This is a genomic window from Gordonia hongkongensis (assembly GCF_023078355.1).
Taxonomy (GTDB): domain Bacteria; phylum Actinomycetota; class Actinomycetes; order Mycobacteriales; family Mycobacteriaceae; genus Gordonia; species Gordonia hongkongensis.
Window position 1 is genome coordinate 3,339,235 of record NZ_CP095552.1, and the last position, 57,671, is coordinate 3,396,905.

The window sequence follows — 57,671 nt, forward strand, 5'->3', positions numbered from 1 at the left end:
CGACGAAGACCTCGTCGGCCACCTGGATGCTCGTCACGCCCACTAGCTTCACATACTCGTGTCGGCGCAGGGTAGTGCACCCGAAACCGACGTCGCGATGAGTCCGATTCCGTGTCGGGGATACGATTCGGTGACTGATGTCTACTGAAGGGTAACCACGATGGGCGAGTACAGCGTGCCCGCGAAGTTCTCGATCGGCGACGACGAGAACTGCACGAACATCATCTTCGGCCTGGCGCAGCGATCACCGCAGCACATCGTGTTCCGCCACAAGCAGGGCGACCGGTGGGAGCCGGTCACCGCCGCCGAGGCCGCCTCCCGCATCTCCGCCATCGCCAAGGGCCTGATCGCCTCCGGCGTCAACCCCGGGGACCGGGTGGCGCTGCTGTCGCGCACCCGCCTCGAGTGGAATCTCTTCGACTTCGCGATCTGGTCCGCGGGCGCGATCACCGTGCCCATCTACGATTCGTCCTCCGCCGGCCAGATCGAATGGATCATGCAGGATTCCGGTGCGGTCGCGATCGTCCTGGAGGACGACGGACATCGCGCCGAGTTCGAGTCCATCGACTCCCTGACCACGCCGGTGACCGTCTTCCAGATCGACCGCACCGACGGGCCGGGTGCCGTCGGCGAGCTCGTCGCCGCCGGTGCCGACGTCCACGACGACGAGGTCGCGGCCCGCCGGGCCACCGTCAGGGCCGCCGACCCGGCGACGCTGATCTACACCTCGGGGACCACCGGACGGCCCAAGGGCTGCGAACTCACCCACGCCAACATGCTGTCGGAGGTGCGGGCGGTCCTCGCCGGCGACCTCCTCGATCAGGTCATCGCCCGCGACGAGAAGCGTCTGCTGATGTTCCTTCCCCTCGCCCACGTGCTCGCCCGGGCCATCACGCTCGTCGCCATCGAGGCAGGCATCGAGGTGGGACACACCAGCGACATCCCGAACCTGGTGGACGAGTTCGCCGTCTTCAAACCGTCGCTCATCCTGTCCGTGCCGCGCGTGTTCGAGAAGGTGTACAACACCGCCCGGCAGAAGGCCCACGACGGCGGCAAGGGAAAGATCTTCGACGCCGCGTCCGAGACCGCGATCGCCTACTCGCAGGCGACGGAGAAGGGGCAGGTCGGTCTCGCGCTGAAAGTCAAGCACGGCGTCTTCGACGCGCTCGTCTACAAGAAGCTCCGGGCCGCCCTCGGTGGCGAGTGCCAGATGGCGATCTCCGGTGGCGCGCCGCTCGGCGCCCGCCTGGGTCACTTCTTCTCCGGCGTCGGTGTGCCCGTCTACGAGGGGTACGGCCTGACCGAGACCACGGCGGCCTTCAGCGTGAACACCCCGTCGGCGTCGAAGATCGGCAGTGTCGGGAAGCCGTTGTCGGGCAATGCTGTTCGGATCGGCGATGACGGAGAGGTGCTGCTGCACGGCGGTGTCGTCTTCACCGAGTACTGGCAGAACCCGGAGGCCACCGCATCGGCCGTGATCGACGGCTGGTTCCATACCGGCGACCTCGGCACCGTGGATGCCGATGGGTTCATCACCATCACCGGCCGCAAGAAGGAACTGATCGTGACCGCCGGCGGCAAGAACGTCTCCCCCGCCGGACTCGAGGACGTCATCCGCGCCAACGCCCTGATCTCGCAGGCCACCGTCGTCGGCGACGCGAAACCGTTTGTGGCCGCCCTGATCACGATCGATCCCGAGGCGTTCCCGGCGTGGAAGGAGCGCACCGGCAAGCCCGCGTCCGCGACGGTCGCCGACCTCGCCGACGACACCGACCTGCGCGCCGAGGTCCAGTCGGCCGTCGACCTCGCCAACAAGACGGTGTCGCATTCAGAGGCCATCAAGAAGTTCCGCATCCTGCCGACCGACTTCACCGAGGAGACCGGCGAGATGACGCCGACGCTCAAGGTCAAGCGCAACGTCGTCGTGGAGAAGTTCGCCGGCGACATCGAGGCGATCTACCAGCGGTGAGCTCCCCGCCGGCGCCGGTTGCTCTTCAGAGCAACTGGCGCAGGCGGGCCGCCATCTGGCTCCACTGCCAGTTCTCGACGACGTAACGCCGTCCGGCCCGGCCCATCTCGGCCGCGGCCGCGCGATCACCGAGGATCGCCAGGATCGCCAGGGCGACCGCGTCGACATCGGTGCCGTCGACGGCGGTGCCGGTGACCCCCTCCTCGATGGTCTCCGGCGCGCCACCGGACAACCCGGCGACCACGGGCACCCCCGACGCCGACGCCTCCAGGTAGACGATCCCCAGGCCCTCGACGTCCAGGCCGCGCCCCTCGTCCGGGACGGCATCGCGAAGACGTCCGCGATGTTGTGGTACGCCGCGAGGTCGTCGGCGGGCACCGAGCCGGTGAAGATCACATGGTCGGCCACGCCCGTGTCGGCCGCGAGGTCGCGCAGGGTCTTCCCGTAGGGACCACCGCCGACGATGACCAGCGTCGCGTCGGGGATGGTGCGTCGGATCAGCGGCAGGGCGCGGATCAACACATCCTGGCCCTTACGGGGCACCAGCCGCGACAGGCAGAGGATCGTCGGACGCTCCCCTAGGTCGAGATGTTCGCGAAATCGCTGTCGCAGCACCGGATCCGGGGCGAACCGCTCGGTGTCGACGCCGGGGGGCAGGTGTTCCAGGCCCGCGCGGGCGCCGAAGGCCGACGCGAACCGGCCGCGGGTGTATCGGCTGACGAAGGTGATCACATCGGTGTGGCGGCCGATGTGCCCGAGCACCTGCCGCGCGCCCGGCAGCATCGACCACCCGACCTCGTGACCGTGCGTGCTGGCGATGATCCGCTGGGCGCCCGCGCGACGCAACGCCGGCGCCAGCACGGCCAGCGGCGCGGCCGCGCCGAACCACACCGTCGAGATCTGTTCGCGGCGCACGATCTCCGCGGCACGCCGCGCCACGAACGGGGTGGGGAGCATGAGCGTCGTCGGGTGCCGGTACACCCGATACGGGGCGGCCGCGTCGAACTTCTCGTGCGAGTCACCACGCCAGCGCGGCGCGTAGACGACCACGTCCTCCGGCGGCAGCAGGTCCACCAGATTCTGCAGGTAGGACTGGATCCCGCCCGGACGGGGCGGAAAGTCGTTGGTGAGCAACAACGTTCGAGACATCAACGGGCCTGCACTTCGAGCCACCGCTGCCACCCCGCGACCAGTTCGGCACGCGTCAGCCCGAGACTCGAGGCGATCGCCGTGTCCTGCGCCGCGGGCAGGGCCGACGCCGCGACCCCCATGTACATCTTCTTCAGCCGCGCCTCGTCGAATCGATCGGCGACGTAGGCGGCCAGCGACCACGCACTCTGATAAGCCACCTGTGAAGTCTGACCGTCCATCGCGAAGTCGGTGTCGGCGGGTGGCCCGGTCGGAACTCGACCGGCACGCACGGACGCGATCAGGTCGGGTGCGGCATCCGCGATCCTCGTGTGAGTCCCTTTGCGCCCGACGTATTCGGCCACGCCCTCGGTGATCCAGAGCGGCGCGTCGAGCGCGGTGTGAACGCGGGCCGCGACATGGGTCAACTCGTGCCGGAGAACCACCGCGAGCGTCGGTGCGGCGAGTTCCCGGGCCGCCGGGGTCAGGATGATGCGCTGTCCGGTCGCGGTGCGCTGGACCAGGTCGAGGCTGCTGAACACGGTCGCGGCCGCCGCGGTCCCGGTCGCCGCTCGGCCCTCGGGTACGAGTGCGGCGAACTCGTCGTCGGTCGCCGTGGCGACCACGACGGCGCGGCGATCCCAGTCGTCGCCCCAGAAGTCACTGACGGCATCCACCGCCCCGGGCAGCTCCCGCTGCAGCGTCGCCACCGTCGAAGACGTTCGGGGATACGAGGCGACCACCGACGTGCCGCCTGCGGTCGCGGTGTCGGCCACCTGGAGTCCGGGCAGCTCCCACATCTGAGTGGGTGCGGGTTCTCCTCCCAGGGCCGTGGCGTCTCCGACGAGGCGCCAGGCCTCGCCGTGGCGGGCGACCACGAACTGGGTGCCGACGACCACCTCGGCCTCGTCGACTCCCGGGACCCCCTCACCGCCGAGCGCATAGCGCAACTCCACCGGAGCGACCCACGAGTCCGAACTCCCCCGGCATCGAGGAGCTCCTGCAACTCACCGGGTACGAGCACCTCCGCCTCTTCGGTGGGCGCAAGCTGATAACCGAACCGTGCAAACCGCAGGGTGCCGCTGCGACCGTTCCGCGGCGTGAACCGGCTGGGCGCGAAACCCGCGGCGGCCGTGACGAATCTGTCCTTGAACGCCGGGGTGGCAGCGGTGTCGACGAGGGTGCCGATCGCCCGCACATCCCCGGAACGCACCGCTTCGGTGAGCGCGTCAAGCAACCGCGTCACGCCCGCCGCTCGATCACGCTCGTAGACGTTGACCGCGGTGCTCGACGACACGGGCGCGGCGGACGAGCCGGGCCCGCCGGGCACATCGACCGTGCCGCACGCGGTGGCAACTGCGATGACCAGAACGACCACGGCCGAGACGAGGCCGGCGCGCCCGCGCGGTGAGGTCACCGGTGGGACTAGAACCGGCGGGCAGAGTTGTACGGTCCGGCCTCGTCGAGCGGCTCGACCTTGACCGGAACGCCGAAGGTCGAGGCGTGGATGACATAGCCGTCACCGACGTACATACCGACGTGATGGGCATCGGGATAGTAGATGACCAGGTCACCGGGCTTGAGATCGTTCTTCTCGACCGGCTGACCGCCGGCCATCTGCGCCTGACTCGATCGCGGGATGGTCTTGCCGGCCTGCCGGAACGCCCACACCATGAGTCCCGAGCAGTCGAACGAATTCGGTCCGGTGGCGCCCCACACGTAGGGGTCACCGATCCGGGTGAGCGCGGCGTGGGTGGCGATCAGTCCGGCGGCGGTGCCCTTGGGCACCAGTCGCGGATCGAAGTCGAAGGTCGGACCGCGCAGAGCCGCCAACTGCTTGCCGGTCATCGACTTGTAGATCGACCGGATCTGGATCGCCTGGAGCTGCAGGTCGGCTTGCTTCGTCTGAAGGTCACCACGGACCCGTTCGGCGCGGGAGACCGCCTCGGAGGCGGCCACCGCCGTGCGCTCGGCATCCTTCTTCGCGATGGCGGTCCTGGCCCGTACCTTCTTGATCGCGGTCAGGTCCACCGACGCCTGACGCGAGATCATGTCGAGACCCGACATCTGGTCCAGGAGCGCCTGCGGGGAGTCGCTGACCATCACGGCGTACAGCCCGCTGACCCGCGCGCCCTGATAGCTGGCGCGGACGATCGCGTCGACTCGGTTCTGGTGCACGGCGAGCTGGGCGCGGCTGGTGTCCAGCGTCTGCTGCGCCTCGGCCGCGGCTTTCTTGGCCGCCGCCACGATGCCGCGCTGCTTGTCGTACTCGATCTTGGCGTTGTGCATCGCCTCGGTGGTCTTCTCCGCGTCGATGCCCAGTTGCTTGTAGCGGTCGAGCAGCTGATCGGCCGAGCGCGCGGGCACCGCACGGGCGTCCCCGACGCCGCCGGCGACGGTCGGTGCCAGAACGGCGAACGCCGACAGGACACAGAGCGCCACCATCAGCGGACCCGAACGCATCCTCGGCCGCGTCGCGCGACCACGCCCCTCCCCGATCAGCACGGTCTACTCACTCCCTCGTGTGTGCTCGTCGATCCCTGAGCATCCCGGGCCCCTGCACCCGTACCCCGCGTCCCGCCGACCACCCTAGGCGGCCGACCGGCCCCCGGGACTGGTTCGGGCGGATCGCAATCCACGCGATCCGCCCGTCCAGAGACCTTCGTGCTCAGTCTGTTCGTGTTCAGTTGTCGTCAGTACCGACGGATGCCCGTCAGGGTCCACTCCTTGACGGCGTCGCGCTTGACCGGCGTGCCGTAGTTGGACGAGTGGACGAACTGACCGTTGCCGACGTAGATGCCGGCGTGGCCGCCACCGTTGAAGATCATGACGTCGCCGGGCTTGGCCTCGGAGTACGACACCGCGCGTCCGCCGCCGAGCTGGCCGTAGCTGTCGCGCGGGATGTTCTTGCCGGCCTGCTTGTAGGACCAGTAGACGAGGCCCGAGCAGTCGAATGCGTTGGGGCCGGCGGAGCCGTAGGAGTACGGCGCACCGATCTTGCTCTCGGCGGCCTTCACCGCCTTCTGACCGGCGGTCAGCTGCGGCTGGCCCAGGGGCGCGCCGCCACCCTGCGGGCGGAACTGCTGCGGGATCTGCTCCGGCGCGATACCCGGCACGGTGAACTGCCCCAGGTTGGGGATCTCGACCGTGGCGGCGGGCGACTTCTTCACCGGCGTGGCCTCAGGCGCGGGCTTGGCCTCCGGGGCCTTCGCGCCGGGCAGGGCCGGGATCTCGAAAGTGCCCAGCGGGGTGTGGACCGGGGCGGCGAGAGCAGGGCCGGCGGCTGCGGCGAGCGAACCGAGTGTGATCGATCCAGCGATCACCGCCTTCTTGGCGACCGTGCTGCCACGATTGGGCTGTTCCAAACGATGTTTGGCCACGAAGCGAGTTCTCCTTCAGATCTTCCTCTACCGCCGACCGAGTTAGCTGTCGGGTTCGGGCCGGAAGAGTGGCCCTACACGTTTTTCGCGCATGAGGTATCCACTGGACACTCATGCGTGGCAACGCGATTCACCCCGATTCGGATCGGCTTCGACCGAGTCGCATCAGTGGTGATGCGCTCCGACGAGCCCGTCCGAAGGTTGTGGTTCCCCGGTTCGCCCGCGAGGGCGATTGAGCGGTGACTACTGCGGACCACTTCTGTTGAAGCGGGACGCTCCGCAAAGGTCTCAGAAAGGTTACGAAATCGGATGCGCTCTGTCCACCAGGCGACAGACAGCCAAACCTCGGCCGCTTCTCAGCCTGCCCTGAGGACGGTCACAGAGGCGCGTCGATCCGGCACCTGAACTGCGGTTTTGGCGGATCTTGCAGATCGTGCAGCGGCGCTGGTCACCATTGCAGCAGCCTGCAGAACGTCGATGGCGAGGTCCAGTTCGGCATCCGCGTCCGAGGTGGCCGCCGTTACCGAAACTCCACCTTCGTGCGGCATATCGTCCCAGCTCGGACCACCAAACAGCACTGTCATCATGCACCCGTCGCAAGCGACGGGACGAGCCGGGCAGCGCGCACAATCGACGTACATAATGTGATCTCCATCTCATCTGGCGAGGGCGGGCCGCGTCGGCCCCGTTACGGGTCGGTGTGACCGTGAGAAGACCGCATTTCTCACGTCCAGGTGGAGACTAGGGGCGCCCACCGACAAGTCCGTCGAACAGCGATCGACACAGCAGTCACACGGGTCACACGACACGATGTCGGAGCGTCGCGGTCGCGATGTCGGTGGATCGAACTAGTGTTCGCCGGGTGACGCAGACCAGCGTGGACGGCTCGCCCGCGGGGCAGCTCACCTTCGCCGACCTGGAGGCCGCCGACCAGGGGGCCACGGGTGAGACGTCGAACGAGTTCAGCGACCGGTCGCTCTTCGAGACGACCCTCGTCGTCGTCGACCTCGAGACCACCGGGTCAGACCCGGTCCGCGACCGGATCACCGAGATCGGCGCGGTCAAGATCCGCGGCGGCGAGGTGGTCGGCGAGTTCGCCACGCTGGTCGACCCCGGCCGGCCGATCCCCCCGCAGATCGTGACCCTCACCGGCATCACCACCGCGATGCTGACCGACGCCCCCCGGATCGAGTCGGTGCTGCCGTCGTTCTTCGAGTTCGCCCGCGGCTCGATCCTGGTGGCCCACAACGCTCGTTTCGACATGGGTTTCCTCCGGCAGAACGCGATCCGGCTCCACCTGCCGTGGACGTTCAGCCTCAGCCTGTGCACGGTGACCATGGCCCGGCGCATCCTCAGCCGTGACGAGGCGCCGACGGTCAAGCTCAGCGCGCTCGCCGACCTGTTCGACGTCTCCGTGCGGCCCACCCACCGGGCGCTCGACGATGCGCGCGCCACGGTGGAGGTCTTCCACCGGCTCCTCGAGCGCGTCGGCAATCAGGGCATCGCGACAGTCGGCGACCTGACGTCGTATCTCCCGAAGACCGACCCGCGCCTGCGCGCCAAACGCGCACTCGCCGACCATGTCCCGGCCCGTCCCGGGGTGTACCTGTTCCGCGGCCCGTCGAACGAGGTCCTCTACGTGGGCACCGCGGTGGACCTCCGCCGCCGGGTCCGGTCGTACTTCAGTGGCAACGACCCGCGCCGCCGCATCGCGGAGATGGTGCTCCTCGCCCAACGGGTCGACGTCGTGGAGTGTTCCCACGCCCTGGAGGCCGCCGTCCGCGAACTCCGGCTCCTCGGCGCGCACGCACCGGCGTACAACCGACGATCGACCCAGCCGCACAAGGGTTGGTGGGTGACCCTGACCGAGGAACGCTTCCCCCGGCTCAAGGTCAGCCGAACACCCACCGACGAGTCGATCGGCCCGGTGGGCAACCGCAACAACGCGGCGACCGTCGCCGACGTGATCTCGGCGGCCGCCGGTCTGCGCACGTGCACGACACGGCTCGGCGCGACGGGCTACCACTGGTGTCCCGAGGCCGATGGGAGGCGGCGGCCGGGGTCCTGCCGGGCGGCCACGGCGCAGCCGCAGACGGTGCCGGACTACTCTCCCCGGGTCACCGCGGCCCGCCGGCTCATGCGAGGTGAGGCCGACGAACTCCTCGACGGCCTCACCGCGCGCCTCACCGACCTTGCCCAGGCCCACATGTTCGAGACCGCGGCGCGGCATCGGGACCGTCTCGCGCTCACGATCGACGCCCTCGCCCGCTGCCAGCGACTGGCCGCGCTGTGCGCGATCGCCGAGATCGTGGTCGCCCGGCCCGACGGTGAACGCGGCTGGCAGTTCGCGGTCATCCGGTACGGACGGCTCGCCGCCGCCGGGCGCGCTCGACGCGGAGTCTCGCCCATGCCCGTCGTCGACGCGCTCGTCGCGGCCGCGGAGACCGTGTTACCGGGCCCCGGTCCGCTGCGGGGCGCGCCGGCCGAGGAGGTCGGCCTCGTGTACCGCTGGATGACCGAACCGGGCGCGCGCATCGTGTCGACGAGTGAGCCGGTCGCCCTGCCCGCCGGCTCCGCCGAACGCCGGCTCGGGTGGTCGCAGTCGGCGCACGACGCACGTGCGGCCAGACCCGTCGCCGACTCTCGCACACGGCAGGCGAGCTGAGGGCCACGCACCACTAGGCTGGCGACATGATCACCGCCATCGTCCTCATCCAGGCCGACATCCACCGGATCCCGGAGACCGCCCAGGCCGTCGCCGACATCCCCGGGGTCGAAGAGGTGTACTCCTGTGCGGGCGACGTCGATCTGATCGCGAAGATCCGGGTCCGTGACCACGAACAGATCGCGACGGTCGTCACCGGCCAGATCAACCGGCTACCCGGGGTTCTCAAGAGCGCGACACACATCGCGTTCCGCAGCTACTCCAGCTCCGACGTCGAGGGCGGTTTCTCCATCGGCGAGAACTGACCCGCCGAACACTGCGCCCCACAAGGATTTCGGGGCAGCGTGACCGTCAGGCGGGCGCGGCGAGCCGGCCGCTGAGCTCGGCCCACCGCTGCAGCAGGTCGGCGGCGGCACCGTTGTCGATCGCATCGGCCGCCCGCTCCTTCGCGGCGCCGAGGGCATCGGTCAGTTCCGCCGAGCTCATCGGCGCCTCCTGCTCGAACGCGACGATGGCGCCGGCCGAGTTCAGCAGCACCGCGTCCCGGACCGGGCCCGTGGTCCCGGCCAGCAACTCGCGGGCGATCGCGGCGTTGACCGTCGCATCTCCCCCCTGCAGCGCGGAGAGTTCCACGCGCGCGATCCCCAGATCCGTCGGGTCGACGGTGAGTTCGTTCACCTGCCCGGCGACGACCTGCCAGACCGTCGACGTGGTGGTGGTCGTCAGTTCGTCGAGACCGTCGTCGCCGCGGACCACCAGCGCGGAGCCGCCGCGCTCGGCGAAAGCCCGCGCCAGAACCGGCGCCAGGTCCGCGAAGGCGCAGCCGATCAGCCCCCGGCTGGGTGTCGCCGGATTGGTCAGCGGCCCCAGCACGTTGAAGACCGTCGGGATGCCGATCTCCTTGCGCGGCGGACCGGTGAAGCGGAACGCCGGATGGAACACCGGCGCGAAGCAGAAGCCGATCCCTAGTTCCGACACGCACTGCGCGACCGCGGCGGCGTCGAGGGAGATGTCGACGCCGAGCGCCTCCAGCACATCGGCACCGCCGCTCTTCGACGACGCCGCACGGTTGCCGTGCTTGACCACCGCGACGCCCGACGCAGCGATCACGATCGACGTCATCGTGGAGATGTTCACCGTGTGCGACCGGTCGCCGCCGGTCCCCACGACGTCGACGGCCGGGCGAGTGACGTCCACGAGCGTCGCGTGGTCGAGCATCGCGCGGGACAACCCGAGGAGCTCCGCCGGTGCGGCACCTTTCATCTTCACGCCGACGCCGAACGCGGCGATCTGGGCTCCGGTCGCACTGTCGGTCATGATCTCGTTCATCGCCCACGCCGCCTCGTCGGCGTCGAGGTCGAGGCGATCGGTGACCTTGCCGAGGATCTGCGGCCAGCTGAAGTCAGACTGTGCGGTGCTCACGGGGAGTCAGCATATTCGTGTTCAGAGCGGCGGACGCTGGAGGACGGCCCACTCGCGTGCGAATCCGCCGTGCCGCGAACCGAGGCTCGCCATCCGGGACCGTTCCTGCGACAGATGCATCGCGTCGAGCAACTGGACCCGCGCCAGGACCAGGACCACGAGCCGATCGTCGCGCGGCGCCGGCCTCGGCCCCCAGCGTTCGTCGTCGACGGACTCGTAACCGTCGAGCGCGGCCACCGCGGCCGCGTCGGCCCGCCGGTCGGAGGGCACCTCGACGACATGCCGGAGGATCACCTCGTCCGCGGCTCGCCACGACGACGCGTCGAGCGCCACCGAACTCGCGATGGCATCGTCGTCGGAACGGGCCACCACCTCCACCCGCTCATGCAGCGTCAGCGGACCGGCGCCGGCACGCGGGCGCAGCCGTGAGCGGAGCCGCGCCAGGCGACCCTGCTCGACGACTCGGCCGTTGAGATCACGGGGCCGGGCGGCGCCGAACTGGACATGAACACACGGTAGCGAGCCGGGCGTCCGCCACACCCTTCCCGGACACGCCGAGGGTCACCCGATTCGGGCCCGGACCTGCGACGAGAGAAATAGTCGGGGGCAATTTCCGACCCGGGTGGCCACGGCTTACTACGAACCGTCATACTTCACTTGTGACAAGCGCTGTAGGTACCTCAGGAACAGCCATCACCTCGCGCGTGCACTCGCTGAACCGGCCCAACATGGTCAGCGTCGGCACGATCGTGTGGCTGTCCAGTGAGCTCATGTTCTTCGCTGGCCTCTTCGCGATGTATTTCGTCGCCCGTGCCAACTCCGCCGTCGGCTGGCCGCCGCCACCGACCGAGCTGAATCTCGCCCTCGCCATCCCGGTGACGACGATTCTCATCCTGTCGTCGGTGACGTGCCAGATGGGTGTCTTCGCCGCCGAGCGCGGTGACGTCTTCGGCCTCCGCCGCTGGTACGTCATCACCCTCATCATGGGAACGATCTTCGTGATCGGGCAGGCGTACGAGTACACCGTGCTGGTCGGCCACGGCACGACCCTCGCGTCGGATGCGTACGGCTCGGTCTTCTACATGACGACCGGGTTCCACGGCCTCCACGTGATCGGCGGTCTGATCGCGTTCGTGTATCTGCTCATCCGGACCAAGCTGTCGAAGTTCACGCCGGCGCAGGCAACCGCGGCCATCGTCGTCTCCTACTACTGGCATTTCGTCGACATCGTGTGGATCGGGCTGTTCGTCACGATCTACTTCATCCGATGACGCCGGCCCGTTCCACCACGACCGAGCGCAGCTCGATCTAACAACAGTCCGTCCCGCTTAGTAGAGAGTCACAGATGAGTTCATCTCCACCGCGTCCGTCGGATAGCGGCACCGAGGTCGGACCCGATGCCTCGGCCCGACGCTCCGCTGCACGCGACGCCGGCCGCCGCGCCAAGGCCCGACGCAAGCTCCGTCGGCGCGCAGGCGGCACCATCGTGCTGCTGGCCGGCCTCGTCATGGCGGGTGTGCTCGCCTCGGTGCTGACCCCCGAGCCGCAGGTCGCGGTCGCCGACGAGAGCAACGCCGCGATGATCGACGACGGTCGCAAGCTCTACGAGACCTCGTGCATCACCTGCCACGGCGCGAACCTCCAGGGCGTGCCCGAGCGCGGTCCCGCACTTCTCGGTGTCGGCGACGCCGCCGTGTACTTCCAGGTGTCGACCGGACGTATGCCGGCGGCGCGTGGTGAGGCGCAGGCCCAGCGCAAGCCGGCCAAGTTCACCACCGAGCAGATCGACCAGCTCGGCGCCTACATCCAGGCCGAGGGTGGCGGACCGCAGGTGCCGCGCAATGCCGACGGCACCGTCGCGATGGAGTCACTGCGCGGCGACAGCATCGGACGCGGCAGTGAGCTGTTCCGATTGAACTGCGCGTCGTGCCACAACTTCACCGGTCGCGGTGGCGCACTGTCCTCGGGCAAGTTCGCGCCGAACCTCGACGGGGTGAACGAGGCGCAGATCTACACCGCGATGCTGACCGGTCCGCAGAACATGCCCAAGTTCTCGAACCGTCAGCTCGATCCGGAAGAGAAGCGGGACGTGATCGCCTACGTCAAGTACGTGAGCGAGGCCAAGCCCAGTGGTGGTCTGGGCCTCGGTGGTTTCGGCCCGGTCAGTGAAGGCATGGTCATGTGGTTCGTCGGCGTCATCGCCATCGTCGCCGGCGCCATGTGGATGGGATCTCGAGCATGAGCGCGAACGACAAAGACGTCCCGTCGCGGGACGAACTCGAACAGATGAGCACCGATGAGCTCGTCAAACTCGGCACCAATCTCGACGGCGTCGAGATCATCCACCGGTCCGAGCGTTACTCGGTGCCGGGCACCAAGGTCGAGAAGCGCGCCGAGCGTCAGGTGGCCATCTGGTTCACCGTGGCCGGCGTGTCCGCCCTCGCGTGCCTCGGGATCTTCCTGTTCAACCACTGGGAATTCGCCCTCCCGGACGATCCGAACTACTGGTGGTACACGTTCAACACGCCGCTCCTCGGCGTGACGTTCGGCCTGTCGGTGTTCGCCATCGGCGTCGCGCTGATCCTCATCACCAAGAAGTTCATCCCGGCCGAGATCTCGGTTCAGGATCGTCACGACGGTGGATCGACCGAGGTCGACAAGAAGACGATCGTCGGTCTGCTCCAGGACACCGGCGCCACGTCCACCCTGGGTCGTCGCAAGATGATCATCGGCTCCGCCGGTTTCGGTCTCGGCGCCTTCGCGGTCACCGGACTCGTGGCCTTCCTCGGGGGCTTCATCAAGAACCCGTGGGCCGAGGGCCCCGACTCGCCGCTGTGGCATTCGGGATGGTCGCCGATCTACAACCCGCCGGAAGCGCCCAACGAGACCATCTACCTGCGGCGTGACACCGGCAACCCGTTCCAGGTCGCCCTGGTCCGGCCGGAAGATCTCGACGCCGGCGGTATGGAAACCGTGTTCCCGTGGCGTCGTTCGGACGGGTTCGGCGAGTCCGAGCACTCCCGCCATCTGCTGGAGGAGGGCCTGCACCAGGTCCGCAACCCCGTCATGCTCATCCGTCTGCGTCCCGAGGATGCGGCCCGTGCGGTCAAGCGCAAGGGTCAGGAGAGCTTCAACTACGGTGACTACTTCGCCTACACCAAGGTCTGCAGCCACCTCGGCTGCCCCGCCTCGCTCTACGAGCAGCGGAGCAACCGCATCCTGTGTCCCTGCCATCAGTCGCAGTTCGATGCGCTCGAGTACGCCAAGCCCATCTTCGGACCGGCCGCACGTGCGCTGGCACAGCTGCCGATCACGGTGAACAACGAGGGCTACCTCGTTGCCGCAGGCGACTTCATCGAGCCCGTCGGTCCGGCATTCTGGGAGCGTAAGTCATGAGCATCGCCGAACGCCTCGGCACTCAAGCCGAAGAAGTGGACTCGCGGTATCACCTCGCCGCGGGCATGCGTCGCCAGATCAACAAGGTCTTCCCCACCCACTGGTCCTTCATGCTGGGTGAGATCGCGCTGTACAGCTTCATCATCCTGCTGGTGTCGGGCGTCTACCTGTCGCTGTTCTTCGATCCGTCGATGACGCGCGTGGTGTACGACGGCGCCTACCAGCCGCTGAACGGCGTGATGATGACCAAGGCGTACGAGACGACGCTGAACATCTCGTTCGAGGTGCGCGGCGGTCTCTTCGTCCGTCAGATCCACCACTGGGCGGCACTGCTGTTCGCCGCGTCGATCATCATCCACATGATGCGCATCTTCTTCACCGGTGCGTTCCGACGTCCGCGTGAGGCCAACTGGATCATCGGTTGTCTCCTGCTGATCCTGGCGATGTTCGAGGGCTTCTTCGGTTACTCGCTCCCCGACGACCTCCTGTCGGGCACCGGCGTCCGCGCCGCCATGAGTGGCATCGTCCTCGGCATCCCGGTCGTCGGCACCTGGATTCACTGGGCACTGTTCGGCGGCGACTTCCCCGGCGTCATCATCATCCCGCGCCTCTACGTGCTGCACATCCTGCTCTTCCCGGGAATCATCCTGGCTCTGATCGGCGCACACCTCGCGCTGGTCTGGTACCAGAAGCACACGCAGTTCCCCGGCCCCGGCCGCACCGAGAAGAACGTCGTCGGCGTCCGCATCATGCCGGTCTTCGCCGCCAAGGCCGGCGCGATGTTCGCCTTCGTCACCGGCGTCCTGGCGATCATGTCGGGCGTCTTCCAGATCAACCCGGTCTGGAACATCGGTCCGTACAACCCGGCACAGGTGTCGGCCGGATCTCAGCCGGACATCTACATGATGTGGACCGACGGTCTGATACGTCTGTTCCCGGCATGGGAGCTCTACCTGGGCAACTACACGGTGCCGATGTCGAACTGGGTCGTGCTGATCATGACCATCATCTTCGGCCTGATGTTCGCCTACCCATGGATCGAGAAGAAGCTCACCGGCGACGACGCGCACCACAACCTGCTGCAGCGTCCCCGCGACACCCCGGTGCGGACGGCGATCGGCTCCATGGCGGTCTCGTTCTACATCCTGCTGACGATCGCATGTATGAACGACATCATCGCGTTCAAGTTCCACATCTCGCTGAACGCGACCACCTGGATCGGGCGCATCGGTCTGATCGTCCTGCCGCCGCTGGTCTACTTCATCGCCTACCGCTGGGCGCTCTCGCTGCAGCGCAGTGACCGCGAGGTCCTGGCACACGGCATCGAGACCGGCATCATCAAGCGGCTGCCGCAGGGTGAGTACATCGAGGTCCACCAGCCGCTCGGCCCGGTCGACAGCCATGGTCACCCGATCCCGCTCCCCTACGAGGGTGCGGCACTGCCCAAGCGGATGAACAAGCTCGGCTCCGCCGGTGCCCCGGGTACCGGTTCGATCCTCACGGCGGATCCGCCGGAGGAGCAGCTGCGCAACGTCGAACTCGAGCACGAGATCGAGGCCGGCGAGCGTAAGGCCCTTCGCGAGCTGCAGGCCAAGGGCGGCAACCCCTTCGGCGAGTAGTCACACGAGGTCGCACGACCCACCGCGGGCCGTCGAGCACCATCTGGTGCGCGACGGCCCGCGGTTCGTTGTGCATAGTGGCTCACGTCGACGACCGACACCACTCCCCTCCCCCGGGGGTGGCTGCCGGCCCGGGTCCGATGTGGCACGGTGTACCCCATGCACCGGTCACCTCCCCGAAGTTGCGGTCTGTCCCAGATCACCCGCGGGATGGGCACTCTCGATGCCGAGATCTACGATTCGATCGCCCGGTCCCCGAGCCCGCTCCTCGACGTGACGATGCCGATACTCACCCGGGCCGCCGACCATTCGAAGCTGTGGATGGCGATCGCTGCCGGGCTCGCCGTGTCCGGCCGTCCCTCGCTGCAGCGCGGTGCCGCACGCGGACTGGTCTCGCTCGCCGTGACGAGTCTGGTCACCAACCAGGGGGCGAAGCGGATCCGCAACCGCTCGCGGCCCTCCCACGGACTGATCCCGTTGTCCCGGCGGGGTCGTCGACGCCCGACGTCGAACTCTCTGCCGTCCGGACACTCGGCCAGTGCTGCCGCCTTCGCCGTCGGTGTGGCCGTCGAGAATCCGTCCGCGGGTCTGTTGTTGTCGGCACTGGCCGGGCTCGTCGGGCTGTCCCGGGTGGCGACCGGGGCACACTACCCCGGCGACGTGGTCGCGGGGCTCGGCATCGGCGCCGTCATCGCCACCATCGGTGCCCGTGTCGTGCCGCCCATCACCGAACCGTCGCTGTCCCTGGCCGCCCCGTCCGTCGTCGACCTGGGACCCAACCCCGCCGGAACCGGGCTGGTCGTCGTCGTGAACCCGGGCTCCGCGGACGGACGGGGTCGCCGCGTGGTGGAGGCGATCCGCACCGGGCTGCCGGCCGCCGAGATCATCGAGCTCGACGACACCGACGACATGGCAACCGTTTTCGCCGACGTGGCGGCCCGCGCGGAGATCCTGGGGGTGGCCGGCGGCGACGGCACCGTGGCATGTGCCGCCGCTCCTGCGCTCGCCGCCGACATCCCCGTCGCGGTCTTCCCGGCCGGCACGTTCAACCACTTCGCGCGCGACATCGGTTGCGGCACGGTGGACACCACGATCGACGCGATCCGTTCGGGTTCGGCGTCCCGTGTCGACGCGATGTGGCTCAACGACTCCCGCCTGATCCTCAACACCGCGAGCATCGGCGCGCACCCCGACTTCGTCCGGGTCCGCCGGCGCCTTCAGCGGCGCATCAGCCGGCCGCTCGCGACCGCCGCGGCCGTTCTCCACGTCCTCCGCAAAGATCCGCACGTCCGAATCGAGGTGGAGGGCCGTGTACTCGATGCGTCGCTGTTCCTCGTCGGCAACTCGATCTACCAGCCCACCGGGTTCCTACCGTCGCGACGCATCCGGCTCGACGACGGCCTTCTCGACGTACGGATCCTCGAGACGAGCCATCGCTGGGCGACCCTGCGGCTCCTGGGTTCACTGGCGCTCGGTCGTCTCGAACGCTCCCACCTTTACCACGAGATGCAGGTCCCCGAGTTCCGCTTCACCGCCGTCGACGGCCCCGTCGCGGTGTCACACGACGGCGAGGTCGAGGAGTCGTTCTCGCAGGCCGACTTCCGCGTGGACTACCGCGTCCTGAAGGTCTTCCGGCCGGTCGGCCGGGAGCGTCCCTGACCGCTCACCGAGGGTCGCTCGGCGAAGACACGAGAGCGCCCCACCGGAGATCCGGTGGGGCGCTCTCGTGGTGCGTGCGCGGCGCCGTGCGGCGTCGGCGTCAGTGCCTGTCGCTCAGTGCTTCTCGGGGCCGACGTGGTACTCGAAGACCAGTCCCGCCGCGGTGCCCATGATGACGACGGCCGCGAAGATCGCCAGCCAGAAGTTGCCGGTCGCGAAACCGACCGCAAACGTCGAGGCGCCGAGCGCGATCAGGATGGGCCACCAGGAGTGCGGGCTGAAGAAGCCCAGCTCCCCGGCGCCGTCCTCGACCTCGGCGTCCTCGTAGTCCTCGGGACGGATCTCGACGCGCCGGGCGACGAACCGGAAGAACGTGCCCGCGATGAGCGTCAGGCCGGCCGCGAAGAACAGGCCGACGACGCCGACCCACTCGATGCCCTTGCTGGTGAACGCGGTGAAGAGGGTGTATGCGACGCCCGTCAGAAAGAAGAAGGCGGTCAGCATCTCGAAGAGGCGTGCCTCGATCTTCATCGTCAGCTCACTTCCTTGGTGCAGTTGGCGAGGGTCGGGTTGTCGGGATCACCGGTGGCACCGACGGAGCCGTCGGTCGCGCGGCGGGTGTCGAACGGCACCGTGGTCACCGCTTCGGGTGCCTGGCAGATCGACGCGAGCGCTTCGGCGTTGGTGGCGCTGGGGTTCGCCTCGCGGAACCGGATGTAGCTGTCGAAGTCCTCCGGCGAGACGGCGCGGACCTCGAAGTTCATCATCGAGTGGTACGTACCGCACATCTCGGCACAGCGGCCGACGAAGGCGCCGGTCCGGTCGATCGACTTGATCTGGAAAATCGGGTCGGTCGCGTTCTGCTCGGGGAACGGGAAGACGTCGCGCTTGTAGAGGAATTCCGGCACCCAGAACGAGTGGATGACGTCGGCCGAGGCGATGTTGAACTCGATGCGCTTGCCGGTCGGCAGCACCAGGACCGGGATCTCCGACGACGAGCCGACCGTCTCGATGCGGTCGAACTTCAGGTAGTCGCGGACGTCGTCGTCACGGCCACCGGCCGGACCGGGGAGCTCACCGTGCTCGCCGCCCTCGTCGCTGCCGGCGTGCTCGGTCTCGGCGCCGCTACCGGTCTGCGCTTGGATCTCGAACGGGTTGCCGTTCTGCTCGAAGCCGTTGTAGGTGGTGCCGTCGGAGAACTCGACCTGGTTGTAGCCGAACTTCCAGTTCCACTGGAACGCGGTGACGTCGACGACGACCTTGGAGTCGTTGTTCTTGCCCTCGACGTTGTTCTGCACGATGACCGTGAAGTAGAAGAGCACGGCGATGATGACGAACGGGATCGCCGTGTAGGTGAGCTCCAGCGGCACATTGTATGCCGTCTGGCGCGGGAACACGCCCTTCTTGGCGTCGTTCGCGCGGTGGAACGTGATCGTCCAGAAGATCAGCGCCCAGACCAGGACACCCATGACCAGCGCCGCGATGACCGACCAGGTCCACAGATCGACCATCTCTTTGCCGTCGGGCGTGACGCCCTCGGGCCAACCGAAACGCATCGCCTCACTGGCGCTGCAACCCGACATCAGCAGTGCGCCGAGGCCGAGAGCGGCGACGAATCCGAGTCGCTTCATCGTCCGCGACGCTGATGAGACACGCCTCGCTCGGGGCCGTCCACCGTGTGCCAATTTCACGCCTTCCTGCTCGCTCACCGGCGCCCTCGCGCCGAGGTGAGTGCATGCCACATGACCTGCACGGGGCAAGGTCTTGCCGTGGACACACAGCAATTCTTGCACCTAGTACTACGCAGCGTAGACCAACCCGCGGAAGCTGTCGGAATCGGGGCGCGATCGGCGTCGTGTCCCCCTCCCTCGGTCCCGCACCGGCGCCCACGGGTCGCGCGCGACAGTCGCGTTCGCTCGCACGGCCCACCGCGCCACATAGAAACTCCGCCCGCCGCTTCAGGCATACTCGGACGCGATCCGGCCCGGCGTCGGAATCGTGCGTGGACTGGCAACTGAACGGAGAGAACGAGACGTGTGTGGTCTGCTCGGCCTGCTGACATCCGACGGAACGGCCGCCGATGTCGTCGAACCGGTGGCGGTGGCCTCGCACTGCATGCGGCATCGCGGACCCGACGAGCCCGGTACATGGCACGACGACGACATCGTGTTCGGGTTCAATCGCCTCTCGATCATCGACATCGAGCATTCGCATCAGCCGCTGCGCTGGGGCCCGCCCGAGAATCCCGACCGTTACGCGCTGGTGTTCAACGGCGAGATCTACAACTACCTCGAGATCCGCGCCGAGCTGGCGAAGGACGAGGGGGTGCTGTTCCGGACCGAGGGTGACAGCGAGGCGATCGTCGCAGCGTTCCACCACTGGGGCCCCGACGCGGTCAAACGGCTTCGCGGCATGTTCGCCTTCGCGATCTGGGACACCGAGAACCGCTCGCTCTTCCTCGCCCGCGACCCGTTCGGCATCAAGCCGCTGTTCGTGGCGTCGGGCCCCGGCGGGCTGATCTTCGGCAGCGAGAAGAAGAGCCTGCTCGAGCTGATCGAACGCGTCGGGCTGTCGACCGAGCTCGATCCCCGCGCGATCGAGCACTACACCGTGCTGCAGTACGTCCCGGAGCCCGAGACGATCCACGCGTCGATCCGGCGGCTCGAGTCGGGCTGCCACGCGACCGCCACGCCGGGCAGTCCCCTGTCGATCCGGCGGTACTTCACCCCGCAGTTCGGTGTTCGCCCGGTCACCGAGGCCACCCGGCAGAAGCGGTACGACGAGATCGCCGACGTCCTCGCCGATTCGGTCGCCAAGCACATGCGCGCCGACGTCACGGTCGGGTCGTTCCTGTCCGGCGGCATCGATTCGACGGCCATCGCGGCGCTCGCGATCCGGCACAACCCCGACCTCATCACCTTCACCACCGGCTTCGAGCGCGAGGGCTACTCGGAGGTCGACGTCGCCGCCGAGTCCGCGGAGGCGATCGGCGCTCGGCATGTCGTGAAGGTCGTCGGGCCGTCGGAGTTCATCGAGTCGATCCCGTCGATCGTCTGGTACCTCGACGATCCGGTCGCCGACCCGGCACTCGTCCCGCTGTACTTCGTGGCCGCCGAGGCGCGCAAGCGCGTCAAGGTGGTCCTGTCCGGCGAGGGCGCCGACGAGTTGTTCGGCGGCTACACGATCTACAAGGAACCGCTGTCCCTCGCCGCGTTCGACCGGCTGCCCCGTGCGCTGCGTCGTGCGGCGGGCAAGGTGTCCGAGCGGATTCCGGAGGGGACCCGCGGCAAGAGCCTGCTGCACCGCGGGTCGCTCACGCTTGAGGAGCGCTATTACGGCAACGCCCGCAGCTTCGACGACGCGCGGCTCCGCGCGGTGCTGCGCGACTACCGTCCCGAATGGACCCACACCGACGTGACCACCCCGATCTACGCGATGAGCCAGGGCTGGGACCCGGTGGCCCGGATGCAGCATCTCGACCTCTTCACGTGGCTACGCGGCGACATCCTGGTCAAGGCCGACAAGATCACCATGGCCAATTCGCTCGAGCTGCGGGTGCCGTTCCTCGACCCGGAGGTCTTCGCGATCGCCGAAGGTCTCCCCCACGACGAGAAGATCGCGCACGGCACAACAAAATACGCGTTGCGCAAGGCGCTGGAGCAGATCGTCCCGGCGCACGTTCTGCATCGCAAGAAGCTCGGCTTCCCGGTCCCCATCCGCCACTGGCTGGCCGGCACCGAGATGTTCGACTGGGCGCACGACACGATCATGCATTCGCAGACCGATCACATCTTCGCCAAGGACGCGGTTGTCGCGATGCTCAACGAGCACCGAGAAGGCGTGGTGGACAACAGCCGTCGACTCTGGACGGTCCTGATGTTCATGGTCTGGCACGGCATCTTCGTCGAGGGCACGATCGTTCCGGAGATCATCGACCACACCTATCCCGTGCGGGTCTGATTCCCCGACAACCGAAGCCGCCCACGAATCCGGGGCGGCTTCGGTGGCGACGGGATCAGTGCGCGAGCTTGAGACCGATGACCCCGCCGACGATCATCACCAGGAACAGCGCCTTGAGCAGCGAAACCGGTTCCTCACCGGTGGCCATCGCATAGACGACGGTCAGCACCGCGCCGATACCGACCCACACCGCATAGGCGGTCCCGACCGGCAGATCGCGCATCGCATACGCCAGTCCGACCATGCTGGCGACCAGCGCGACCCCGAACACGGCCGTCGGACCCAGCTTGCTGAAACCCTCCGACTTGCCCAGCGCGGTTGCCCACACGGCTTCCAGGACACCGGACACGATCAGAACGATCCACGACATGACGCTCCCTCCGGGCCGTCTTGTCGCACACCGGGTACAGCACCCCTCGTCCGGGAGTCCTCGATCGGGACTCCGTTCCAACGTCTCACGCCGGGGCGGGGGTGGCAACGTCAGACGCGTCACCACCCCGGAGAACCGGACTCAGCCGGCGAACGCCGCCTTGATCTCCGCGGCCGCCTCGGCGCCGTAGGCGCCCTCGATCCGAGCCAGGGCCGAGTCCGGGTCCCAGGCCCAGTCCTGTGTCGAGACGGTCTCCAGCACGAGCACCGCGACCATCGAGCCGACCTGTGCGGCCCGCTCGAAGTCGAGCCCGCGCGCCAGCGCGGACAGGAACCCGGCGCGGAACCCGTCGCCGACACCGGTGGGGTCGACCTTCTCCGTCTCCGGCACGACGGGGACGTGGATGCGCGTGCCGTCGCGGTCGACGATCTCGACGCCGTCCTTGCCGAGCGTCGTGACGCGCACGCCGACCATCTCCGCGACCTGCGCCTCGGACAATCCGGCCTTCTGGCGCAGCAGTCCCCACTCGTACTCGTTGGTGAACAGGTAGGCGGCGCCGTCGATGAGCGTGCGGGTCTGCTCCCCGTCGAGGCGGGCCAGCTGCTGCGACGGGTCCGCCGCGAACGGGATACCGGCGGCCCGGCACTCTTCGGTGTGGCGGATCATCCCGGCCGGATCGTCGGCCCCGATGAGGACGAGGTCGGGCGTCCCGACCTCGGCGATGACCTCGGACAGCACGATCTCGCGGCTCTCGCTCATCGCGCCGGCGTAGAACGTGGCGAGCTGGGCCATCGTCTCGTCGGTGGTGCACATGAACCGGGCGGTGTGGTGGGTCTCCGAGACCCGCACGCCCCGGCAGTCGACCCCGTTGGCTTCGAGCCACTGGCGGTAGTCGTGGAAGTCGGACCCGACCGCGCCGACCAGAACGGGCGCACCGCCGAGCTGACCCATCGCGTAGCAGATGTTGCCGCCGACACCGCCGCGCCGAACGACGAGATCCTCCACGAGAAAGCTGAGGGAGATGTGTTCGAGGTGGTCTCCGAGCAGCTGCTCGGAGAACTTGCCCGGGAACTTCATCAGATGGTCGGTTGCGATGGACCCACACACAACGATTGCCACTGGAGATCTCGACCCTTCGATTGGTTGCCCGACGGATGTACCCAGCAGGTGGTCACCTCACCCGGACAGGTGATGACGCAGACAGGTGTCCACGCTACTCACTCATCGGCAAACGACACCGGCCGCACCCCAAGTGGGATGCGGCCGGTACCGGAAAATTGCTGACGTGTACGGCGTCAGTTGAACGAATCGCCGCAGGCGCAACTGCCGGTGGCATTCGGGTTGTCGATGGTGAAGCCCTGCTTCTCGATGGTGTCGACGAAGTCGATGGTGGCACCCTGCACGTAGGGGGCGCTCATGCGGTCGACGGCGAGGGTGACGCCACCGAAATCGGTGGTGATGTCGCCGTCGAGAGTGCGGTCGTCGAAGAAGAGCTGGTATCGCAGACCCGCGCAACCACCCGGCTGTACGGCGATACGCAGCGCGAGGTCGTCGCGGCCCTCCTGGTCGAGCAGCGCCTTGGCCTTCGACGCGGCTGCGTCGCTGAGGATGACGCCGGTGCTCGTGGCTGTGCCCGTTTCGTTCTGCACGGTCATGGATGCTCCTGTAAGTGGTGTGGTCCCGGTGCATCGTGGCCCGATGCCGTGGTTGGGGTGTGCCCTCACGGTCGTTCGGGGTTCACCCGCTCGCCGGGAGGTCGACCGGTGTGCCCGTGCGTACAACCGTACTCCTCCCCGTGGTATTCCCGTCCAGTCGGACGGGCGTTTCCGGGAGGTCGGCACCCGATTCGGCGGCACGGCGCGACGCCGAGGTCAGCCCGGACGGTCCGCCGCCCGGAAGTCGGATGCGACCGACGTCGCGAGCGCGACGAGCTGGTTCTCCGCATCGTTCATCGCGACCTCGACCGATCCGGCGATGTCGACGATCGCGTACGCGGCCGCGACACCGGCCGCTCGGATCTCGTCGAGGCCAAGTGCGACCTGCCCCGCGAGGACGATCGTCGGCGCACCCGCGCCCCGGGCGCCGATCGTCGAGGCCGCCTCGTGAAGTGCGGCGACCACCTTGCCCCGGAGCGTCTGGGCGTCGAACTTCCCCTCTCCGGTGACGACGACATCGGCCGCGGCCACCTCGGCCGCCAGCCCGGTCGCCTCCGCGACGACGGTGGCACCGGACACCCGGGTACCGCCGAGCGCGAGCAGCGCCGCACCCAGCCCGCCCGCGGCGCCGGCGCCGGGCTCATCGGCGACATCCCGGTCGGCGAGCGCACTCAACACCTGTGCCCAGTGGGCGAGGCGCGTCTCGAGCAGTTCGACCGTCTCCGGGTCGGCGCCCTTCTGCGGACCGAAGACGGCGGCGGCTCCCGACGGCCCGAGCAGCGGGTTCTCCACATCGGACGCCACCACCAGATCCACACCCCGGAGTCGCTCCCGGGCGCGGTCGCCGCCGCCGAGGGCTGCCACGAGGCCGGCGCCGCCATCGGTGGTCGCACTGCCGCCGAGCCCGATCACGATCCGCTCGGCCCCGCGCGCCAGCGCCGCCGCGACGAGCTCGCCGACTCCGCGGGTATCGGCTGCCGTCGCCGTCCGCGGCGTCGGCGTCCCGCCCAGCTGGTGCAGACCGCACGCCTGGGCGCACTCGATGTATGCGGTCGACGCGTCGTCGAGAAGCCATCGCGCGATGACCCCCGCCCCGAGCGGACCGGACACCGGTTCGGCGATCACGGTCCCGAACCGCGAGGCGAGCACGTCGACGAAGCCGGGTCCGCCATCCGACTGCGGAGCCACGACGAGCTCGTCCCCATGCCGTGCCGCACGCCACCCCCGGGCGATCGCCCGCGCGGCGACCACTGCGGACATGGTGTCACCGAACGAATCCGGCGCGATCAGGATCCGCACCGGGATCCCGCCGTCGGCCCCGTGGGTGCTCCACCGCGCTTCGCGCCGTTCCCGGTCATGAGCACGGAGTGTAAGTGGCCGAACCCGACCCGGCAGCGCGACATCGACGCTGGACGGATCCGCGATACACCGCGCGAAGCCGCGGATCCCGAGTCCGCCGGGGTGACCACCCGAAAGCGACGACCACGCGTTTGTCTCGCAACATCGATCACCTAGGCTCTACAGCGTGAAGCTGCCATGGAAGAAGGACGACACCCAGGCGGATTCCGGCGACAGCTCGGTCTCCACCTACACCGCCGGCGACGAGTCCGGCACCGACGTCGCGCCCTCCACCAGGGGCAGCAAGTACACCCCGGGCAAGGGTCGTCCGACGCCGTCCCGCCGACAGGCCGAGAACAAGCGACGCGGTCCCGTCGCACCGCCCCCGACGAACCGCGCCGAGGCGCGCGCCCGCAAGAAGGAACTGAAGTCCACGCTCTCCAAAGAGGAGAAGCGCGCACTCTCCGCCGAGCGCCGCGAGAAGCGGCTCCAGCAGCGCGAACGGATGATGGCCGGCGACGAGGCCTACCTGATGCCGCGCGACAAGGGCGCCTCGCGGCGCTACACCCGCGACATCGTCGACGCCCGACGCAACTTCGCCGGGCTGTTCATGCCGTTCGCGATCCTGCTGATCGTGTTGATGTTCCTGGTCCCGCAGGCAGCGGCGCTGACCAACCTGATCCTGGTCGCCTTCGTCGTGCTGATGGCGGCCGACGGTGTGATCCTGGGCCGCATGGTCAACCGGCGGGTCGCCGAACGTTTCCCCGAGTCCAGCGACGGCGGTTTCAAGCTGGGCTGGTACGCGTTCACGCGCGCGATGCAGCTGCGCAAGATGCGCGCCCCCAAGCCGATGGTCTCGCCGGGCGACGAAGTCTGATCGATGACCGATCGCGCAGTGCGCACCCTCGTCCTCGGCGGCGTGCGCTCGGGTAAGTCCGCGCACGGAGAGTCGTTGCTCGACGGCCACCGTCAGATCCGCTACCTGGCCACGGGCCCGCTGACGTCCTCCGACGGGGAGTGGATGGATCGTGTCCGGCTCCATCGCGAACGCCGCGACGACCGGTACACGACGATCGAGACGACCGATCTCGGCCAGGCCCTGCGCGCCGCGCCCGACATCCCGGCCCTCGTCGACGACCTGGGCAACTGGCTCACCGCGCAGATCGACGCCGTCCACGGATGGACCTCGGGTTCGGAGATCGACCTGGACGGCCGGATCGACGACCTCTGCGATGCCCTGCGTGCGATGTCGGCCGACGTGGTGATCATCAGCCCGGAAGCCGGCCTCTCGCTCGTACCGCCCACCCCCGCCGGGCGGGTGTTCCAGGACCTGCTCGGGACCCTCAACGTCCGGGTCGCCGAGGTGTGCGAGCGTGTCGATCTCGTCGTCGCCGGCCGGGTCCTGCACCTCCCCGCCGGAGCTCCCGCCGACGAGTCCGGAATCCCGCATGCAACAGCCGGCGCGGACCCGGCCGGCAACGCGGACCCGGCGTCGGACGCCCCGGTTTCGGCCACCCCGGCATCGGACACCCCGACGACGACTCCGTCCGCCTCCGACGACCCGACCGCGACGCCGCCGAGCACAGCAGCGGCGGCCGCGGTGGCAACCACTTTCGGCGCAGCACCCGAACCTGTTGCGGGCGTGGGTGTCTCGGAACGGCCCCGGCCCGACCCCACGGACGCCGAGGTGTTCGCACCGATCGCGCCGCCGGACGAGGCGGTCGCGCAGGATGCGCGGAAACGGCAGGCGGTACTCACCAAGCCGCCGGGGTCGCTGGGCCGCGTCGAGGAGATCGGCGTCTGGATCGCCGCATGCCAGGGGCAGTGTCCGCCCGCGCCACTCATCTCCCCCACCGTCGTCGTCTTCGCCGGCGATCACGGTGTCGCACGCGGCGGCGTGTCGGCGTTCCCACCCGAGGTGACCGCGCAGATGGTCGCCAACATCGCCGCGGGGGGTGCCGCAGTGAACGTGATGGCGGGCCGTGTCGGCGCCGCGGTGAAGGTCGTCGACATGTCCGTCGACGCCGACACCCCGCCGGAACTGTCGCGGTACAAGGTCCGTCGCAGCAGCGAAGACCTCCGCACCACCGACACCATCAGCCTCGCCGAGGCACGTGAGGCGCTGGCCGCCGGACGCGCCATCGCCGACGACCTCGTCGACTCGGGCACCGACCTGCTCATCGCCGGCGAGATGGGCATCGGCAACACCACCCCGGCGACCGTCCTCATCGGCGCGCTGACCCGGCGCGAGCCGGTCGAGATCGTCGGCCGCGGCACCGGCGTCGACGACGCCGGATGGATGCGGAAGACGGCCGCGATCCGAGACGGAATGCGTCGCGCGCGCAAGGTCATCCACGACCCCCTCGCGCTGCTCGCCGCGGTCGGCGGCGCCGATCTCGCCGCCACCGTCGGCTTCCTCGCCCAAGCGGCGCTGCGTCGGACGCCGGTCATTCTCGACGGCGTGGTGATCACTGCCGCGGCGATGGTCGCCAACGAACTCGCACCGGGGGCGATACGCTGGTGGATCGCCGGACACCGATCGGTCGAACCCGCCCACCAGATCGCGCTCGACCACCTCGATCTCGTTCCGGTACTCGACCTCTCGATGCGCCTGGGCGAAGGCAGCGGTGCCGTCCTGGCACTGCCGATCGTGCAGTCGGCAGCAGACCTGCTCGGCTCGATGGCCACCTTCGACGAGGCGGGGGTGTCCGACCGGGAGGCTGAGCACGCCACCGTCGAGACGACCTGACGCCGAACCGATCCGAGATGATCTCGCCGATCCGGGCGCTGCGAACCGCGTTCAGCTGGCTCACGGTGGTACCCGTCGGTGGTCACGCAGGCGCTTCCGCACCCGACCGGGAGCTGGGAGCGGCGGTCATGGCGTCGGTCCCGGTGATCGGCGCTGCCCTGGGCGCGGCGTCGGCAGGACTGGCTTTCGGGCTCGCGCAGACCGACCTCCCGGCGGTCACGGCGGGCGTGCTGATCGTCGTGCTGCTCGGCGTCGTCACCCGGGGCATGCACCTCGACGGGCTCGCCGACACCGCGGACGGACTCGGGTGCTACGGGCCGCCCGATCGTGTCACCGAGGTCATGCGCAGCGGCACCGTCGGACCGTTCGGCGTCGCGACGCTTGTCCTCACACTCGCCGTGCAGTCGACCGGGTTCGCCGCGCTCGCCGACGGGTCTCGTTGGTACGACCTCGCTTTCGCGATCGCCCTCGGGCGGTTCGGCGCAGTCGTCGGCACCCGGCGGTCCCTGGAACCGGCCCACCACAACGGTTTCGGCGCCCTGGTCGCGGGGACCCAGCGCACCTCGGTCGCCGCGTGGTTCGTGGTGGCCCTGCTCGCAACCGTGCCGCTCGGACTGTCCGCCAACGGATTCGACGGCGGCCACGTCGAGGTGGCCGCCGTCGTCCAGGGGTGTGCGATCGTGCTGGCCGTGACCGCCTTCGCGTGGTGGTTCACGAGGCACTGCGCTCGCCGGATGGGTGGGATGACCGGCGACGTGCTGGGCGCGACCATCGAACTCGGGGTCGCGATCGGTGTCGTCGGCCTCCTGCTCTGAGGCGTCGTGGCGCCGCTCAGCGGCGGTAGAGCTCCGTCATCCACCCGTGGGTGTCGGCGAAGGTGCCGCGCTGGATGCCGGTCAGGGTGTCACGCAACGCCTGCGTCACCTCACCGGTCTCACCGTTGTTGATGGTGTAGTCCTCGCCCTCACCCTTGACCCGACCGACCGGGGTGATGACCGCGGCGGTGCCACAGGCGAACACCTCGGTGATGTCGCCCGACGCCACGCCCTTGCGCAGCTCCTCGGTGGTGATCTTGCGTTCCTCGACCTCGAAGCCGGCATCGGTGGCCAGCGTCAGCAACGACGAACGGGTGATGCCGGGCAGCAGTGAGCCCGACAACTCGGGGGTCACCAGCCGGGCGTCGGCGCCTGAGCCGAACACGAAGAACAGATTCATGCCGCCCATCTCCTCGATGAAGCGGCGTTCGATCGCGTCGAGCCACACGACCTGGTCGCACCCCTGCTCGGTGGCCTGCCGCTGGGCGAGGAACGCGGCGGCGTAGTTGCCACCGCACTTGGCGAATCCGGTGCCGCCCGGTGCCGCGCGCACATACTCGGTGGACAGCCAGACACTCACCGGCTTGATCCCACCGGCGAAGTAGGCGCCCGCCGGCGAGGCGATGACCGAGTAGATGTAGCTGGAGGACGGGGCGTTGACGCCGAGGCTGGCCTGCGACGCGAACATGAACGGCCGGAGGTAGAGCGCCTCTTCGCCGCCGGCGGCGGGCACCCACTCGTTGTCGGCCTCGAGCAGGGCCTTGAGCGAGGCGATGAAATCCTCGACCGGCAGCGCGGGCATCGCGAGCCGCTCCGCGCTGCGCTGGAGACGCGCGGCGTTCGCCTCGGGGCGGAACGCGGCGATCGAACCGTCCGGCTGCCGATAGGCCTTGAGCCCCTCGAACACCTCTTGGCCGTAGTGCAGAACCGTGGCCGCGGGGTCGAGGGCGATCGGACCGTACGGCTTCACCGTGGCGCTGTGCCAACCCACCCCTGCGTCGTAATCGATCATCACCATGTTGTCGGTGAAGTGGCGCCCGAATCCGGGGGCGGACAGGATCTCCGCGCGCCGGCCCTCAGACACCGGGTGCGGATGCTCGGTACGGTTGAACTCCAAGGTCATCACGCCATCGTACCGCCGGGCACAAAAGCATTTCCCGGCCCGGTCGGCTGACCCCCGGGGCTGCGTGGGACGTCGCGCGAGGGCCCGCAGGTCACACGTGCGACGGCACGAACGGCGGGATCACGACCTCGCACGCCAGGTCCCGCCCGCGGACGTCGACGACGACCTCGTCGCCTTTGCGCACCCCGGACGCCGTATCGAGCAGGGCCAGTGCGATGCCCTGTTTGAGGGTGGGCGAGAACGTCCCCGACGTACAGGTGCCGATCTGCTGGTCCTTCCCCGCCAGGCGGACCACGCACCCCGCACGCGGTACCCCGCGGCCGGTCGCCCGCAACCCGTACAGACGACGCGTCGGTCCGGCCTCCTTCTCGGCGAGTAGGGCGTCGCGTCCGAAGAACGACGGCTTGTCCCAGCCGACCGCCCAACTCGACCGCGCCTGCACCGGCGAGATGTCGGGCCCCAGCTCGTGGCCGTGCAGCGCATATCCCATCTCGGTGCGCAGGGTGTCCCGTGCGCCCAGGCCCGCAGGCAACCCGCCGGCTGCCGTGATCGCCTCCAGCAGGACGTCGAACACGGCGCCCGCATCGTCCCACCGCGGCACGATCTCGTACCCGCGTTCACCGGTGTATCCGGTGCGACACACGCGGACCGGTGCCACGCCACTGGCGGTCGTCAGGTCGGCGTCGGCGAACGCCATGTACTCCATGTCGGCGGGCAGTCCGAGCCCGCTCAGGATCTCGGGCGACTTCGGCCCCTGCACCGCCAGGACGGCGAGGTCGCGGTGCTGGTCGGTGATCGAGATCCCCTCTGGCGCAACCGCTTGCAGCTGGGCGACCACGGACGCGGTGTTCGCCGCGTTGGGCACCAGGAACACCTCGTCCTCGCCGACGAGGTAGGCGATCAGGTCGTCGACGACGCCGCCGGAGTCGTTGCAGCACAACGTGTATTGGGCTTTGCCGGGGACGATCTTGCCGAGGTCGTTGGTGAGCGTCGAGTTGACGAAGGCCGCCGCACCCGCGCCGGACACCAGTGCCTTGCCGAGGTGGCTGACATCGAAGATGCCCACGCTCTCCCGCACCGCGGCGTGCTCGGCGACCGTGCCGGAGTACGACACCGGCATGTTCCAGCCGCCGAACTCGGCGAAGGTGGCCCCCAGTGCGGCATGACGGTCGGCGATCGGCCCGGCGAGGAATTCACTCATGCCGCCCACGCTATCGGGCGACCCCGCCGGCCGGGCACGGACGCGGCGTTCGTCTGCACGTCTTCCCGCTGGGACTCGGCGCCGCCGGAGCTGTGGCAGAGTTGACCGGGTGAGCAAGAACGACACCGTCGACCGCACGCGCGGCCCCGAACTCGAACTGTCCACCTCGATCGGCAAGGACGACTCCGCCCTGGTCATCGGCCTGATCAGCGCCTCGTCCCCCGACGACGCCGAGAAGGCCGGCCCCACAGCCGAACCGACCCTCGCCATCGGCGACGGCATCCTCGACGACGCCCAGGCCGCCGCCATCACCGCCGCTCTCACCGCCCTCGGCGCAACCGGGTCCCACGGCGAGGTCACCCGGATTGCGGCCCCGGAGTCGCTGCCCGTCGACATCGTCGTCGCCGTCGGCCTGGGCGATGCCGACAACCTCGACGACGCCGACCAGGTCCGGCAGGCCGCCGGTGTCGTCGCCCGTGAACTCGACGGTCACGAGTCGGTCGCCACCACGCTCTCGGCCGTCGACCTGGCTGCCGCCGCCGAGGGACTGTTCCTCGGCGCCTACCGGTTCGACGAGTTCCGTTCGGACAAGTCGAAGCCCAAGAAGACTCCGCCGCAACGCATCACGCTGCTGGTCGAATCGAAGTCCAAGGAGGCCAAGGCCGCCGTGGAGCGCGCGGTCGCGGTGGCCGACTCGGTGGCGATCGCCCGCGACTTCGTCAACACCCCGCCGAGCCACCTCTATCCCGAGGAGTTCGCCGCCCGCGCCCGCACCCTCGGCAGCAAGGACGGACTCAAGGTCGAGATCCTCGACGACAAGCAGCTGGAGGCGCAGGGTTACGGCGGGATCATCGGCGTCGGCAAGGGTTCGTCCCGGCTGCCGCGCCTCGTCCGGCTGACCCACACCGCGAAGAAGTCGCCGAAGAAGGTCGCGCTCGTCGGCAAGGGCATCACCTTCGACACCGGCGGAATCTCGATCAAACCCGCCGCCAACATGGACGCGATGACCTCGGACATGGGCGGCGCGGCCGCGGTCATCGCTGCGACGATCCTGGCCGCCCGACTCGATGTCGACGTGACGGTGATCGCCACCGTCCCCATGGCCGAGAACATGCCGTCGTCGACTGCGCAGCGCCCGGGCGACGTGCTCACCCAGTACGGCGGCCGCACGGTCGAGGTCCTCAACACCGACGCCGAGGGACGGCTGATCCTCGCCGATGCCATCGTGCGGGCCTGCGAGGACGATCCCGACTATCTCATCGACACCGCGACCCTGACCGGCGCCCAGATGGTGGCACTCGGCACCCGGACACCGGGCGTCATGGGCACCGACGGGTTCCGCGACCGGGTCGCGGCCCGGTCGGCCGATGTAGGTGAGAACGCCTGGGCGATGCCGCTCCCGGCCGAGCTGCGCGCAGACCTGAAGTCCCGCGTCGCGGACCTGGCGAACGTGACCCCCCACCGCTGGGGCGGGATGCTCGCCGCGGGCATCTTCCTGAAGGAGTTCGTGCCCGAGGACGTGCAGTGGGCCCACATCGACATCGCCGGGCCCGCCTTCAACACCGGCGGCCCCTGGGGTTACACGACGAAGGGCGGTACGGGCGTCCCCGTCCGGACCATCGCGGCCGTGCTCGAGGACATCGCCGCGCACGGCTGAGAACACCTCCGGCGAGCCGCGGCCGAGACCGGTGCCGCGGCCGCCGGAGAATCGTTACCGACGAGTACGAGCCGAACCGAGTCGGCGGCTCACCGTACGGGTAGGGTTGGCCGCGGGGATGAGCGGCTGATCCGCCACTCATCTGCGCGGTCTTCCACCGCCTCCCGACCCCCGTGCCCACGGCGCACACACCACTGGGCATCACCTACAGACCACCACGTCGAGTTCAGGAGTTCACAACGATGGCCTTCTCCGTCCAGATGCCCGCCCTTGGTGAAAGTGTCACCGAGGGGACAGTCACCCGGTGGCTGAAGGAGGAGGGCGACACCGTCGAGGCCGACGAGCCGTTGCTCGAGGTGTCGACCGACAAGGTGGACACCGAGATCCCCGCCCCCACTTCGGGTGTGCTGACCAAGATCCTCGCGCAGGAGGACGACGTCGTCGAGGTCGGCGGCGATCTCGCCCTGATCGGTGACGCCGACGAGGCCGGTTCCGACGACTCCGGTTCGGACGATTCCGATTCCGACGCCGCCGGCGGCGACGAGCCGTCCGAGGCCGCCCCCGAGCCCGAGCAGGCCGCCGAGGAGCCCTCCGTCGACGAGGACGCGCCCGCCGAGAAGCCCACCGCCGACACCGGCTCGGGCTCGGCCGAGGGCACCGACGTACTCATGCCCGAACTCGGCGAGTCGGTCACCGAGGGCACGGTCACCAACTGGCTGAAGGCCGTCGGCGACGAGGTCGCCGCCGACGAACCCCTGCTCGAGGTCTCCACCGACAAGGTCGACACCGAGATCCCCTCGCCGGTCGCCGGCACCCTGCTCGAGATCCTCGCGCAGGAGGACGACGTGATCGAGGTCGGCGGCAAGCTCGCCGTCATCGGTGATGCCTCGGCGGCTCCGTCGAAGAAGAAGCCCGAGCCGGAACCCGAGCCCGAACCGGAACCCGAGCCCGAGCAGGAGTCCGCGCCGGAGCCGGAGCCCGAGCAGGCGCCTGCCCCCGAGGAAGAGCAGAAGCCGCAGCCGAAGGCCCAGGAGTCCAAGGCCCCCGAGCCCAAGGCACAGGCCGCGGAGAAGTCCGACCCGCCGACCGTCGAGTCGACCCCGTACGTGACGCCGCTGGTGCGCAAGCTCGCCGCGGAGAACAACATCGACCTGAACGCCATCAAGGGCACCGGTGTCGGTGGCCGCATCCGCAAGCAGGACGTGCTCGCCGCGGCCGAGGAGGCCAAGGCCCCGGCGCAGGAGTCCGCCCCGGCCGCCAAGCCCGCGGCATCGTCGGCGCCGGCCGCGTCGTCGGGCTCGCCGGAGATCCGGCCCGAGCTCGCCGAGCTGCGCGGGACGACGCAGAAGATCAACCGCATCCGTCAGATCACCGCGAAGAAGACCCGCGAGTCGCTGCAGCAGAGCGCACAGCTCACCCAGGTCTTCGAGGTCGACATGACCCGCATCGCCGGGCTCCGCAAGGCGGCGAAGGAGAGCTTCAAGGCGTCCGAGGGCGTCAACCTGACGTACCTGCCGTTCATCGCGAAGGCCGTCGTGGCGGCGCTGAAGGCGCATCCCAACGTCAACGCGTCGATCGACGAGGACAAGAAGGAGATCACCTACTACGACAAGGTGCATCTCGGCATCGCCGTCGACACCCCGCAGGGGCTGCTGTCGCCGGTCATCCACAACGCCGACGACCTGTCGATCGCCGGTCTGGCCCGCGCCATCGCCGACATCGCGTCCCGGGCGCGCTCCAACGGCCTCAAGCCCGACGAGCTCGCCGGCGGCACGTTCACCATCACCAACATCGGAAGCCAGGGCGCGCTGTTCGACACCCCGATCCTGGTGCCGCCGCAGGCGGCGATGCTGGGCACCGGCGCGATCGTCAAGCGCCCGGTCGTCATCACCGGTGAGGACGGTTCGGAATCGATCGCGGTGCGGTCGATGTCCTACCTGCCGCTGACCTACGATCACCGTCTGATCGACGGCGCCGACGCGGGTCGCTTCCTCACCACGGTGAAGAAGCGTCTCGAAGAGGCCGCCTTCGCCGCGGACCTGGGCCTCTAGCCCAGATCTCCTTCAGACGGCACACCGAGGACACAGAATGCGCATCGCCGTCGCCGGATCATCGGGACTCATCGGCAACGCCCTGGTCAACTCGCTGCGCGCGGCGGGCCACACGGTCACACGTCTGGTCCGCCGGGAGGCACGCGCCGATGACGAGTTCAGCTGGGATCCCGAGACCATCGGCGTCCCGCCGGAGAGTCTCGACGGCGTCGAGGCGGTGGTCTCGCTGGGCGGCGTGGGAGTCGGCGACGGTCGCTGGACCGGCCGGTTCAAACAGGAACTCCGGGACTCGCGGATCACCCCCACCGAACTGCTCGCCGAGGCCGTCCGCGATCTCGGCATCCCGACGTTCGTGAGTGCCAGCGCCACGGGCTATTACGGGAACACCGGTGGCCACGCCGCGGTCGAGACCGACGGCCCCGGCGAGGGATTCCTCGCCGACCTGGTCGTCGACTGGGAGCGCGCCGCCACCGCCGGCGTCGGCGCGGACACGCGTCTGGTCCTGCTCCGTACGGCGCCGGTCCTCAGCACCCAGGGCGGCCTGCTGGGCAAACTCCGGCCGTTGTTCAAGCTCGGGCTCGGCGGACCGATCGGCGACGGCAAGCAGTACTTCTCGTGGATCAGCCTGATCGACGAGATCCGCGCCATCGAGTTCCTCCTCGACTCCGACCTGTCCGGACCGGTGAACCTGAGTTCGCCGGGCGCCGTCCCGTTCGGTGAGTTCACCTCGGCTCTGGGCCGGGCCGTGCACCGCCCGACGATCCTGCAGGTACCCGCCTTCGCGGCGCGCCGGGTCGGCGGCGAGATGGCCGAGGAAATGATTCTGTTCAGTCAGCGCGTTACACCCAAGGTGCTGACCGATCACGGATTCACCTTCACCCATCCCGGTGTCGACGAGGCCCTCGCCTACGCCACCGGTTCCACCAGTCATGACTGAGCGGCCGATCCGCGGGAGTGCCGAACCGGTCGAGGTCCGCCATCTCGGCGTCGTCGACTACCAGACGGCCTACGACCTGCAGCACGGCCTGGCGACCGACCGCGCCGACGGCGTCCTGGATCACGACGTGCTGCTCCTGCTTGAGCATCCGTCCATTTACACGGCGGGCAAGCGCACGGAGGACGCCGACCGGCCCACCAACGGCGCGCCGGTCGTCGACGTCGACCGCGGCGGCCGGATCACCTGGCACGGACCGGGACAACTCGTCGGCTATCCGATCGTGAAGCTCGCCGAGCCGCTCGACGTCGTCGAGTACGTGCGTCGCCTCGAGGCGGCCCTCATCTCGGTCTGCGCCGGTCTCGGCGTGACCACCTGCCGCGTCGACGGACGTTCCGGCGTGTGGATCACCGACGACGCCGGGGAACGCAAACTCGGACAGATCGGTATCCGCGTGGCACGCGGCGTGGCCCTGCACGGATTCGCACTCAACATCGACCCCGACATGTCGGCGTTCGAGGCGATCGTCCCCTGCGGGATCGCCGACGCCGGGGTCACGTCCCTGGCCCGCGAACTGGGGCGGCCGTTGTCGGTGGCCTCTCTGCTCGACGTCACCGCCGATGCCGTGCTCACCGCGCTCGACGCCACTGCGAGCCCGGTCGCGTCGGCACAGTCCTCTCCATCCACTTCTGCGAGCGTAGGATCGATCCAGTGACCGCGTCCCCCATCACCCCCGGACCCGGTGCCCCCGAAGCCACACCCTCGGCCTCGGCATCCGCACCACAGACCCCGACCCCGGCCCCTGAGGGCCGCAAGCTGCTCCGGCTCGAGGTGCGCAACGCGCAGACCCCCATCGAGCGCAAGCCGGAGTGGATCCGCACCCGCGCGACGATGGGCCCGGAGTTCACCGAACTCAAGGGCCTGGTCAAGCGCGAGGGTCTGCACACCGTCTGCGAAGAGGCCGGCTGCCCCAACATCTACGAATGCTGGGAAGACCGCGAGGCGACGTTCCTCATCGGCGGCGAGCAGTGCACCCGACGCTGCGACTTCTGCCAGATCGACACCGGCAAGCCCGCCGAACTCGACCGCGACGAACCGCGTCGTGTCGCCGAGAGCGTCCAGGCGATGGGCCTGCGCTACTCGACGATCACCGGCGTCGCCCGCGACGACCTGCCCGACGAGGGTGCCTGGCTCTACGCCGAGACCGTCCGCGCGATCCACCGCCTCAACCCCGGTACCGGTGTGGAAAACCTCATCCCGGACTTCCACGCCAAGCCCGACCTGCTGGCCGAGGTCTTCGACGCCCGGCCCGAGGTACTTGCGCACAACCTCGAGACCGTGCCGCGCATCTTCAAGCGCATCCGCCCGGCGTTCCGCTACGAGCGGTCTCTCGAAGTCCTCACCGCCGCACGTGATTTCGGCCTGGTGACGAAGTCGAACCTCATCCTCGGGATGGGCGAGACCCCGCAGGAGGTGCAGTCGGCGATCGTGGATCTGCACGAGGCGGGCTGCGACATCCTGACCATCACGCAGTACCTGCGTCCCTCGCCGCGGCATCATCCGGTTGAGCGGTGGGTCAAGCCCGAGGAGTTCGTCGATCACTCCGAGTTCGCCGAGGAAGTCGGATTCGCCGGCGTCATGGCGGGTCCGCTGGTGCGGTCGTCGTACCGGGCGGGCCGCCTGTACGCGCAGGCGATGGCCCATCACGGTCGCGAGATCTCACCGGCTCTCGCGCACCTGGCGGCCGAGGGATCGGCCAGCCAGGAGGCCTCCAGCCTGATGGCACGCCTCGCCCGCTGACGCCCCGCGCGTCCGGTGATCATCGGACGGTCACCCGATGCCCCGATCGCTCGATCCACGGACGTAAACTGGCCTCATGGCAAAGGCGCAGGTGAGCAAAGAGGTCAAGGCCGAGAAGAAGAAGGCCCGTAAGGCCGCATCGAAGGAACGGCGCCAGCAGCTCTGGCAGGCCTTCCAGATGCAGCGCAAGGAAGACAAACGACTCATCCCCTACATGGTGGGTGTCATCGTCCTGTCGATCGCGGTCTTCACCGCTCTCGGATTCGTCCTCGGTTCGCCGTGGCTGCTGATCCCGCTCGGCGTGGTGCTGGGCATCCTCGGCGCCTTCATCCTGTTCGGCCGCCGCGTCCAGAAGAACGTGTACACCAAGGCCGAGGGACAGCCCGGCGCCGCCGGATGGGCACTGGGCAACATGCGCGGGCAATGGCGGGTCAAGCAGGCCGTGGCCGGCACCTCCCAGCTCGACGCCGTGCACCGTGTCATCGGCAAGCCGGGCATCATCCTGGTCGCCGAGGGCTCCCCGACCCGCATCAAGTCGCTGCTCGGCCAGGAGAAGAAGAAGGTCGCGCGGGTCGTCGGCGACACCCCGATCTACGAGATCATGGTCGGCAACGACGACGGCCAGGTCCCGCTGTCGAAGCTCGAGCGGCACCTCAACAAGCTGCCCAGCAACATCGACCGTAAGCGGATGGAGACCCTGGAGGGCCGGCTGTCCGCCCTCGGCAGCAAGGCCCCCGGCCCCGGCATGCCGAAGGGTCCCCTGCCCGCGAACGCCAAGATGCGCAGCATGCAGCGCACGGCGCGCCGCCGCGGCTGACGCTTCCGCGTGGCCCGACTCAACCCATACGGGTCATCGTCGGTAATGAGCGACCCGAGCGCGTCTCAAGGACGAAAAGATACGGCCCCACGATCTGCACGTCGACGTCGTCCGCGTCTCGCGTCTCTTTCAACCGCCACGCCTGCTCACCGCTCTGCGGGTCATAGGCAACCAACGCCCGCGGGCCGGGTTCGTCTTGCTCCTCGTCTCCTTCGAAGATCAGGCGTGTGCCGTCAAAGGCCTTGTACCGCTGGTGAGTGCTCATCGGGATCGTTGCCCCGGCGACGCCGGAAGCGGCCTCGATGAAAGTCCACCGGTAGCCGACATCGGCCAGCGCCTGCACGCCGACGTAGCGGCCACCCAGGAGGGAGACGTCGTCGACGATGTTGCCCTCGACGGACCAGAGCAGCTTCCCGTTCACGGTGGACACTGCGCCGGCGATCGGGCGGTCGGATTTGTTCTCGCCCCGGACGGGTAACAATGCACCCTCGGTCGCGGTCGGGCGCCCGTTCGGGAGTTCGAGATCCGCCAACAGGCCGTGTTCGATACCCTGCCGATCGAAGAGCCTCAGGGATCGGCGTGGATACACGGTGTGACTGACCGCGAAACCGGTTCCCGTCGCCGCGACCCTGATCCAGGTATTCGCACTTCCCTGCGCGTCATCATCACCGGCCGCGCCACCCGGGCCGCGAAGCTCGTCGTCGGCGGCGGAGTCGTAGAGGACGTCGCCGGTAGGCAGCGACAGGACCCGAACTCCTGCTTCAGTGTCGCCGACGACAATCACGTCGCCAGCCTCGGACAAAGCCGGGTCACCTATCTGCTCGGGAAGCACCTGGGTCCACCGCTGTCGCCCGTCGGATTCGAACGCCGTCAGGGTGGTCGTGGCCCGATAGCTCACAGAGTCGTACAACACCGACGTGACCAGAAAGCCGTCTGCTGCGCGGACGATCTGGCTCCGGCCAGACCGCACGGTCGCGGTCGCCGGGACCGCGCCCGTGGCAGCCTCGAGAAATGCCACTTCGGTCTGTCGGTCACTCACCGAGGCGACACAGGCGAGTCGTCGGTCCCGACTCAACGCGCAGTCACTGGCCAGAAACATTGACGGGTTGCGCCACAGCGCTCTTCCGTTCGTCTGGTCGAGCGCCACGACCCCGCCTGCCGACGTGAGGTCCGATGACGCACCAGCGATGACCATCCGGTCGTCGGCGGCGAGGGGAATCACGTACGTCGCGGGTTCCGGCGAGCCGAGAGCGAGTTCCTCCGACGTTTCCCACAGCGGTTCGGGTTGCGTGGGTAAGACGCGGATGATCGGGTCCTCGCCGTGCTCCCCCGTCGGCGCACCGAGCACGGTACCCGATCCTTAGACAGTGCGCGGTACCGCCAGCGTCACGGTCAGCACAGTCGCGAGCGCGAGCGTCCCGAGTACGAGGATCGCCAGCCCGGCCGTCGTACCGGTTCCGCGACGGGCCCTCGGGGATCGCGAGGGCGGCATTCCGACCGAGTGATGGTCGCCCGGGTACGGCCGGGTCAAGGCTTCGCATCCAACAGACGAAGCGAACCCGACTCGCCGGCCACACCGGTGATGACCTGGAAGAGGTACGGTCCGACGAAACGGTATTCGCGCTCGCCGTCCGGGTTTCCAAGCGTCCATACCTCACGTCCGCTCGACAGTTCGTAGGCGACCATCTTCGGGACACCGTAGTTCGAACCGAACCTGTCTGCGAAGACGGCCCGAACTCCGTCGAAAGCAAGGAGACGGTTGTTCCCGGCGGCCATGGTCGTCGCGCTCTGCGGTTTGTCGAGGTCGAGGACCACCCATTCCTCGGAGTTGCTGCCGGTCGTCTCAGAACCGGCCACATACTGCTCACCCAATAGTTCGGTACCGAGAAGGCTGCCGGCGAACGCCGTCAGAGCGACGACCTCGAGCGTCTCCAATGAGGCGGCACCGATGGCCTGACGGTTGTCCACATCGGTTCCGGTGACGGGGATGAGGTCTCCTTCTGAACCGGACGGCGCGAAGGGCAGGACGACGCCGTCGATCGCGCCGCGTAGGGTGCCGCTGTCGTCATAGACGGTGGTGGTACGGGCGCTCGTCAGGATGCTGACCGCGAAGCCGGGCCGGGCCACGGCGACCTGGATGATGGCCGACCCGCCCGGACCACCGTGGGGCTCGAGGTCCCGGGCGGAGTCGTACAGCACAGTTCCACTGTCGAGGGCGTACACCCGCGCTCCGCGCTTGTAGTCAGAGACCGCCACCACGTTGCCGGACTCGGACAGTTCCGGATCGGATAGCCCCACGGGAGGACGCTGCACCCAGGAACGCGAACCGTCGGAACTGAACCAGTTCAAGGTCGCCGCATAAACGGCCTCGGTTTCGACGAACCGCCGGCTCGTGACGAGGAAGCCGTTACCTGCGGAGGCGAGGGTCGGGTCTTGTGGACCGTCTGCGATCTCGAACGATTTCGTCGCCGTCACCGCACCGGTGCCGACCGCGATGAACCCGAGATCGACGGTGCTCGGCGCACTCCCGCGACGGAGGCAGGCGAGTCTGCCATCGCGGCTGAGAGCGCAGGTCTCGGCTCGAAACGCCGACGTCTCGGGCCAGAGTTGCCTGCCGTCCGCAGCGTCGAAGGCCATCAGTTCGGTGACGGATGCGCTCGTGGGACCGCCGACGACGATCTGCCGATCAGCTGCGAGCACCGTCGGCACCCGGGTGGTGTCCGGGGTTCGCAGCCCGGCGATGTCAGACATGTCCGCCGACCACCGCGGGGTCGGGGTGGTTGCCAGGGGGTCGACATCGGGATACCTGTCGTCGGCCGCGCTGCGGTCCGCGGTCGTCGCGCTGTCTGCCACCACCGCGGCGTGCCCGTCAACAGACCGAGGCACCGCCAGAGTGACGATCACCCCCATCGCAACGATCACCGTGCCCATGAAAAGGGCCACGACGGCCCCCGACTTCCCCCGCATGCGACCACTAAATCACAGCGACGATGACCATCCCGCCCCTAGTTCCACAGCGAATCGATAGGCGTATGGAGAACGAGCTGCCGCCCCGGGTCAGCGGGTCCGGACGAGCGCGGTGCCGGTTGCGCGGTCGTGCAGAGCGCGCCCGTTGTAGTCGTTGATCAGCGCCGGGACCAGGAAGATCATCAGCAGCTGGCGGAAGAAGGCCCGGACGATCCCGACCGCCGCCGGGCTCTGCTCGCCGGTCGCTTCGGCGGTGTTGCGCTCGACGCCGTAATCCACTCGCGCCACGCGCATCCCGATGACGAGCTGGCCCGGGGTGAACCCGAACAGCGTCACCGCGAAGATGCCCATGACGAACCACACGCCCATCTGCGCGGTGCCCAGATGCGGCGAGTTGAAGCCACCGAAGAACGCCATCGCGAGCCCGCCGGCGATCAGCCAGTCGACGAGCAGGCCGGCCACCCGCGGCCAGCCGGTGGCCAGCGACCCGGGACCGCTCTGCGGTAGGCCGAGATCCTGTCCCCGGTACTCGTTGTCCACGCCGTTCTCGGGACCGATCTGCGGTCCCGACAGCCAGGAACCCGTGACTCGTCCCATCGGTGATGACTCCTCTCACGCGACCGCGCAACCCCCTCGGTCCGCGTCGTCGCCGCACTGGGAACCATCGTAGTCGCTGGTTGTCGTGACCCGTCCCGCCCGTTGGCCCCTGCCGCTAGGGTTGGGATGCGCCGAGTGCGACGGCCCCCGATCACGCTGTGTAGCCAACACCACTGCGCGTGTAACACGGGGGAAACACGGACTTGACGCATGGGCAACTTCGCCTCCATACGGTTGCCGCTGAGATCCGCTGCTGTTTCTCAGTGGCGGATGTGGCGTGTCCCCATACACGGACCACCGATCACGAAGGAGTCACCGCACGGTGTACAGCAGTAAAGAAGAACTACTCGAGGGCATCAAGAAGGAAGGTGTCGAGTACGTCGACATCCGTTTCTGCGACCTGCCCGGTGTCATGCAGCACTTCTCGATCCCCGCGTCGGCCTTCGACGAGGACGTCTTCGAGGACGGGCTGGCGTTCGACGGATCGTCGGTGCGTGGCTTCCAGTCGATCAACGAGTCGGACATGATGCTGCTGCCCGACCCGGCCACCGCGCGGATCGATCCGTTCCGCAAGGCCAAGACGATGAACCTCAGCTTCTTCGTCCACGACCCGTTCACCCGCGAGGCCTACAGCCGCGACCCGCGCAACGTCGCCCGCAAGGCCGAGGACTACCTCGCCTCCACCGGCGTCGCCGACACCTGCTTCTTCGGTGCCGAGGCCGAGTTCTACATCTTCGACTCGGTGTCCTTCGGTTCCGAGATGAACGGCACCTTCTACGAGGTCGAGTCCGAGTCCGGCTGGTGGAACACCGCGTCGCCGACCGATCCCGACGGCAGCCCCAACCTCGGCTACAAGGTCCGCCCGAAGGGTGGGTACTTCCCCGTCGCACCGTACGACCACTACGTCGACCTGCGTGACGAGATGTCCACCAACCTGCAGAACTCGGGCTTCGAGCTCGAGCGCGGCCACCACGAGGTCGGCACCGCGGGCCAGGCGGAGATCAACTACAAGTTCAACACTCTGCTCCACGCAGCCGATGACGTGCAGCTGTTCAAGTACATCATCAAGAACACCGCATGGCAGAACGGCAAGTCGGTCACCTTCATGCCGAAGCCGCTCTTCGGCGACAACGGTTCGGGCATGCACGCCCACCAGTCGCTGTGGAAGGACGGCAAGCCGCTGTTCCACGACGAGGCCGGCTACGCGGGCCTGTCGGACCTGGCGCGCTACTACATCGGTGGCATCCTGCACCACGCACCGTCGCTGCTGGCGTTCACCAACCCGACCGTGAACTCCTACAAGCGTCTGGTGCCGGGCTACGAGGCCCCGATCAACCTGGTCTACAGCCAGCGCAACCGGTCGGCCTGTGTGCGTATCCCGATCACCGGCAACAACCCGAAGGCCAAGCGCCTCGAGTTCCGTTGCCCGGACAGCTCGGGCAACCCGTACCTGGCGTTCGCCGCGATGATGATGGCCGGCCTGGACGGCATCAAGAACAAGATCGAGCCGCACGAGCCCGTCGACAAGGACCTCTACGAGCTCCCGCCGGAAGAGGCCAAGAGCATCCCGCAGGCCCCGACCTCGCTGGCCGCGGTCATCGACCGTCTCGAAGAGGATCACGAATACCTCACCGCCGGTGGCGTGTTCACCGAGGACCTCATCGAGACCTGGATCGCGCTCAAGCGTGAGAACGAGATCGAGCCGGTGCAGATCCGTCCGCACCCGTACGAGTTCTCGCTGTACTACGACTGCTGAGCCCAGGCTCCGACGTCGACTCGGCCCGCTCCGCGATCGCTCTCCGATCGCCGAGCGGGCCGTTTCGTTGTCGGCCGACTCGATCCATCAATCCGCGCGAGCAGCCGTGTCCGACCGTCCCGCCGTGCGACGATGAGCCGCATGGGCACACTGCTGACGTCCGACGAGTTCGAGATCCGCCTGCTGTTCGCGGAGTCGGTCCCGGAGGTGATGCAGTTCGTCCGCGACGTGGTCCGGCAGCGCGAACCGATCGCCCTCGAGCTCGAGGGGTCGGCGCACATCGTGAATCTCGCCAACGTCCGGCACTTCTCGTTGGTCGACGAGACCGACGACGTCGTAGCGGATTCCGACGAGCGGACAACGGTCGTTCTCTCCATCGCCGAGGCCAAGGAGTGACGACCCGAGCCAGCGCCGCCGGACCAGGCCGGACCGTCAGTCGCCGGCGGCGATGATCACCTTGAGCGCGTGCTCGTCGGCAGCGTTCGCGAACGTGTCGTACGCCTCGTCGAACTGATCGAACGTGAACCGGTGGGTGATGAACTTCTCCGGGGAGATGTCCCCGCGTTCGATGCTCTCCAGGAGTTCGGGTGCGGTCGTGGCGTTGACCAATCCGGTGGTGATCGTGAGGTTGTTGATCCAGTCCCGCTCGATCGGGAAGGTGACGCTCTCCCCGTGCACGCCGACGTTGGCGACATGACCGCCGGGACGGACGGAATCGAGCGCGACGCCGAACGTCGCGGGCACCCCGACCGCCTCGATCGCCACGTCCACCCCGAGCCCGCCTCGGCTGAGTTCCTTGAGTTGCGCGACCACGTCCCCGCCTGCGTTGACGTCGATCGTGTCGGTCGCACCGAAGTCGCGCGACTGCTCGAGCCGGAACTTGTTGCCGTCCACGGCGATCACCTTCGACGCGCCGGCCGCCGACGCCGTCATCACCGACGCCAGCCCGACCGGCCCGACCCCGACGACGGCGACGACGTCGCCCTCTGCGACGGCGCCGTAGAGCACCCCGATCTCGTAGCCGGTCGGCAGGATGTCGCTGAGCATCGTGCCCTGCTCGGGAGTCACCTTCTCGGGAAGCGCGATCAGACCGTTGTCCGCGAACGGAACCCGGACGTACTCGGCCTGGGTGCCGTCGATGAGGTGACCGAAGATCCAGCCGATGCCACCCACTGTCTGGCAGTGCGACGTCAGACCCGCTCGGCAGAACTCGCACGTTCCACACTTGCTCACGCAGGACACGATCACGCGATCCCCGACCCGAACCCGCTCGCAGCCCGGACCGACCTCGGTGACCACTCCGACGCCCTCGTGCCCGAGGATCCGACCCGGCGTGACCGCCGCTACGTCGCCCTTGAGGATGTGCAGATCGGTTCCGCAGATGGTGGTCACCTCCATCTTGACGATGGCGTCCGTCGGTTCCAGCAGGACCGGATTCGGAACGTCCTCCCAGGCCTTCTGACCTGGACCGTGATACACGAGAGCTTTCATGGCCGACTCCTTGTGGTTGCGGGTCCTCGCGCGAAGATTAGGCATGGGTGCGCTCGCAGAACGTCTCACCTTGAGACGACTGCCCGGCCGGGAAGAAGTCTCACTTGATGGCGACAGGGTTGACAGGAGAACCGGTGGCCTCGTTGATCTTCAGCGGCGCGGCCACGTAGAAGAACGTGTAGACCCCGTCGTCGGCGCAATCGGCGGCGAGCTTCTCGAGGTCGCAGATCTCGGTGAACGCCACGCCGAGGTTGCGCATGAGCGCGTTGTGCAGCACCAGAGCGGCGCCGTTGTTCGGGTCCACGGTCACCCCGTTCGCGATGGTGTCGGTCACGAGATTCGGTATCTCCATCTCCTGGAACCAGGACACGAGTTCGCGGGAGTAGACGAGGCCGGATTCGCAGAAGTCGCTGTAGAACTCGACGGCGTTCTCGAAGAACAGTTGCAGGTGATTGGTTCGGATCACCACGATGTCGCGCGGCTGGATCTCCGTGCCCTGGTACTCGGCACACGCGATCAGATCCTCGTGGTCGAACGTCTCGTACGGCTCCAGGTAGGCCTTACCCCGGTGACGTGCGATGTCGAGGAGCACGGCGCGACCGACCACTCCACGCTCGGCGATCGGCGCGACGCTGGCCCTCGACAAGCCCCCGATCGTGGTCCTCGAGTCGTACCCGTTCCAGATCTGGCCGTCGTACCAGACGTGGCCGAGCGCGTCGTACTGCGTGGAACCCTGGAGCGATGCGGTGAGCTTGTCGTCGGCGCAGTGCATGCCTCCGGGGAAAGCAGGCCCTTTGCCGTCATCCCAGTGCGATTCGTCAAGGGTCATCTCGCGAGTGGCAGGGCTACGACCCGGCCACACGGGGTCACCGTGGGGATCGCCGATCAGGCGCTGAAGCGTGAACACCGCGCCCCGCCTGATCTGCGCCGCGCCCGCCAAGACCTGTGCGGCCGTCAGATGGTTCAGGCTGCCCACCTCGTCATCGGGTCCCCATCTGCCCCAATTGGTGGGCGAGTCGGCGAGGATCTCGCTGAGATCGGGCACGGCGGCATCTGCCATCGATTCACCTTCCGCAGGGTGTCAGCGCGCGACGCGCGCTGGATGTGCAATCGGGTGCCGAGCGGCAACGCTGACGTGCGTCGAAACAGCACCCGCAATACGGCATGTGATCCGTAACACTTTTGGGACTTGTTACCCTGCCGACTCACCGAATACGACCGTAGTTTGGACGAATGACCCGTGATGTATACGTCGAAGACCTCGTACCCGGTGACCGGATTCGCCTCGAAGGCACCCCGCGAGTGGTTCGCACCACCAGCCGTCTCGACGACAACCAGCTACGCATCGAGCTCGTCAAGGGCCACGACGACCTGAGTGAGGTCATCCTGGACCGCACCGTCAAGCTGCAGGTCAACTGACGCCTGATTCGACGATCCCGACGTTCGGGCGGACCTATGGGTCAGGCCGCCCGGGCGCCGTCGAGATCGCCGAACACCGCCTGATTGTGGTCGAAGGCCGCGATGGCCTCGTCGACGAGCCGTTCGATCCCTGCGGCGTCGAGCGGTAGCGCGTCGAGCCGTGCCCGGTAGGCGTCCTTGTAGCGCTTGAGCTTGTCGATCTCGTCGAACGAGTAGAAGCTCAGCGCCGCGTCGTCGACCCCGTAGTGCTCTCGCATGCGGTGGGCCACCACCTGGCCACCGCTGAGGTCGCCGAGATAGCGGGTGTAGTGGTGTGCGACATATCGTGCCGGGTCGTCACGCGTGGACTCGATCGCGGTCACATAGCGCGCGACCGCCGGCAGCGGCGACGCCGTCGACGGGTCGATGCCGAAGGAGGCGAGGTCGGCGCCGAGGCGTTGCAGGCGAAGCAGTTTCGGGTCGAGCACGGCGTCGGCCACCGGGTCCCCCGCCAGGTCGGCACCGACACGCTCGAGCGCCTCGTAGACGAAGTACAACTGGACCGCCAGGCGCTGATACTCGCCGGAGTCCAACCGGCCCGACATCAGATCGTCGATGAACGGCGCATGCTCGGCGCGCTCGTGCGCCACCGCTGTGGCCGAACGCAGACGTTCGGAGATACTCGGGCGGTCGTGTGGTCCGACGTTCTCGGGATCGGGCGTCATGATGCCACCAGTGTTACCACCAGAGTCCGGTGATCGGAACCCGGCAGGTAGTGGGTGTCCATCGACGTGGCCACGAAACCGCGCAGGATGACCCGGTCGATGGCGACCAGCGGCCGGTTGCCGAGCTGCTTGTCGGTGGGATAGCTCGGCAGGAACCCGGCACCGGCCATGTCGGTGCCGTCGACGAGCCCGTTGGTCAGCAGGCTGCGGTACTTCGCGTGATTCCAGGTGGAGTTGTAGTCCCCGATCGCGATCACCCGGCCGGGTGGGAGCTCGGCGAAATGTGCGGCGAGCGTGTCCATGTCGTCGTGCCAGTCCCAGTTGCGACCCCACAGCGGCGCCGCCGGGTGGATGGCCAGGACCTGGGTCCCGGCGGCGCCGGGCAGGTCGGTGCGGGCCTGCAGGTTGTGCAGCACCGTCCCCGGGATGTTGTATCGCTCGTCCAGCGGGCGCTTGCTGAACATCGCGGTGCCGGCCGCGTAGGTGTACGGAATGGCGAACTCGTGCGGCAGCGAGCGGCCGATCTCACTGCGCCGCAGACGTTCCAGCGCCTCGGGGGTGACCTCTTGGAGGGACACGAGGTCCGGATCGGCATCGGCGACGATCTTCTCGAGCGCACCCAGGTCGCCTCCGCCGAAGAGGAGGTTGGCGGAGACGACGGTGAACCGCTCGCCGGACGGCGCCGCGTTGGCGATGACCAGCGGCACCTGGGTGTAGGCCAGACCGCCGACGGCCACGAGCGCAATCGCCAGCATGAACCAGCGCCGCAGGACCGCGAAGACGACGATCGCGATCACTCCGGGGATCAACGCGAACTGCACGGCGCTGGTGAGGTACAGCGCGACGTCACCGCGGGACGGGTAGAAGTGCAGGAACACGCCCAGCACCACGCCGGCGAGCATCGCCCACCCCAGGACGTACGCGGCCGCCCACAGAAATCTCGTCATCGCTCCCCCATGTGATCCGGTGTTCCCCCGCCGGAGTCAGCTGCGCCCTTCCACGCCCGTCCGCTTCTCTCCGCGCTCAGGCCCCGAAGACCTTCAGCACCACGGCCTTGGCCCGGCGCGTCACCCGGAGATAATTCTCCAGGAACTCGTTGGCCTGGTCCTCCGGCCATCCCGCGGCAAACGCGATCTGGCGCAGTTGTGCACCCGGCCCAGGTAGTTGATCGATCGGCTTGCCACGCACCAGGACCAGCGCGTTGCGCGCCTTCGTCGCGGTCGTCCAGGCGTCCTTCAACAGCGCGACGTCGTTCTCCGACAACAACTCCGCCGCGCCGATGGCATCCAGTGAGTCCAGCGTCGACGTGTTGTGCAGGCTCCGATAGCGGTGCGCATACTTCAGCTGCAGGAGCTGCACCGTCCACTCGATGTCGGCGAGACCACCGCGGCCGAGCTTGGTGTGGGTGGCCGGGTCGGCTCCGCGCGGCAGTCGCTCGGCGTCCACGCGGGCCTTGATCCGGCGGATCTCCCGAACGGCGTCGTTGCTGACACCGCCGGCCGGATACCGCACGTGGTCGATCATGTGCAGGAAGTCGATGCCGAGCGCCTCGTCGCCTGCGACCTGGTGCGCGCGCAGCAACGCCTGGACCTCCCAGGGCTGGGCCCATTGCGCGTAGTACGCGGCGTAGGACGCGAGGGTTCGCACGATGGGGCCGTTCCGGCCCTCGGGCCGTAGTCCGGTGTCGACCTCCAGCGGCGGGTCCGCGCTGGGGCTGCCGAGCATCGACCGCACGTTCTCCGCGATCGTCTGTGCCCACTTGAGTGCCTCGGACTCCTCGGCGTCTCGATCGGGCTGGCAGACGAACATCACGTCGGCGTCCGAGCCGTAGCCGAGTTCGCCGCCACCGAGCCGGCCCATGCCGATCACCGCGATGCGCGCCGGCGCCCGAGTTCCCCGCTCGCGCTCGGAGATGTTGATAGCCACGGTGAGCGCTGCGTTGAGCACCGCCGCCCACACGCTGGACAGTGCCTTGCAGACGGCAGGCACGTCCAACAGTCCCAGTACGTCGGCGGACGCGATGCGGACGAGCTCGGCGCGCCGATGCGAACGCGCTACGGCCACAGCGCGTTTCATGTCCTGCTGGCGGACCGTCGAGGCGACGAGGCCCTTGGCGACGTCCTCGGGGCGCACGTTGCACAGCTTGGGCCCGTCCGGCCCGTCGGAGTACTGGTGGATCACCTCGGGGGAACGCATCAGCATGTTCGCGATGTACTCCGACGTCCCGAGCACCTTCATCAGCCGCGCCGCCACCACGCCGTCGTCGCGCAGCAGTCGCAGGAACCAGTCGGTGTCCTCCATCACGTCGCACAGCCGGCGGTAGTTCAGCAGGCCGGCATCGGGATCCGGTGTGTCCCCGATGTGTTCGAGCAACTGCGGCAGGATGAGCAGCTGGATCTGACCACGGCGTCCCGGCGCGTTCGACAGCGCGCGGATATGGCTCAGTGCCCGATCGGGTTTCGCGTAACCCAGTGCGGCCAGCCGCCTCTCGGCGGAGGTGTCGGTCAGGGTGAGCTCGTCGGTCTTGAAGCGCGTGACCGCCTCGAGCAGCGGGCGGTAGAACAGCTTCTGGTGCAAGCGGCGGACCCGCAGGCTCTGGTGGCGGATCTGTTCGCGCAGCACCCCAGTCGCGTCGAGTTCGCCCTCTCGCCGGATGTGCGCGGCGCGGGCGAGCCAGCGCAACGCCTCGTGGTCGTCGGGCTGCGGCAAGAGATGCGTCCGGGACATGCGCTGCAGCTGCAGCCGATGTTCGAGGAGACGCAAGAACTGGTACGACGCACTGAGATTCGCGGCGTCGTCGCGTCCGACGTAACCGCCCGCGGTGAGCGCGGCCAGCGCGTCGACGGTCGGCATCACGCGCAGGTTCTCGTCCACCCGGCCGTGCACCATCTGCAGGAGCTGGACCGCGAACTCGACGTCGCGCAGACTGCCGCGCCCGAGTTTGAGGTTGCGCTCGCGCTCGTCCTCGGGGAGCAGGGATTCGACGCGGCGTCGCATCTTCTGCACTTCGGGCACGAAGTCGGGCCGCTCGGCCGCCTTCCACACCATCGGTTTGACCGCGGCGATGTAATCGTCGGCGAGCTGCATGTCACCGGTCATCGCCCGGGCCTTGAGCAGCGCTTGGAACTCCCAGGTCTTGGCCCACCGTTCGTAGTAGGCCACATGCGATTCCAGGGTTCGGGTCAGCGCTCCGGACTTCCCCTCGGGCCGTAGCGCGGCATCGACCTCGAAGAACGCGAGCGAACCGATGCGCATCATCTCGCCCGCGATCCGCGCCGCGGTACCGTCGGCCGGGTCACTGACGAAGATGACGTCGACGTCGCTGACGTAGTTCAGTTCGCGCGCACCGCATTTGCCCATCGCGACCACGGCGAGCCGGACCGGGATGGGATCGTCCCCGCAGACCTCGGCGAAGGCGACGGCGAGGGCGGCGGTCAGGGCGGCGTCGGCGCAGTCGGACAGGTAGGCACCCACCTCGGGCAACCACATCACCGGTTCGTCCTCGACGGTCGAGGCGACGTCGTGGGCCGCGAGTTGCAGGATCAGGTTGCGGTAGGCCAGGCGGAGTGCGATGACGGCCTTCGGGCCGGTGAGCGCCGACCGGTACACGCGGTTGCCCTTCTCGACCTCGCCCGGAACGGGCTCGGCACCGACGGAGGCGAGCATCAGACGGTCGACCTCGGCACGGTCGGGCAACTCGTCGGCGAGCAGGAGCCGCCAGCTCGACGGTTCGGCGACCAGGTGATCGGCGAGCGCGTCCGACGAACCGATGACCGCGAACAGGCGCCCACGGAATGCGCGCTCCGCGCGCACCAGGCCGTCGATCTCGGACCACTCGTCGCCGACGGCGCTGCGCAACCGCACGAGCGTACGGAGGGCCAGGTCGGCGTCGGGAGACCGCGACAGGGCCCACAACACGTCGACCGATTCTGGCGTGTTCCACCCGAGATCGGCGAGGTTCCGGGGTGCGGAGTCGTCGAGCAGACCCAGCCGGCCCGCGCTGGGGACGGTGCTGCGTCCGGCTCGCCCCGGGGGTCCCGATCGTGTTGTCACATCACAAAAGTAGCGACCGGATCCGATCGGCACGACATCGCGGTCCCCGACCGGGCAAGGCAGCCCTTACAGCGGCAGGTAGTTCTGCAGCTCGAACGGGGTCACGAGGCTGCGGTAATTGGTCCATTCCGTCCACTTGTTGCGCAGGAAGTAGTCGAACACGTGCTCGCCGAGGGCCTCGGCGACCAGCTCCGAGTTCTCCATCTCCTTCAGCGCGTCGGCGAGGCTGCCGGGGAGTTCCTTGTAGCCCATCGCGCGACGCTCGGCCGAGGTGAGCGCCCAGACGTCGTCCTCGGCCTCGTCGGGCAGCTCGTAGTCCTCGTTGATGCCCTTGAGCCCGGCGGCCAGCAGCACCGCGAAGGTCAGGTACGGATTGCAGGCGGAGTCGGGGCTGCGGACCTCGATGCGGCGCGAGGACGCCTTGTTCGGCGTGTAGAGCGGGAGTCGGATCAGCGCCGAGCGGTTGGCGCCGCCCCAGGTGGCCGCGGTCGGCGCCTCACCACCGTGGATGAGCCGCTTGTAGCTGTTCACCCACTGGTTGGTGACCGCACTGATCTCCGAGGCGTGATGCAGGATGCCGGCGATGAACTTCTTTCCGGTGACCGAGAGCTGCATCGGGTCGTCGGGGTTGTGGAAGGCGTTGAGGTCGCCCTCGAACAGGCTGAGGTGGGTGTGCATCGCCGACCCGGGATGCTCACTGAACGGCTTGGGCATGAACGTCGCCCAGACGCCCTCGTTGATCGCGACCTCCTTGATGAGGTAGCGGAACGTCATGACGTTGTCGGCCATCGACAGCGCGTCGGCGTAGCGCAGGTCGATCTCCTGCTGACCGGGCGCGCCCTCGTGGTGGGAGAACTCGACCGAGATGCCCATCGACTCCAGGGCCTCGATGGCATGCCGCCGGAAGTTGGGCGCGGCGTCGTGGACGGCCTGGTCGAAGTACCCCCGGAGTCCGCGGGAGTCGGCACCGACCCGTCCAGGGGCGCCTCTTTGAGCAGGAAGAACTCGATCTCGGGGTGGACGTAGCAGCTGAAGCCGAGGTCGGCGGCCTTGTTGAGCTGCCGGCGCAGCACATGCCGTGAGTCGGCCCAACTGGGAGTGCCGTCGGGCATCGCGATGTCGCAGAACATCCGCGCGGAATGGTGCCGACCGGCCGAGGTGGTCCACGGCAGCACCTGGAAGGTCGACGGATCGGGCTTGGCCACGGTGTCGGCTTCCGAGACCCGGGAGAATCCCTCGATGGACGAGCCGTCGAAGCCGATACCCTCGGCGAACGCGCCCTCGAGTTCGGCCGGGGCGATCGCCACGGACTTCAGATAACCGAGGACGTCGGTGAACCACAGTCGGACGAAGCGGATGTCGCGCTCTTCGAGGGTCCGCAGCACGAATTCCTTTTGGCGATCCATGGTCGCCGACATTAGAAGTACGCTGTTAAATCCGTGTTACACGCGCAATTCCAACTCGCTGTGCTGCAGTTTTACGGACGGCATCCCACATCGTGAGACGTCCGACCAGTAGCTGGGACGCCGGGCCGGACACGAAATCCCAAGTGAACTGCCGACAGAGACGCACACGGCGATCTCGGACCCCTTTTCGCCTGTGACCAATTGCATAAAGGTGGCAGGTCACAACCGGTCGTCCTGGTGAAACAATGGCCTACGTCCGTGTTCAACCCGGGTACCCGCCGCGCCCTCTCCGGCCAGTCGGGACTCGAGGCAGAAAAGAGACAACGATGTCCGATTCCTCGGTATACGGCGCGTCCGCCCCCGCCCAGTCCGCCAAGCGACGCGTGACCCGCATCCACCACCTCGCGCAGATGAAGGCCGAGGGCGAGAAGTGGTCGATGCTCACCGCATACGACTACTCCTCCGCCCGCATCTTCGACGCCGCCGAGATCCCCGTCCTGCTGGTCGGCGACTCCGCCGCCAACGTCGTCCTGGGCTACGACACCACCATCCCGGTCACCGTCGACGAGATGATCCCGCTCATCCGCGCCGTCGTACGCGGCGCACCGCATGCACTGGTCGTCGCCGACATGCCGTTCGGCAGCTACGAGATCGGTCCGCAACACGCGCTCGAGAACGCGTTCCGGATCTTCAAGGAGACCGGTGCGCACGCGGTGAAGCTCGAGGGCGGCGAACGCGTCGCCCCGCAGATCGCGGCGCTGACCGCGGCCGGTATCCCGGTCATGGCCCACATCGGGTTCACCCCGCAGAGCGTCAACGGGCTCGGCGGATTCCGCGTCCAGGGCCGCGGGGACGGCGCCGATCAGCTCGTCGCCGACGCCATCGCCGTCCAGGAGGCGGGCGCCTTCGCCGTGGTGATGGAGATGGTGCCGGCCGATCTCGCCGGTCAGATCACCCGCAAGCTGACCATCCCGACCGTCGGCATCGGCGCGGGCAACGAGACCGACGCGCAGGTCCTCGTGTGGCAGGACATGGCCGGACTCACCCACGGCAAGACCGCGAAGTTCGTCAAGCGCTTCGCCGATGTCGGAGGCGAATTGCGCTCGGCCGCCGAGCAATACGCCGACGAGGTGCGCCGAGGAGTGTTCCCCGGCCCCGAACACAGCTACTGAGCCCGGGCGTCAGCACTACGCTGACGTCCATGCGGAACTTCTACCCGGAGATCGAGCCCTACGCCTCCGGCCATCTCGACGTCGGCGACGGCCAGCAGGTCTACTGGGAGACCTCCGGCAACCCAAACGGCAAACCCGCCGTGTTCGTGCACGGCGGGCCCGGGGGCGGGACGTCCCCGGCGCAGCGCCGGATCTTCGACCCGGCGAGGTACCGGATCGTCCTGTTCGACCAGCGCGGCTGCGGACAGTCCCGGCCCCACATCGCCGACGGCGCGGACCTCGCCGTGAACACGACACCCCACCTCATCGCCGACATGGAGCGCCTCCGTACTCATCTCGGGATCGACCGCTGGCAGGTCTTCGGCGGTTCCTGGGGTTCGACACTCGGCCTCGCCTACGCGCAAGCCCATCCCGACCGGGTCACCGAGCTGGTGCTGCGCGGCATCTTCCTGTTGCGGCGCAGCGAGATCGACTGGTACTACAACGGCGGGGCCGCCCACATCTACCCCGACCTGTGGGAGAGCTACCTCGAGCCCATCCCCGTCGACGAACGCGACGGGGACCTCGTCGCGGCCTATCACCGCCTGCTCACCTCCGGGGACGCCGCGACGGCCCGCGCCGCCGCCCGCGCCTGGACGGGTTGGGAGCAGGCGACCAGCTATCTCCTCCCCCGCCCCGACGAGGAGTCGGACGGTTCCTCGACGGACGACCCCCAGAAAAAGGACACCGACCGCTTCGACCTCGCCTTCGCATCGATCGAGAACCACTACTTCGTCAATCACGGATTCCTGCGCGACGGTCAGCTCCTCGACGAGATCGACACGATTGCCTCCATCCCCGGCGTGATCGTGCAGGGCCGCTACGACGTCGTGTGCCCGATGCGCAGCGCCTGGGACCTGCACCGCGCCTGGCCGGCTGCCGATCTCCGCATCGTCGCCGACGCCGGGCACGCGTCGTACGAGCCGGGTATCAGACATCACCTGATCGAGGCCACGGACCGGTTCGCGCGGTAGCCGACGCCAGTACTCCGCACGCACCACTAAGCTCGACGGACAGCCGTCGAGAAACCAGGAGGAACAGGTGGCCGCATCCGAGCAGGTCGAGGTGGAGCTGAAGTTCGACGTGGACGCCGGACACGTGGCCCCCGACCTGCGGGTGCTGCCCGGTGTCGTGTCGGCGACGACCCCGGAGACGTTCTCGCTCGACGCCACCTATTTCGACACCGAGAACCTCGACCTCGCCGGCAACAAGATCACCATGCGGCGGCGTACCGGCGGAAGCGACCAGGGCTGGCACCTCAAGCGCCCCACGGGCATTCCGGGAACCCGGCGAGAGCTGCACGTGGGCTTCGACGAGGCTCCCGCGGACGGCGACGTCCCCGACGCGCTGTCAACACCGGTTCTGGCCCACATCCGCGAACGCACCCTGATGCCGGTCGCCGTCATCTCCACGACGCGCACCGTGACCCGGTTGCTCGGCGCCGACGACGAGCCGCTCGCCGAACTCGCCGAGGACCTCGTCACTGCCCAGTCGCTCCTGCCCGGCGGTCACAGCCAGCAGTGGGCGGAGTGGGAGTTCGAGCTCCTCGCCGGTGGCACGCCGAAGCTCCTGAAGGCCGCCGACAAGGCGCTGCGTGCCGGGGGCGGCCGCGAGGCGTCGAGCGCGTCGAAACTCGCCCGTGCGATCGGCGCCACCCCGACCGTGCACGAACCGCGCCTGTCCAAGCGACCCACCGCACTCGAACTCGTCGTCACCGACATTGCGCTGCATCGCAATTCGCTGGTCGCCTACGATCCGCTGGTGCGCGTCGACGCCCCCGACGCGGTGCACCAGATGCGCGTGGCGTGCCGCCGCCTGCGCAGCGTGTTGTCGGGCTTCCCCACCGTCCTCGACGCCGGGCGCACCGCCCACATCGGCGCCGAGCTGAAGCTGCTCGCCCAGATCCTCGGCGATGCACGCGATTCAGAGGTGCAGCTCGAGTTGAGCGAATCACTGCTGCGTGGCGAGAACGCCTCGCCGGAGCTGCTCGCCGAGCTCGCCGGCACCGAGGTCACCGCCCACGATCGCGCCCTGCGCGCGGCACACGCCGCGATGTCGTCGAAGCGGTACTTCGCCCTGCTCGACAGCATCGACGGCCTGATCGCGTCGCCCCCACCGGGCCCCGACGCCGACCTCCCGGCGACCACGGTCGTCGACAAGGCGATCGCCCGCAGCCGCAAGCACATCCACCGCGCACAGGCTCGTCTCGCCGGCTTCGCCGAGGGTTCCGACGAGTGGGAAGAGCAGCTGCACACCATCCGCAAGCGGGCCAAGCGGCTGCGCTACAGCATCGACGCGACCGAACCGCTCGGGAAGAAGAAGTATCGCGAGATCGGCGTGGCGGCCAAGAAGATCCAGTCCGCGCTGGGCGATTTCAACGACACCCGGATCAACCGGACGCGACTCGCACAGATCGCCTCGGCCGGCACCCTCGGCGGCCCCGACATGTTCGTACTCGGCCGAATCGACGCCCGACTCGAGGCCGACGGGCACCGCGCGATCGCCGCGTACCGCCGAGTCGCCAAGGAACTCTGACCAACCGGCCGCTGGTTGAGCCGGCACCGAGCGAAGCGGGCCGCCCCCCTGCTGGTTGAGCCGGCACCGAGCGGAGCGGGCCGTCCCCCTGCTGGTTGAGTCGGCACCGAGCGAAGCGGGCCGCCCCCCTGCTGGTTGAGCCGGCACCGAGCGAAGCGAGGCGCCCCCCTGCTGGTTGAGCCGGCACCGAGCGGAGCGAGGCGCCGAGTCGAAGCCACTCCGCCACCACCGCTCACACCGGGCGGAACTCCACCGTCCGGGTCACTTCGTCAGCTTTGGTGAGTTCGACGACCACGCGGTCGCCGGGGCGTAGATCACCCGCGCAGCGCGCGATCACCGGCGGATCGGACAGGAAAATCTGCGCCTGCCTGCGCTCGGTCGCGCCCGACATCACGACCGCGTCGAACCGCTCACCCACCCGCTCACGCAAGATGACGGCTTCCGCCAGGTCGATGCTCGCGCGATCCGCGGTGGCGCCGAGAGTGTCGGCCGACCGCAGGATCTTGGGCAGCGTCGGCAACGCGCGGTGCACCCAGTCCGGTACCGGCGTACCGGATGCGATCGCCAGACACACCTCGGTGGCGAACCGGTCCCCGAGCCGCCGCAGGTGCGGTGACATGGGCATAGAGCCCACCGATCGCCGAATGCCGCATCAGCGCGTCATCGACGGGCTCGTCGGGTCCGGTGAGGGCGAGGTAATTGGCACCCCGCATGAGCCCGGCCGCGGCCGATTGCAGGGCGAGCGTGCTCGGCTCGCCACCCGGTAGCCCCGCCAGGAACCGGCCCACCGGCAAGCCGGCCGGCCACTGAACCCCGAGGGCCCGGGCAGCGGCACGCAGATCCTCGATCGCGTCCTCCTCGGCCGGCGGCAGGGTGCGCAGCAGCCCGACACCGGCCTCGGCCATGATCGTGCCCGCGCACATCCCGGCCAGCAGCGACACCTGCGAGTTCCACATGTCGGCGGGTGTGTGTGCCTCGAGATCAAGACGCCACCCGTCGGCCGTGCGGACGACCGTCTGGTCGGGCAGGTCGAGTTCGACCGCGCCCCGCGCCAGCGCGACCTCGCGTCGCAGTTCGCCGAATGCAGGCAGGGCGGCGATGGCGGGATGCAGCCGGCCGGCGGCGGCATCGGCCGAGACCCCGGCGTAGTCGAGGCGCGCGACCGAGGCGATGCGGGACCGCCGCACCCGGACATCGGTCACCGATCCGTCGCCGGCCACCCGGATGGTCCACAGCACACACAGTCTGACCTGCTCCGGCAGAAGGGAACCCGCGCCCTCGGACAGTGCGCGAGGGTGCAACGGGACCGACCCGTCCGGGAAGTACACGGTCGCGCCGCGTCGCCGGCTCTCCTGGTCGAGAGCACCTTCGGGGGTGATCAGGGCCGCGACATCGGCGATCGCGTAGTCGACGACGAACCCGTCGCCGTCGGCGGTGAGGTGCACCGCCTGGTCGAGATCTCGGGAGGTCGGCGGGTCGATCGTGACGAAGGGGACGCCGGTGTGGTCCTCGCGGACGTCGGCGTACCGGTCGGCACCCGGAGCGCCGGAGTCGATCATCTGCGCGGTGGCCCGGGCTTCGGCGAGGGCATCGTCGCCGTACTCCTCGTCGACGCCCAGTTCGGTGCGTATGCCGGCGAAGTCGATGTCGGGGGCGGAGAGGATGCGCTTCACTCCCCCAACCCTAGAGAAGAGTGAGGCGAACGAGTCGGCACGTAAGCCGGATCCTGTTCCCGCACGGTCGTGAGACCGCGTGGGCGGCGACCATCCATCTGGGCACACCGTCGCCGGGTACCTCGAGCGGCCCACCCGCGGGCTGGGGCGA

General features: G+C 68.5%; 46 protein-coding genes, 1 other RNA gene, 4 pseudogenes and 2 riboswitches (2 of these 53 only partly in view). Of the genes and pseudogenes, 24 read left to right on the plus strand and 27 right to left on the minus strand.

What is annotated here, in order from left to right:
- A protein-coding gene (locus MVF96_RS15065) for a hypothetical protein (RefSeq protein ID WP_247449539.1) crosses the window boundary here: on the minus strand, positions 1-52 show its 5' portion. 377 nt of this gene lie to the left of the window's left edge; 52 of the gene's 429 nt are visible here — the first part of the coding sequence; it begins with the start codon at positions 50-52; the stop codon falls past the left edge of the window.
- 108 nt (positions 53-160) lie between these two features.
- On the opposite strand from MVF96_RS15065, the gene MVF96_RS15070 reads away from it, so the two are divergent.
- On the plus strand, positions 161-1,969 hold the full coding sequence (locus MVF96_RS15070) for an AMP-dependent synthetase/ligase (RefSeq protein ID WP_247449541.1): 1,809 nt from the start codon (positions 161-163) through the stop codon (positions 1,967-1,969).
- Positions 1,970-1,994: 25 nt separating this feature from the next.
- Here the strand turns inward: MVF96_RS15070 and MVF96_RS15075 are convergent.
- From MVF96_RS15075 to MVF96_RS15095, 5 genes and pseudogenes are all read right to left on the minus strand, one after another.
- Positions 1,995-3,118: pseudogene (locus MVF96_RS15075) on the minus strand (glycosyltransferase family 4 protein).
- A pseudogene (locus MVF96_RS15080) lies at positions 3,118-4,514 on the minus strand (hypothetical protein). Before MVF96_RS15080 ends, MVF96_RS15075 begins: the two co-directional pseudogenes overlap by 1 nt.
- A gap of 8 nt (positions 4,515-4,522) precedes the next feature.
- Positions 4,523-5,560: an NlpC/P60 family protein gene (locus MVF96_RS15085; protein WP_068972099.1), complete on the minus strand. Its 1,038-nt coding sequence runs from the start codon at positions 5,558-5,560 to the stop codon at positions 4,523-4,525.
- Positions 5,561-5,790: 230 nt separating this feature from the next.
- Positions 5,791-6,477 carry a C40 family peptidase gene (locus MVF96_RS15090; protein ID WP_068972088.1) on the minus strand — a complete coding sequence of 229 codons (687 nt, stop codon included), beginning with the start codon at positions 6,475-6,477 and terminating at the stop codon, positions 5,791-5,793.
- A gap of 16 nt (positions 6,478-6,493) precedes the next feature.
- Positions 6,494-6,726: riboswitch (cyclic di-AMP (ydaO/yuaA leader) on the minus strand.
- Between the two features lie 107 nt (positions 6,727-6,833).
- The gene (locus MVF96_RS15095) at positions 6,834-7,064 is read right to left on the minus strand and encodes a hypothetical protein (RefSeq protein ID WP_223259021.1); all 231 of its coding nucleotides are present in this window, start codon (positions 7,062-7,064) and stop codon (positions 6,834-6,836) included.
- A 245-nt stretch (positions 7,065-7,309) separates the two neighbouring features.
- Between MVF96_RS15095 and MVF96_RS15100 the strand changes: the two genes are divergently transcribed.
- Both MVF96_RS15100 and MVF96_RS15105 read left to right on the plus strand, forming a co-directional pair.
- Entirely contained in the window at positions 7,310-9,142 is a 1,833-nt protein-coding gene (locus tag MVF96_RS15100; RefSeq protein ID WP_388028113.1) for a DEDD exonuclease domain-containing protein, read from the plus strand.
- A 26-nt stretch (positions 9,143-9,168) separates the two neighbouring features.
- Complete coding sequence (locus tag MVF96_RS15105; RefSeq protein ID WP_058253073.1) at positions 9,169-9,447, plus strand: Lrp/AsnC family transcriptional regulator; 279 nt, start codon at positions 9,169-9,171, stop codon at positions 9,445-9,447.
- Positions 9,448-9,493: 46 nt separating this feature from the next.
- Here the strand turns inward: MVF96_RS15105 and trpD are convergent, their stop codons facing one another.
- Together trpD and MVF96_RS15115 are read right to left on the minus strand one after the other, a co-directional pair.
- A complete protein-coding gene (gene trpD / locus MVF96_RS15110) occupies positions 9,494-10,564 on the minus strand; it encodes an anthranilate phosphoribosyltransferase (RefSeq protein ID WP_247449543.1) in 1,071 nt (356 codons plus the stop codon).
- A gap of 21 nt (positions 10,565-10,585) precedes the next feature.
- Positions 10,586-11,104 (minus strand): hypothetical protein, encoded by a 519-nt coding sequence (locus MVF96_RS15115; protein ID WP_418930390.1) that lies wholly within the window; start codon positions 11,102-11,104, stop codon positions 10,586-10,588.
- Between the two features lie 119 nt (positions 11,105-11,223).
- Here MVF96_RS15115 and ctaE point away from each other — a divergent pair, with 119 nt between their 5' ends.
- The 5 genes from ctaE to MVF96_RS15140 all read left to right on the plus strand — a co-directional run bounded on the left by ctaE (position 11,224) and on the right by MVF96_RS15140 (position 17,238).
- Positions 11,224-11,835, plus strand: coding sequence for an aa3-type cytochrome oxidase subunit III (gene ctaE / locus MVF96_RS15120; protein WP_065630046.1), 612 nt, complete (start codon positions 11,224-11,226; stop codon positions 11,833-11,835).
- A gap of 74 nt (positions 11,836-11,909) precedes the next feature.
- Positions 11,910-12,806, plus strand: coding sequence for a cytochrome bc1 complex diheme cytochrome c subunit (gene qcrC / locus MVF96_RS15125; protein WP_247449545.1), 897 nt, complete (start codon positions 11,910-11,912; stop codon positions 12,804-12,806).
- The gene (gene qcrA / locus MVF96_RS15130) at positions 12,803-13,960 is read left to right on the plus strand and encodes a cytochrome bc1 complex Rieske iron-sulfur subunit (RefSeq protein ID WP_058253077.1); all 1,158 of its coding nucleotides are present in this window, start codon (positions 12,803-12,805) and stop codon (positions 13,958-13,960) included. Before qcrC ends, qcrA begins: the two co-directional genes overlap by 4 nt.
- The gene (gene qcrB / locus MVF96_RS15135) at positions 13,957-15,579 is read left to right on the plus strand and encodes a cytochrome bc1 complex cytochrome b subunit (protein WP_058253078.1); all 1,623 of its coding nucleotides are present in this window, start codon (positions 13,957-13,959) and stop codon (positions 15,577-15,579) included. The genes qcrA and qcrB overlap by 4 nt, the downstream gene beginning before the upstream one ends.
- 210 nt (positions 15,580-15,789) lie before the next feature.
- A complete protein-coding gene (locus MVF96_RS15140) occupies positions 15,790-17,238 on the plus strand; it encodes a bifunctional phosphatase PAP2/diacylglycerol kinase family protein (protein ID WP_247449547.1) in 1,449 nt (482 codons plus the stop codon).
- 114 nt (positions 17,239-17,352) lie between these two features.
- On the opposite strand, the gene MVF96_RS15145 is transcribed toward MVF96_RS15140, so the two are convergent.
- The gene (locus MVF96_RS15145) at positions 17,353-17,769 is read right to left on the minus strand and encodes a cytochrome c oxidase subunit 4 (protein ID WP_058253080.1); all 417 of its coding nucleotides are present in this window, start codon (positions 17,767-17,769) and stop codon (positions 17,353-17,355) included.
- Between the two features lie 2 nt (positions 17,770-17,771).
- Positions 17,772-18,869: an aa3-type cytochrome oxidase subunit II gene (gene ctaC, locus MVF96_RS15150; RefSeq protein ID WP_058253081.1), complete on the minus strand. Its 1,098-nt coding sequence runs from the start codon at positions 18,867-18,869 to the stop codon at positions 17,772-17,774.
- A gap of 403 nt (positions 18,870-19,272) precedes the next feature.
- Between ctaC and asnB the strand changes: the two genes are divergently transcribed.
- Positions 19,273-21,198, plus strand: a complete 1,926-nt coding sequence (gene asnB, locus MVF96_RS15155) for an asparagine synthase (glutamine-hydrolyzing) (RefSeq protein ID WP_247449549.1) — start codon at positions 19,273-19,275, stop codon at positions 21,196-21,198.
- 55 nt (positions 21,199-21,253) lie between these two features.
- On the opposite strand, the gene MVF96_RS15160 is transcribed toward asnB, so the two are convergent.
- From MVF96_RS15160 to MVF96_RS15175, 4 genes are all read right to left on the minus strand, one after another.
- Entirely contained in the window at positions 21,254-21,568 is a 315-nt protein-coding gene (locus MVF96_RS15160; RefSeq protein ID WP_068972093.1) for a DMT family transporter, read from the minus strand.
- 9 nt (positions 21,569-21,577) lie between these two features.
- A riboswitch (guanidine-III (ykkC-III) riboswitch) is annotated at positions 21,578-21,644 on the minus strand.
- A gap of 65 nt (positions 21,645-21,709) precedes the next feature.
- The gene (locus tag MVF96_RS15165) at positions 21,710-22,687 is read right to left on the minus strand and encodes a carbohydrate kinase family protein (protein ID WP_189340143.1); all 978 of its coding nucleotides are present in this window, start codon (positions 22,685-22,687) and stop codon (positions 21,710-21,712) included.
- A 176-nt stretch (positions 22,688-22,863) separates the two neighbouring features.
- A complete protein-coding gene (locus MVF96_RS15170) occupies positions 22,864-23,223 on the minus strand; it encodes a HesB/IscA family protein (protein WP_058253100.1) in 360 nt (119 codons plus the stop codon).
- 216 nt (positions 23,224-23,439) lie between these two features.
- Complete coding sequence (locus tag MVF96_RS15175) at positions 23,440-24,522, minus strand: glycerate kinase family protein (protein WP_247449551.1); 1,083 nt, start codon at positions 24,520-24,522, stop codon at positions 23,440-23,442.
- A 226-nt stretch (positions 24,523-24,748) separates the two neighbouring features.
- On the opposite strand from MVF96_RS15175, the gene MVF96_RS15180 reads away from it, so the two are divergent.
- The 3 genes from MVF96_RS15180 to MVF96_RS15190 are packed head-to-tail and all read left to right on the plus strand — an operon-like array spanning position 24,749 to position 28,125.
- Positions 24,749-25,438: a DUF3043 domain-containing protein gene (locus MVF96_RS15180; protein ID WP_247449553.1), complete on the plus strand. Its 690-nt coding sequence runs from the start codon at positions 24,749-24,751 to the stop codon at positions 25,436-25,438.
- A gap of 3 nt (positions 25,439-25,441) precedes the next feature.
- Positions 25,442-27,310, plus strand: a complete 1,869-nt coding sequence (cobT, locus tag MVF96_RS15185) for a nicotinate-nucleotide--dimethylbenzimidazole phosphoribosyltransferase (RefSeq protein ID WP_247449555.1) — start codon at positions 25,442-25,444, stop codon at positions 27,308-27,310.
- Positions 27,311-27,327: 17 nt separating this feature from the next.
- The gene (locus MVF96_RS15190) at positions 27,328-28,125 is read left to right on the plus strand and encodes an adenosylcobinamide-GDP ribazoletransferase (RefSeq protein WP_247449557.1); all 798 of its coding nucleotides are present in this window, start codon (positions 27,328-27,330) and stop codon (positions 28,123-28,125) included.
- 16 nt (positions 28,126-28,141) lie between these two features.
- Here MVF96_RS15190 and MVF96_RS15195 read toward each other — a convergent pair whose 3' ends face one another.
- Positions 28,142-29,248, minus strand: coding sequence for a branched-chain amino acid aminotransferase (locus tag MVF96_RS15195; protein ID WP_247449558.1), 1,107 nt, complete (start codon positions 29,246-29,248; stop codon positions 28,142-28,144).
- A 91-nt stretch (positions 29,249-29,339) separates the two neighbouring features.
- Entirely contained in the window at positions 29,340-30,449 is a 1,110-nt protein-coding gene (gene gcvT / locus MVF96_RS15200) for a glycine cleavage system aminomethyltransferase GcvT (protein WP_247449560.1), read from the minus strand.
- A gap of 109 nt (positions 30,450-30,558) precedes the next feature.
- Between gcvT and MVF96_RS15205 the strand changes: the two genes are divergently transcribed.
- The 6 genes from MVF96_RS15205 (at position 30,559) to MVF96_RS15230 (ending at position 37,708) form a co-directional block, all read left to right on the plus strand.
- A complete protein-coding gene (locus MVF96_RS15205; RefSeq protein WP_247449562.1) occupies positions 30,559-32,106 on the plus strand; it encodes a leucyl aminopeptidase in 1,548 nt (515 codons plus the stop codon).
- A 242-nt stretch (positions 32,107-32,348) separates the two neighbouring features.
- A complete protein-coding gene (sucB, locus tag MVF96_RS15210; protein WP_247449564.1) occupies positions 32,349-34,157 on the plus strand; it encodes a 2-oxoglutarate dehydrogenase, E2 component, dihydrolipoamide succinyltransferase in 1,809 nt (602 codons plus the stop codon).
- Positions 34,158-34,194: 37 nt separating this feature from the next.
- Positions 34,195-35,094, plus strand: coding sequence for a TIGR01777 family oxidoreductase (locus MVF96_RS15215; RefSeq protein ID WP_058253108.1), 900 nt, complete (start codon positions 34,195-34,197; stop codon positions 35,092-35,094).
- On the plus strand, positions 35,087-35,806 hold the full coding sequence (gene lipB / locus MVF96_RS15220) for a lipoyl(octanoyl) transferase LipB (protein WP_068971688.1): 720 nt from the start codon (positions 35,087-35,089) through the stop codon (positions 35,804-35,806). The genes MVF96_RS15215 and lipB overlap by 8 nt, the downstream gene beginning before the upstream one ends.
- Positions 35,803-36,891 (plus strand): lipoyl synthase, encoded by a 1,089-nt coding sequence (gene lipA, locus MVF96_RS15225; protein WP_068971687.1) that lies wholly within the window; start codon positions 35,803-35,805, stop codon positions 36,889-36,891. Before lipB ends, lipA begins: the two co-directional genes overlap by 4 nt.
- Positions 36,892-36,967: 76 nt before the next feature.
- Positions 36,968-37,708: a DUF4191 domain-containing protein gene (locus tag MVF96_RS15230; RefSeq protein WP_058253111.1), complete on the plus strand. Its 741-nt coding sequence runs from the start codon at positions 36,968-36,970 to the stop codon at positions 37,706-37,708.
- A 19-nt stretch (positions 37,709-37,727) separates the two neighbouring features.
- Here the strand turns inward: MVF96_RS15230 and MVF96_RS15235 are convergent, their stop codons facing one another.
- The 3 genes from MVF96_RS15235 to MVF96_RS15245 all read right to left on the minus strand — a co-directional run bounded on the left by MVF96_RS15235 (position 37,728) and on the right by MVF96_RS15245 (position 41,272).
- On the minus strand, positions 37,728-39,056 hold the full coding sequence (locus MVF96_RS15235) for a PQQ-binding-like beta-propeller repeat protein (protein WP_165629882.1): 1,329 nt from the start codon (positions 39,054-39,056) through the stop codon (positions 37,728-37,730).
- Between the two features lie 179 nt (positions 39,057-39,235).
- Positions 39,236-40,675 (minus strand): hypothetical protein, encoded by a 1,440-nt coding sequence (locus MVF96_RS15240; protein ID WP_165629881.1) that lies wholly within the window; start codon positions 40,673-40,675, stop codon positions 39,236-39,238.
- 90 nt (positions 40,676-40,765) lie between these two features.
- Positions 40,766-41,272 (minus strand): RDD family protein, encoded by a 507-nt coding sequence (locus MVF96_RS15245; RefSeq protein ID WP_165629880.1) that lies wholly within the window; start codon positions 41,270-41,272, stop codon positions 40,766-40,768.
- Between the two features lie 322 nt (positions 41,273-41,594).
- Between MVF96_RS15245 and glnA (MVF96_RS15250) the strand changes: the two genes are divergently transcribed.
- Positions 41,595-43,028, plus strand: coding sequence for a type I glutamate--ammonia ligase (glnA, locus tag MVF96_RS15250; protein WP_010841141.1), 1,434 nt, complete (start codon positions 41,595-41,597; stop codon positions 43,026-43,028).
- Positions 43,029-43,169: 141 nt separating this feature from the next.
- Entirely contained in the window at positions 43,170-43,424 is a 255-nt protein-coding gene (locus tag MVF96_RS15255; RefSeq protein WP_068971686.1) for a hypothetical protein, read from the plus strand.
- Between the two features lie 36 nt (positions 43,425-43,460).
- On the opposite strand, the gene MVF96_RS15260 is transcribed toward MVF96_RS15255, so the two are convergent.
- Both MVF96_RS15260 and MVF96_RS15265 read right to left on the minus strand, forming a co-directional pair.
- On the minus strand, positions 43,461-44,519 hold the full coding sequence (locus MVF96_RS15260) for a zinc-binding dehydrogenase (RefSeq protein ID WP_165629879.1): 1,059 nt from the start codon (positions 44,517-44,519) through the stop codon (positions 43,461-43,463).
- Between the two features lie 100 nt (positions 44,520-44,619).
- The gene (locus MVF96_RS15265) at positions 44,620-45,579 is read right to left on the minus strand and encodes a cyclase family protein (RefSeq protein WP_165629878.1); all 960 of its coding nucleotides are present in this window, start codon (positions 45,577-45,579) and stop codon (positions 44,620-44,622) included.
- 173 nt (positions 45,580-45,752) lie between these two features.
- Here MVF96_RS15265 and MVF96_RS15270 point away from each other — a divergent pair, with 173 nt between their 5' ends.
- On the plus strand, positions 45,753-45,938 hold the full coding sequence (locus MVF96_RS15270) for a hypothetical protein (RefSeq protein ID WP_165629877.1): 186 nt from the start codon (positions 45,753-45,755) through the stop codon (positions 45,936-45,938).
- Between the two features lie 41 nt (positions 45,939-45,979).
- Here MVF96_RS15270 and MVF96_RS15275 read toward each other — a convergent pair whose 3' ends face one another.
- From MVF96_RS15275 to glnA (MVF96_RS15290), 4 genes and pseudogenes are all read right to left on the minus strand, one after another.
- On the minus strand, positions 45,980-46,642 hold the full coding sequence (locus tag MVF96_RS15275) for a biliverdin-producing heme oxygenase (protein ID WP_247449566.1): 663 nt from the start codon (positions 46,640-46,642) through the stop codon (positions 45,980-45,982).
- A complete protein-coding gene (locus MVF96_RS15280; protein WP_165629875.1) occupies positions 46,639-47,589 on the minus strand; it encodes an endonuclease/exonuclease/phosphatase family protein in 951 nt (316 codons plus the stop codon). Before MVF96_RS15280 ends, MVF96_RS15275 begins: the two co-directional genes overlap by 4 nt.
- 76 nt (positions 47,590-47,665) lie before the next feature.
- Positions 47,666-50,695 (minus strand): bifunctional [glutamine synthetase] adenylyltransferase/[glutamine synthetase]-adenylyl-L-tyrosine phosphorylase, encoded by a 3,030-nt coding sequence (locus MVF96_RS15285; RefSeq protein WP_211539343.1) that lies wholly within the window; start codon positions 50,693-50,695, stop codon positions 47,666-47,668.
- Positions 50,696-50,761: 66 nt separating this feature from the next.
- Positions 50,762-52,101 (minus strand): annotated as a pseudogene (gene glnA, locus MVF96_RS15290) (type I glutamate--ammonia ligase).
- Between the two features lie 326 nt (positions 52,102-52,427).
- On the opposite strand from glnA (MVF96_RS15290), the gene panB reads away from it, so the two are divergent.
- From panB to MVF96_RS15305, 3 genes are all read left to right on the plus strand, one after another.
- Positions 52,428-53,273, plus strand: coding sequence for a 3-methyl-2-oxobutanoate hydroxymethyltransferase (gene panB, locus MVF96_RS15295; protein ID WP_058253120.1), 846 nt, complete (start codon positions 52,428-52,430; stop codon positions 53,271-53,273).
- 29 nt (positions 53,274-53,302) lie between these two features.
- Positions 53,303-54,286, plus strand: coding sequence for a prolyl aminopeptidase (pip, locus tag MVF96_RS15300; RefSeq protein ID WP_247449568.1), 984 nt, complete (start codon positions 53,303-53,305; stop codon positions 54,284-54,286).
- Positions 54,287-54,353: 67 nt separating this feature from the next.
- A complete protein-coding gene (locus MVF96_RS15305; RefSeq protein ID WP_247449570.1) occupies positions 54,354-55,847 on the plus strand; it encodes a CYTH and CHAD domain-containing protein in 1,494 nt (497 codons plus the stop codon).
- Positions 55,848-56,079: 232 nt separating this feature from the next.
- Here MVF96_RS15305 and MVF96_RS15310 read toward each other — a convergent pair.
- A pseudogene (locus MVF96_RS15310) lies at positions 56,080-57,520 on the minus strand (RNB domain-containing ribonuclease).
- Positions 57,521-57,546: 26 nt separating this feature from the next.
- An RNA gene (gene rnpB / locus MVF96_RS15315) (RNase P RNA component class A) lies at positions 57,547-57,671 on the minus strand (it continues 290 nt past the right edge of the window).

Coding starts and splice junctions, on each gene's coding strand:
- MVF96_RS15260 (WP_165629879.1), bottom strand. CDS start 44,519: ATGAAAGCTCTCGTGTATCACGGTCCAGGTCAGAAGGCCTGGGAGGAC.
- MVF96_RS15245 (WP_165629880.1), bottom strand. CDS start 41,272: ATGGGACGAGTCACGGGTTCCTGGCTGTCGGGACCGCAGATCGGTCCC.
- panB (WP_058253120.1), top strand. CDS start 52,428: ATGTCCGATTCCTCGGTATACGGCGCGTCCGCCCCCGCCCAGTCCGCC.
- MVF96_RS15170 (WP_058253100.1), bottom strand. CDS start 23,223: ATGACCGTGCAGAACGAAACGGGCACAGCCACGAGCACCGGCGTCATC.
- MVF96_RS15275 (WP_247449566.1), bottom strand. CDS start 46,642: ATGACGCCCGATCCCGAGAACGTCGGACCACACGACCGCCCGAGTATC.
- MVF96_RS15160 (WP_068972093.1), bottom strand. CDS start 21,568: ATGTCGTGGATCGTTCTGATCGTGTCCGGTGTCCTGGAAGCCGTGTGG.
- MVF96_RS15230 (WP_058253111.1), top strand. CDS start 36,968: ATGGCAAAGGCGCAGGTGAGCAAAGAGGTCAAGGCCGAGAAGAAGAAG.
- MVF96_RS15240 (WP_165629881.1), bottom strand. CDS start 40,675: ATGCGGGGGAAGTCGGGGGCCGTCGTGGCCCTTTTCATGGGCACGGTG.
- sucB (WP_247449564.1), top strand. CDS start 32,349: ATGGCCTTCTCCGTCCAGATGCCCGCCCTTGGTGAAAGTGTCACCGAG.
- MVF96_RS15100 (WP_388028113.1), top strand. CDS start 7,310: ATGTCGGTGGATCGAACTAGTGTTCGCCGGGTGACGCAGACCAGCGTG.
- MVF96_RS15195 (WP_247449558.1), bottom strand. CDS start 29,248: ATGACCTTGGAGTTCAACCGTACCGAGCATCCGCACCCGGTGTCTGAG.
- MVF96_RS15140 (WP_247449547.1), top strand. CDS start 15,790: ATGGGCACTCTCGATGCCGAGATCTACGATTCGATCGCCCGGTCCCCG.
- MVF96_RS15190 (WP_247449557.1), top strand. CDS start 27,328: ATGATCTCGCCGATCCGGGCGCTGCGAACCGCGTTCAGCTGGCTCACG.
- MVF96_RS15085 (WP_068972099.1), bottom strand. CDS start 5,560: ATGCGTTCGGGTCCGCTGATGGTGGCGCTCTGTGTCCTGTCGGCGTTC.
- MVF96_RS15070 (WP_247449541.1), top strand. CDS start 161: ATGGGCGAGTACAGCGTGCCCGCGAAGTTCTCGATCGGCGACGACGAG.
- ctaC (WP_058253081.1), bottom strand. CDS start 18,869: ATGAAGCGACTCGGATTCGTCGCCGCTCTCGGCCTCGGCGCACTGCTG.
- pip (WP_247449568.1), top strand. CDS start 53,303: ATGCGGAACTTCTACCCGGAGATCGAGCCCTACGCCTCCGGCCATCTC.
- MVF96_RS15145 (WP_058253080.1), bottom strand. CDS start 17,769: ATGAAGATCGAGGCACGCCTCTTCGAGATGCTGACCGCCTTCTTCTTT.
- MVF96_RS15255 (WP_068971686.1), top strand. CDS start 43,170: ATGGGCACACTGCTGACGTCCGACGAGTTCGAGATCCGCCTGCTGTTC.
- cobT (WP_247449555.1), top strand. CDS start 25,442: ATGACCGATCGCGCAGTGCGCACCCTCGTCCTCGGCGGCGTGCGCTCG.
- qcrA (WP_058253077.1), top strand. CDS start 12,803: ATGAGCGCGAACGACAAAGACGTCCCGTCGCGGGACGAACTCGAACAG.
- qcrB (WP_058253078.1), top strand. CDS start 13,957: ATGAGCATCGCCGAACGCCTCGGCACTCAAGCCGAAGAAGTGGACTCG.
- MVF96_RS15215 (WP_058253108.1), top strand. CDS start 34,195: ATGCGCATCGCCGTCGCCGGATCATCGGGACTCATCGGCAACGCCCTG.
- MVF96_RS15095 (WP_223259021.1), bottom strand. CDS start 7,064: ATGATGACAGTGCTGTTTGGTGGTCCGAGCTGGGACGATATGCCGCAC.
- MVF96_RS15270 (WP_165629877.1), top strand. CDS start 45,753: ATGACCCGTGATGTATACGTCGAAGACCTCGTACCCGGTGACCGGATT.
- MVF96_RS15280 (WP_165629875.1), bottom strand. CDS start 47,589: ATGACGAGATTTCTGTGGGCGGCCGCGTACGTCCTGGGGTGGGCGATG.
- MVF96_RS15105 (WP_058253073.1), top strand. CDS start 9,169: ATGATCACCGCCATCGTCCTCATCCAGGCCGACATCCACCGGATCCCG.
- gcvT (WP_247449560.1), bottom strand. CDS start 30,449: ATGAGTGAATTCCTCGCCGGGCCGATCGCCGACCGTCATGCCGCACTG.
- lipB (WP_068971688.1), top strand. CDS start 35,087: ATGACTGAGCGGCCGATCCGCGGGAGTGCCGAACCGGTCGAGGTCCGC.
- MVF96_RS15265 (WP_165629878.1), bottom strand. CDS start 45,579: ATGGCAGATGCCGCCGTGCCCGATCTCAGCGAGATCCTCGCCGACTCG.
- qcrC (WP_247449545.1), top strand. CDS start 11,910: ATGAGTTCATCTCCACCGCGTCCGTCGGATAGCGGCACCGAGGTCGGA.